The following is a 57671-nucleotide window of genomic DNA, read 5'->3' on the forward strand; positions in this document are numbered from 1 at the left end:
CGCCTGGCTGCACACCTACAATCACCACCGCGGACACACCGCGCTCGCAGGTAAACCACCCGCCAGCCGCGTCCCCAACCTCACGGGGCAATACAGATGCGGTGACGCGTGAGGTTGGAGACGGCGCGCAGTTGTTCGTCGGTGGTGACGTGGAACGTCTCGGGAAGGTCGTCGGTAGGCATGCGAGCAATGGTCAACAGTTCTTGACCATTGCGCAAGGGATTATTTCGCGCCAACTTGTCTGAAGATTGCTCGTGGTGGGCCGGTCAGCCCTGCGACCGGGTGGGGGCTCTGTTCAGCGCCGGCGGTCGGCTGCCGAGGTGGCCAGTTCGGCGAGCTTGGTGGAGTCCGGCAGGCCGGTGAGTTCGGCGCGTGCTTGTGCGGCGCGGGAGGATGCCATCCGGGCCGCCTCGGTGAGAGCGCCCGTGCGGGTCAGTACGGTGAGGATGTCCCGGTGTGCGGTGACGGGGTCGGTGCCGCCGCGGAAGACGGCGGTCAGGCGGTCGCGGTCGGCTTCGTCGGCGGCTTCGTAGGCGAGCAGGACGGGGAGGGTGGGCTGGAGGTTGGCCACGTCGCTGATGGCTGTCTTGCCGGTGACCTGCTCCGCGGCGGTGTACGGGAGCAGGTCGTCGCGGATCTGGAAGGCCATGCCGAGCTGTTCTCCGAACTGGCGCAGAGCCTGGTGCTGCTCGGGGGGCGCTCCGGCCAGGATCGCTGAGCCGAGAGGTGACGGAAGCGGCCTGGCCGGAGTCAGGTTGGGTCGGTTGCCGTCTGGGGCGGTCGGGGACGACGTTCCCAGGGAGGTCGTTGTCCCAGGCCGGCAGGGGCTTCCGACTGTGGCCACGTAAATGGACATGCTCCTCAAACCAGTCCTCCCATAGGCTCACGTCGTGAGCGACGAGATACAGAAGATCGTGACGGAACTGCCCGACCTGAAGAGCGTGACCGAAGTGTGGGACACGGCCGAGCGCAGGCTCGACCAGGGCGATATCGCCTTCGTAGCCGATCTCGGCATCGCTCTCGCCGGTCGGTACGGCTCGTCTGCCGCTCAGGTCTGGCAGTACCGAAGTGTCTTCGACCGTCTCCTTCGCCTGCTGACCATGGCCTCGGGCCAGGAGTGTGCCGAGCAGGCCCTGCGGCTCGTGTCGGCCGCCTCGCCCGGCAACAGGAAGCTGGCCCGTTACGCGGCTTCCCTTCTGGCCCATGGCCAGAGCCCGGAGGACCTGGCCGTCGCCTTCGCCGGCGGCAGCTCGCGCGCGGCGGCCTCGGAGGAGCTTCGGGCCTGCCTCGTGCACGAGTTGGTGCTCAGGGGCGTCTCGATCACCAAGTCACCGGCCGTCCAGGCGTGGGCGACTTCACCGCACTGGCGCCACCACCCGCTCGCATGGCTGCCGTTGGAGCTGTCGGTGATCGAGGAGTCGCCGTCTCTGCCCAACTACTCCGTGGGTGGGGCCAGTTATTCGATGCCGTACGGCCCGCAGGACGGTCCCGGCGTCGCGCTGGGCCGCGTTCCCCGCCTGCCGCAAGCGGTCGAGACGACGACGGAGGAGTTCGGCGAGGCCGCGACCGCAGCGGTGGCCAACTGGGTGGAGGAGTCCAACGGCCGCAGTGAGGCCAGAACGTACGAACTGGCAGGGCCAGTCGAGGCGAAGACCCTCCCCGGCCTGTTGACGGCACTGGGGCTGGAGTGCCTGAGCGGCGTCGGTCCGCGTAAGCCCTTCGCCCTCTCCGCCTGTCGGCCGGAACGCGCCTGGCGCATGCTCTTCGCGGCGGCGTCGACCGGTGGCGCGTACAACAACGGCGTCTACGGCGCTTACGGGCGCCTGGCGGCCTGGCGTTCCCTCACCGCTCTGTCCGGGGCATCCACGACGGCGCCGGTCGGTGAAGTGGAGCGGCACATCCAGGAATGCGACTGGTACGGCTTCGAAGCCGCCACGAAGTGGTTCGAGCGTGTGGCGTGGGACATAGGGCTGGTCTCCGTCGCCCCGGGGGCTCGGCGCATCGCTGTGCTGGCGGCCACGGACACCGACTGATCCTTGATGAGGTCGAGCAGTTCTCTTCCCTGTTGGGCACTCCACGGCTGCCTGATCATCGGGTAAAAAGGCCCAGGGATCGGCAATACGGTCCTAGGTTCCCTATGTGAACAGGTTTACGAGAGCTGCGGCGCTTCTCGCCGCGACCATGGCCACCGTCGGCACCGCATGGAGCACGGCACCGGTGGCCGGCGCCACCAGTACGGCGGCGCCCGGTTCGGTCACCGTGCATGCCGACCACACGCTGGCGAGCGTCGGCGGGGATGCGCTGGGTGTCGACGACTGGCAGACCGACTCCGCGGCGGGTGCGTCCGCCGCCGGCCGTCTGCTGCGCGCGGACAAGGTCCGGCTGCGGGAGCTGAGCACCGGCCCCTGGGACGACACCTACCGGTGGCGGACCAACTCCTTCGATCCCGACCCCCTCACCGGCGATCCCTCGCCCAAGGCGGAGCCGTGGCAGTCCTGGGCCGCGGGTGTGAAGAAGACCGGCGCGCAGATGATGGTCCACGTCAACTACGGCAGCACCGCCGACGACGGGCCCGCGGGCACGGACATCGGTCCGCAGGAGGCCGCGGCGTGGGTGCGGCAGGCCAACATCGTCGACCACGACCACATCAAGTACTGGGCCATCGGCGAGGAGGTGTGGGGCAACGGCTACATGTACCCGGATGCGACCGAGCCGGACCACCACGCGGTGAAGACACCGGCCGAGTACGGCCGGAACGTGGTGAAGTTCGCCCAGGCCATGAAGGCGGTCGACCCGTCGATCAAAATCGGAGTCGAGCTGGCGCCGTTCGCCTCCATCGGCGGCAAGGACTGGAACGACCCGGTGCTCGCCGCCGCCGGCGACTCGGTCGATTTCGCCGACGTCCACTGGTACAACTACGGCCAGGGTGCCGCCGGGAACACCGACGCCGCGCTGTTCGCCAGCACCGGCCGGATCGCCCCGACCATGGCCGCCGTCCACCAGCAGATCACCGCGAACCTCGGGGCGCACGCACGCCAGGTGCAGACCGTCATCGGTGAGACCAACACCACGTCGGCCGACCCCGGCGTGCAGAGCACGACCGTCCCGTCGGCGCTGTACGCCGCGGACGACGTCACCACCTGGCTCGAACAGGGAGCCGCCGACGTCTCCTGGTTCGACTCCCGCCACAAAGCACAGCAGGACCACGCCGGATCGCCCGACGACCCGGACGGGCTGGGCTACGGCACCTGGGGCATGCTCTCGGACGGCCCACGGTCCTGCCAGACGAACACCCAGGGCCAGCGGGTCTGCGAGCCCCCGCTCAACACGCCCTACCCCAGCTACTACGGCTACGGAATGGCCGCCCGGCTCGCCGCACCGGGCGCACGGCTGGTCAGCACCACCGGCGCCGGCGCGATGATCGTGACGCACGCCGCCGTACAGCGCGACGGAACACTCGTCGTCCTCATCGAGAACGAGGACCCGCAGGCAAGTCACGAGGTCCGGCTCGACTACACCGGCTACCGCCCCGCCCTCACCGGCACGGCCTACACCTACGGCGCCGGCACCACGACACCGACCAGGTCGCCCGGCTCGGCGCGCTCCGTCCGTCTCGCCCCGTACAGCATGATGGAACTGGTGCTGTCCCGGCGTTGACGGCGCCTGGTGGCCACTGCGGTCGCGTGGCGGCGCAAGCCCTGCAAGCTCCCCGCCGACAAGGGCTGCGAGCGTCACGCCGACGACGGGGGTCCGCGCCGCCGCGGGCGCGCCACGGGGCCCGGACCGGCCGATGTCGGTCCGGGCCCGGTGGAGGTGGGCTCCCCCGCACCGCCGCGATCCCTGCGTCCGTGGCCGGCTTCGCGGCCGTGCCGCCGGCCGCGGCGGGGAGTTCCTGGCGCAGAGCGAGGCGGCAGCGCGGCCACAACGCCCGGCGCGCCGGGCATTCCGATCGTCCCAGTCGTCCGGTCGTCCGCCGCCGTCGCTTGGCGTTCGGCGAGTCGGGGTGCGCTGTCCGTGCCGTCCGTCAGCCGCGCCGGCGCGCCGTCCTTGCGCGCGGGCCCGACGGCCGGGGCGGGTGCGGCGAAGGCCGTCTGGGCTCTGCGCGGCGCGCCGGTGGGTTTACAGGTCGCGGCCGACCAGGAAGTCCAGCACCGCGAGCAGCTCCTCCGTGGCCGCGGGGTCCAGCGCGGCGCGGGTCAGGAGGGTGCGGGCGGCGGCCGTGTGTGTGCGGGCCTCGGCGAGCGCCGCCGTACGGCCGCCGGCCGTCTCGATCAGTTCGGCGGCCTCCCGCGCCCGCCCCGGCGCGGCCAGCAGCTCGGGCAGGTGGCGGGCCGCCGGGGAGCGAAGGGCGGCCAGTACCGGGTAGGTCTTCTTGCCCTCCCGCAGATCGCCGCCCGCGGGCTTGCCGGTGACGGCGGGGTCGCCCCAGATCCCGAGCACGTCGTCGACCAGTTGGAAGGCGATGCCGAGATGCCGGCCGGCCCGGTCCAGCGCGCCGGCCGTGTCCTCGTCCGCTCCCCCGAGCACGGCGCCCAGCGCGCAGGCGCAGCCCAGCAGGGCGCCGGTCTTGGCCTCCGCCATCGCCCGGTACTCCTCGGCCGTCACCCGGTCCGGGCCGGTGCACGGCCGGGCGGTGAACAGCAGGTCGTCGGCCTGCCCGCGCACCAGGTCGGCGAGGGCCGCCGACAGCAGCCGTACGGCGCGGGCGCTCTGCGGCACGGCGGCGAGGGTTTCCACCGCCAGCGCGAACAGGGCGTCGCCGGCCAGCACCGCCGGGCCGGTGCCGTACGCCTTCCACACGGCCGGGCGGCGGCGCCGGGTCGCGTCGCCGTCCATGATGTCGTCGTGCAGCAGCGAGAAGGTGTGCACCAGCTCCACCGCGACCGCCGCCGGAACCCCGGCGCGCGCGTCGGCACCCGCCGCCCGCGCGCCGAGCACCGCGAGGGCCTGCCGTACGCCCTTGCCGCCCGGTGTGGCGGAGGGCGCGCCGCCCACCTCGCACCAGCCCAGGGAGTACGCGGCCATCTCGGCCGTCCACGGGTGCAGCGCGCCCACCGCCTCGCGCAGCGCCGGCCGCACCAACTCGGCGCACCGGGCGAGGACTTCGGGCGCGGCGGGCGGGGCCTGGAGCGCGGTCACCGTACGGCCTCCGTCTGGGCTGCGAACTCCTCCTGGGCGCGGATCACCAGCCGTTGCACATGCTTGAGTCCGCTGCCTTCCAACGAGCGTGCCAGGTCGGCGAGTTCGGCCGCCGTCTCGTCGCGGTCCCGGCCGAGCCAGGCCAGCGACTTGGCGAGGCCCAGCCGGGCGAGCGCCTCGCCGCGCGGCTCGCTCATCGCGCGGAACTCCCGCAGCGCCAGCTCGTACATCCCCCGTGCCTCTTCGTGGCGGCCGGCCCGGAAGAGGACGTTGCCCCGCATCTTGTGGTTGTAGGCCAGCGCGCTGGACAGGTTCATCGCGCGGCAACCGGCCTCCGCCCGCGACAGCAGTTCCAGCGCCTTCTCGGTGTCCTTGTCGCGCACCGAGAGGATGTCCGCGAGGCCGCGCAGCGCCCACGCGTGGCCGCGCCGGTCCTCGGCGCGCTCGGCTATCTCCGCCGCCTCTTCGAACAGCGCGTACGCCCGGTCGTAGTCCCCGGTGTTGCGGTGCATCTGGGCGATGCCCTCCAGTGCCCACACCGTGTGCCGGGCCTCGCCGCGCCTGCGGGCCTCGGCCAGCAGTTGCTCGTGCAGTCGGCCGACCGCCGCGTAGTCGCCCTGGATGCGGCCGGTCTCGGCGAGTCCGGCCAGCGAGTAGCCCCGGCATACGACGTCGCCGGCCCGTTCGCCGAGGTCGGCCGCGAGTTTGAGCAGCCGCCAGGCCAGCGGGAAGGCCCCGCGCTGCCGGGCGAGGGTGCCGCCGCTCCACAGTGCCCACGCCATCGTCGCGGAGTCGCCGGCCTCGCGGGCGGTACGGTAGCTCGCCTTCCATGCCTGGTCGGCCTCGCATACGTTTCCGAGCCGCCGGTGCGCCTCGGCTACGGCGAGCCCGCAGCGGGCGGCCTCGGCCGGGTGCCCGGACCGCTCGGCCTCGCGCAGCTTGTCGATGCCTTCCGCGAGCACGTCCGTCAGGGAGGAGTTCACGGAGAGGGTGGTCAGGGCGCCCTGGTACTCGGGCGCGAAAGCCTTGCCGTACATACGTGCCTTTCTATACACGATGCGTATACACAGCGTGTATAGCGAGTCGGGGACACGCCCCGTCCGCGAGGACCAGGGCGTGTCGGTCTGTTGTCGATCAAGACGCGGGTACGGCGGCGGGGGTTGCCCGTGCGGCGCGGCTCATGATGTGAAGGTTCCGTGCGGACGGGCCAACGGCGGTGTCCGAGGCCGCTGTTCAGCGCTGCGGGATCCGTGGTGCGGTGTCCGTGCAGGGCACGGCCCAGGGGCGTGCCGGTGACTCAGCGTCGGCGGGAGAGGGCGACACCGGTCAGGCAGAGTACGCCGCCGACGAGCCCGTATGCCGTCGGGATCTCGGCGAGGAGCAGCCACGACAACAGCACCGACACGGCCGGAACGGCGTAGGTCGCCGCGGAGAGCCGACCGGCGTCCATGCGGCGCAGCGCGTAGGCCCACGCGGTGAAACCGATCGCCGTGCAGAACACGCCCAGGTAGACGGCGCCGAGCACCGCTCCGGCGGGCGCCGTCCGCAGCTCGCCGGCCAGTTGCGGCGCCCAGGGCAGCAGGACCACGGTGGCGACGACGCAGCCGAGCCAGATCGCGGTGAGCCCGTCGACATGCCGCAACGTGACCTTCTGGATCATGACGCCCGCGGCATAGAGCACCGCGGCCAGCAGGCACAGCAGAACGCCCGCCCAGTCGCGCTGTGCGGTGGCCCCGGTTGCGATGATCGCGGTTCCGGCCAGCGCGACGAGCGAGCCGACGATGAGAGGTCGCGAGAAGCCTTCACCGAGGAACTTCCCGGCGACGACGGCGACAAGCAACGGCGCGAGGTTCACCAGCAATGCCGCGGTCCCGGCATCCACATGCCGCTCCCCCGCGTTGAGCGCGACCGTGTAGCCGGCGAGCCACAGCACGGCGTACGCCGCGATCAGCAGGAACGCCTTGCGGGACAGGCGGACTCGGACCGCCCGCCTGGTCGCCGCGATCACTGTGAGCGTGCCGGCCGCGACGCCGAGCCGGAGCAGCGCCAGCGGCGCGGGGGACAGCGCGTGCCCGACGCCGCGGACGGCGACGAACGCCGAGGCCCACAGCACGACCGCGAGCCCGGCGGCGGCCGCGATCCTGCCGAGGTCTGTTCTGCCGGTGCCGGTAGGCCGGGTGGTCTCCACTAGATCGGTCACCCCGGCATCGTCGTACGCGCCGTCCGTACAGCACAAGCGACGAGTTCTGTACATCCGTTAAGCATGGCTGTACGGTTACGGGATGCTGGACATCTCTCGGCTCCGCGTCCTGCGGGCGGTCGTCGCGACGGGTTCGATCCGCGCGAGTGCCTCCGCGCTCGGCTACACCCCCTCGGCGGTGAGTCAGCAACTCGCCACGCTGCAACGGGAGACGGGGCTGCGGCTGTTCGAGCGGTCCGGTCGCGGCATCGAGCCCACCGCGGCCGGCCGGACCCTCGCCGCCGAGGCCGACACGTTGTTCGAGGCGTTCAGCCGGGTCGAGCGGGTGGTCGGTGATCTGCGCGCCGGCCGGGTGGGCAGCCTGTCGATCGGCTACTTCGGCTCGGCCGGAACGGCGTGGCTGGCGCCGACCGTTGCGGCGCTGCGGGCCGAGTTCCCCGACCTCCGGCTGGATTTGCTGCTGACGGAGTTCACGCCGGGCGACCCGGACATCGACATCTTCGTGGAGGAGACGGGTGTCGAGCGCGCCGGGCCGGTCGATGTGCGCCGGCTCGCGGAGGACCCCTATCTGGCCGTCGTCCGCGTCGACGATCCGCTCGCCGGGATGCCGGAGGTGCCATTGCCGGACCTCGCCCAACGGCGTTGGGTGGACAACGACCTGCGCCAAGGGGCATGCCGCCAGGTGCTGCTCAACGCCTGCGCGCAGGCCGGGTTCTCCCCGAGTTTCGTGGTGGAAGCGCACGATTACCGGACGGCGATGTCCTTCGTGGCAACCGGAATCGGGCTGACCGTGGTGCCGGCACTCGGTATCGGCGAGCTGCCGGAGGGCCTGACGACCGTCGCCCTGGTGTCCCCCACTCCGGTCCGGTACATCAGTCTTGCGGTGAAGAAGTCGATCGCACGGCACCCCGCCGCCCGGCGCGCCGTAGAGCTGCTGGAAGGGCTGGTGTGCGCGGGGTCATCCTGAGCTGCTGGATGGTCCGGGCTTCCTGTCGTGCCCGCGGAGCGGAGAGGGCAGGATTCGAACCTGCGTGGGCCCCAGAAGGGGCCCGACCGTGAGGCGAGCTCGCTGGTCCCCGATCAACCACTCCGGGCACCTCTCCCTGCTACCGGCGTTCGGTCTTCCGTGCCGGTGCCAGGAACAACAGTGCCAGGGGCCGCTGACCGCCCCCTGACGCGCCGCTGACGAACCCGCGGGCCGCCGGCGGGGCTCAGTGGGCGGCGAGCCACCCGACACCACCGCAGAAGAGGAGGGCGGCCCCGGCGAGCGCGGCGTAGCGGGAACGGTGGAGGGTGGTTCCGAGCGCAACGGCTGCGACGAGAAAGGCGGCCGTCCCGATCGCTCCTGGCAGAAGGCCGTGACTGTATCCGAAATCGTTGACGTGGAATATCAGCAACCAGAACCAGGAGAGTCTCATCCCCTGCCCCCTCGTCATCATCGTCGTTCTTACGGCGCTCCATGTGATGGATCACCAGGTTGGCGAGAGCGACCGGCAGTGTCACCAGCAGCGCCGGAAGCCAGGGGTGTTCGACACGGAGACCGGGCGTGAAGAATTCCGCGAGCAACATACCCAGAAAGGTCGTTGCTGCGGAAACGGCCGCGTCCGCGCCGCGTTTGACCCTGCCGGAAGCGGCGGTCAGGCGCAGTGCGAGACGTACGGGGGTGGCGAAGACGCCGGCGAGCGGACCGCAGGGCAGGCCCGTCATGCCGAGGGCGGCAAACGCCTTCTCACGTGTTGACAGAGATGCCCAGGCGGGTTCGTCACCGTGGCGCTGGGTTCCACATCCGATACGACATCAGGTCTTCATGAAAGCCTCTTCGAGAGCACAGTGGGCTCGCCGAACGGGTCCAGCCATGTGTCCATTGAGGCGATCGGAGCATCAACCCACAGGCCGAGCAACCGCGTTGGTCCCCCATTCGGCTTTCTGGTCGGAGTGGGCACGGACCACCTTCTCGTCTTGGTAGCCGATGACGCCGAGCCGGAAGCATCCGGCACCGCCGAAGGCGCTGCCCCGGATCCGGGTGCCGGGTGCGCTTCCACCCGTTTTCGCGCATCGCCATCGGGTGCGGGACAGCCGGGAGTTGGAGTGCCGCCGAGGAGAAGGCCGTAGGCCCAGCCCCCTCCATGGGTGACTGCGGAGGTGTTGCGCGGCCGGGTACCGGCCTGGCGCGTGCGGCAGTTGACGGCCGGAATGGTGCCCCTTGTTGTCCGGCGATTCGCCAACACGCGTGCCGGTGCCGGACGAGGTGCGCGTCACAGCGTGTCGGCGGGCGTTGCCGTGTCCGTTCCTTCGTTGCTAACTTCACCGCACAGGTGAGTTGGAAATTCAAACTGAGGAGAGACGGACATGAGCCTCGCCGACGGCCGGACCGCCGATGCCCCCAGCCCCCCGCAGGCCCGACCGCGGCTCGGGGTGGTCTTCACGGTGATCGGCGCCGGGGTGGCCATGGCCAACCTGGACGTGTTCATCGTCAACGTGGCGCTGCCGGACATCGGCCGCCAATTCTCGGGGGCACCGCTGGCGTCCCTGTCGTGGGTGCTGAACGCGTACGCGGTGGTGTTCGCGGCACTGCTGGTGCCGGCGGGCAACCTCGCCGACCGGGTCAATCCGCGGATCGCCTACCTGTCCGGCCTCGTGCTGTTCACGGTCTCCTCGGTGCTGTGCGCGCTGGCGCCGGGGATCTGGTTCCTGGTCGGGGCGCGGGTATTGCAGGCCGTCGGTGCGGCGATGCTGATCCCCTCCTCGCTCGGCCTGTTGCTGGCGACCGCTCCCCCCGACAAGCGTCTGGCGTCGGTGCGCGGGTGGACGGCGATCAGCGGGGTGGCCAGTGCGCTGGGCCCGGTGCTGGGCGGGCTGCTGACCGATCTGAGCTGGCACTGGGTCTTCCTGATGAACGTGCCGATCGGGGCGGCCGCGCTGCTGGGCGGACTGCGGGTGCTGCCGCGCGTTCCCTCGCGGGACCTGCCGCGGGCTGACGTGCTCGGTGCCGCCGTGCTGACCTGCGCCATCGCCCTGATCGCCCTCGGCCTGGTCAAGGGTGACGACTGGGGCTGGGCGTCGGTGGAGTTCATCGGCGCTCTCGTACTCGCGGTGCTGCTGCTGGCCTGGTTCACGGCGCGTTCGGCGCGCCACCCGTCGCCGGTGCTGCCGCTGCCGCTGTTCAGGTTCCGCGGCTTCAGCCCCTCCTCGTTCTCCAACGTCCTGTTCGCCGTAGCGTTCGCCGCCATGCTGCTGTCGACCGTGCTGTGGTGCCAGGACGTGTGGCACTGGTCGGCGGTGCGGACCGGTCTCGCGATCTTCCCCGGCACCCTGCTGCCGCCCGCGCTGGCGATGAGCATCGGGCCGGTGATCCACCGCTTCGGCTCCGGCGTGGTCGCCTTCACCGGCTGTGTCGTCTTCGGCGCGGGCATCGCCTGGTGGCTGACGCTGCTCACGCCGGACTCCGGCTACGCGGGCGGGATGCTGCCGGGCATGCTGCTCACCGGTATCGGCGTCGGCCTGACCCTGCCCACGCTGATCAGCGCCGGTGTCTCCGCGCTGCCGCCGCAGAGCTTCTCCACCGGTTCCGGCGTCGTCACCATGGCACGCCAGGCCGGCACCGTCCTCGGCATCTCCCTGCTGGTCGCCACCATGGGCGCAGCGCCGGCCCACCCCGTGGACGCCTTCGACCGGGGCTGGACGATGATCCTCGGCGCCACCGCGGCCGCCGCGCTCGCCTGCATCTTCGTCGGCGGCGTCGGCAAGACACGCCGGGGGGCCGAGGCCGAAACCGCCGGCGCCGCCCGCAGCGCGAGTACCGCTGGGGGCGGCGAAGGGGCGTGAGCCGACGGACAACGGCGCCCAAAGCCCGCTGTGTCGCTCGTTGGGGTCCTTGAAGGCTCGGGGCCCGTCGCCCACACTGGTCGTCCGCGTCTCCGGTGCGGGTGACTGGAAGACCAAGTGCGTTGGAAACGGGGGGACTTCATGGCGGGTGACACGGCCGGGGCCGTGCGGGGCGGTGGGTCGGCGGTGGGCGTCGTCACGTTGTCCGTGGACGCGGACGTGACGGCGGCGGCGGCCGATCTCGCCCGCTGGCTGGACGAGGAGGACGGCCTGCGCGGCTGCGTGCGCAGGGAGGTCGGTCCGGTCCCCGAAGGGGCTCTGGGCGGGGAGTTGGAGCACCTGGTGGTGACCCTCGGCTCCGGCGGGGTCGCGACGGCCATGGCCAGCGTGCTCGTCGCCTGGCTGCGTCGGCGTACGGGAAGCGTCACGGTCCGCCTGTCACGGCGTGACGGGAGCCGGATCGAGCTGCGCGCGGACCGGGTGCGCGCCTTGGACGCCGCTCAACTGCGGGCCCAGGTGGCGCAGTTGGCCGAAGTGGCTTGGCCCGACGCGGTCGAGCGGGATGCACGCGGCGACGGAGCCCTTGATGACGCCTCCGAGCGTTGAGGACGCCGGCGGCGGGTTACGGCCCGTCGCGCTGGCACGGCCGGGTTCACGTGTGCTGCTCGTCGGGACGGGCCGGTATCCGGAGGGTGGGCGGCTGCCCGGCATCCGCGCGGTCGAACCGTCGTTGACGGACCTGGCGGACGTCCTGCACCAGCGGGTCGGGGTGCCGCGGGCCAATCTGCGCGTCCTGCTGGATCCGCCGAGCCCGCTGGAGTTCGGCAACGCCGTCCGGCAGGCGGCGCAGGAGGCGGACGACACCCTGCTGGTCCATTTCATCGGCCATGGGCTGGTGGGCGGCGACGAGGGGCTGTGCCTGGCCACCTGCGCCACCGACGATCTGGTGGACGGCCTGTCCTGGAAGGCGCTGCGGTACGAGGCGTTACGCGAGACCATCCGCGCCAGCAGCGCACGCTCCGTCGCCGTGTTGCTGGACTGCTGCTTCTCCGGCCGGGCCCAGACCCCGCTCGGGCCTCCGGCGCTGGACGCCGTCTTCGAACAGAGCCTGGTGCGGGGCGGGTTCCTGCTCACCTCGACCGCCCGCGAGGAACTCGGGCTGGCCCGTCCGGGGGCGGCGTACACCGCGTTCACCGGCGGGCTGATCCAGTTGCTGCGGGACGGCGACCCGGCCGGACCGCGGGAGCTGACGCTCGACCACGCCTACCGCTACCTGGCCCGGATCCTGCCTGCGGAAGGCGCTCCGCGTCCCCGGCGGCACAGCAGCGACCGGGCGGGCGAGCTGGTCGTCGCCCGCAATCCCGCCTACCGTCCGCGTTCCGCGCCCGCCCCGGAAGAGCTGTCCCCCGCTGCTGCCGGTGCCGAGCCGGACGACGTACCGTGCCCCTTCCGGGGACTGGAGTCGTTCGGCCCCGAGGACGCCCGCTACTTCTTCGGGCGGCACCAGGTGGTCCAGGACCTGGTCACCCGTATCCGCGGCGGCGGTCTGATCGCCGTGGTCGGGGCCTCCGGCAGCGGCAAGACGTCCTTGCTGCGCGCCGGGGTCGTACCCGCCCTCGAAGAACTCGGCGGGGGCCGGAACATCGCCGCCATGAAGCCCGGTGCCGATCCGCTGCGCGCGCTCGCCCGGTGCGCCGACGCGCTGGCGGAGGGCGAGGCGGCCGTCCTGCTGGTCGACCAGTTCGAAGAACTGTTCACCGCGGGCGCGACGGAGGAGGACCGGCAGCGCTTCGTACGCGAACTCACCGCTCTGGCCGAGGGCCGGACCACCGTCGTGATCGCCCTGCGGGCCGACTTCTACGAGGCGTGCACCCGCTATCCCGCACTCGTGGCGGCGCTGGAGAAGCGGCAGGTCGTGGTCGGCCCGCTCGGGCCGGAGGAACTGCTGGCGGTGATCGAGCAGCCCGCCCGCGTCGTGGGACTGCGCCTGGAGGAGGGGCTGGCCGACACCCTGCTGCGCGAGGCCGGCGTACGGCGGCAGGGTGTGCGCTCTCCCGTGCTGCCGCTGCTGTCCCACGCGCTGCTGGCCACCTGGCAGCAACGCAGCGGCACGCTGCTCACCCTGGCCGGATACCGCGCCACCGGCGGCGTCGACGACGCCATCTCGACCACCGCGGAGCAGGCGTACACCGCGCTGCCCGCCGGGGAGCAGGCGCTGGTGCGCGGTCTGCTGCTGCGCCTGGTGCACATCGGCGAGGGCGTGGAGGACACCCGGCGCAGACTCTCCCTCGACGACCTGGCCGACCCCGGCGAACGGGCCGCCGCCGTACGGGTGTTGCACGCGCTGGCCGCGGCCCGGCTGGTCACGGTGGACGAGGAGGGCGTCGAGATCGCCCATGAGGCGCTCCTGTACGCGTGGGCGCGGCTACGTGCGTGGATCGACGAAGACCGCGCCGGACTGCTCGCCCTTCAGCAGTTGTCCGATGCCGCCCGCGCCTGGGATCAGGCCGGGCGCAGGGCCAGCGATCTCTACCGCGGTCACCGTCTGGAGACCGCCGACCGTGCCGCCCGCGACCACGAGCGCGCCGGAAGGGCCCTCGGCCCCACCGCCCGCACGTTCCTGGACCAGGGGCTGCGGGATCAGCGGGCGGCCCGCCGCAGGCGCCGGATCCTGTGGGCGGTCACCTCGGTGCTCGTCGTACTCGCCCTGCTGGCCTCCGTCCTGGGCGTGATCGCCGAACGGAGATCCGTGTGGGAGGGACAGCAGGCGGCGCGGAAGGCGGCCGTGGTGCGCTCCACCGATCTCGCCGCCGACGCCGAGGCGGTCCGGTCCACCGATCCGGGGCTGGCCGCCCAACTGGCCGTCGCCGCCTACCGGTCCGCTCCCACGCGGGAGGCCACCGACCAGCTCTACAGCTCGCTCAACACGCCCGTGGACGGTGTGCTCGCCAGTGGCAGCCCCGTGCTGCGCATCGCCACGCAGCCCGACGGTCCCCTGGCCGCGGACAGCGATGCGAACGCGTCGGTACGGATCTGGAATCTCGCCGACCCCGCCGCACCGGTCCTCGACTCCACCATCCCGGCCGGCGGCTCGGCCATCGCCCTCGCCCCCGGCGGGAGGCTGCTCGCCGGGCACTGCGCCGCCACCGGCAAGGCGCTGTGCCTGTGGGATCTGACGGATCCCCGTCATCCGCGAGCGGGAGCGGAGTTGCCGGTCCCGGCGCGGCTGTCCGGCCGGAAGACGCAGCTCTCCGCCATGGCCGTCAGCCCTGACGGTTCGCTGCTCGCGGCCGCGGCCGAGCAGGGCTTCACGCTGCTGTGGTCGATCGCCGACCCGGCGCACCCGCGGGTACGGGCCGTCCTGGCCGATCCCGCTTCGGAGGCCCTGCTCGCGGGGGTCGCGTTCGCCCCGCGGGGCCACCTGCTGGCACAGACCAATCAGCGGGGCGCGACGCAGGTGTGGAACGTGGCCGACCCCGCCAGGCCGAAGAAGCTCGCCTCCCTCTCCGCCGGTTTCCAGAGTGTGGCGTTCAGCCCCGACGGCCGCATGATGGGTACCGCCGGAGACGCCGTTCTCCGGCTGTGGAAGATGGACGATCCGGCTCACCCGAAGCCCGTCGAGGTCAGTACCGGGATCGCGCCGGCCGACCTGGAAAGTGTGGCCTTCAGCCCGGACGGCAGCCGGCTCGTCTACGGCGGTGTCGGCACCGACGATCCCAAGAGCGCTCTGTGCCAGGTGAGACTGACCCCCGCCAACCTCCAGGGCATGGCGCTGACCGACTGCGCGCGGACCGGGTTCGACACCTTCACCGTGGCCTACACCGCGGGCGGTGACATCCTCACCGGCGGCCGGGACGGCAAACTCCGGTTGTGGCGCCGGCCCCTGGCGCAGGCGGCCGGCATGGCGATCACCGGCCGCGATGTGTGGAGCATGAGTCCCGACGGGAAACTGATCGCGGCACCGCGCGACACCGGTTCTCGTACGTCCCCGTCGCCGCTCGGCATCTGGGACGCCTCCGCCGCCGGCGATCCCGTCCTCGACGCCACCTTCCAACTGCCGGACATCCCGCAGATGGTGACGTTCCTCGCGCCGAGGGCACTGCTGACCGTCGCGCACAACGGCGCGGTGCAGATCTGGGGCCTGCATGACACGCACCATCCGGCCAAGACGGCGTCGCTGGGTTCCGTCGACTTCCCCACCGAACCGTCCGGCCTGGGCCCCATCATCCTCACGCCCGGCGTCACCACCGACCAAGCCGGCGGCCTCGTCGCGGTACAGAGCCACGACCGGCTGGTGCTGTGGCGCGTCACCGGCGCCCTGCACGCCGAACGAGCGGGTTCGATCCCGTTGCCCGACCCCGCCTCGGACATCGCCGGACTGGTGAACAGCCACACCGCCTGCATCCTCACCGGGTCCGGCATCAGCTGGTGGAACGTCAACGACCCCGACCACCCGGTCCGCGGTGCCACTTCGGCTCTGCCGCGGGTGAACAAGGGCGGTCTCACCGCGGCGGTGACCGGGGTGGTGGCCGCCACGTCCGGAGTCGCCGGCCCCGGAGCGTCGCTGTCCCTGTTCGTCCTCGCCGACGGCCGCCCGCGCAGCACCGTCGCCCTTCCGGGAGCCGTCAGCTCGACCGTGGGGCTCAGCGACGACGGTCGGCGCTTGGTGGCCGCCGGCGCCGGCGACAACACCGCCACCGTCTGGGACGCCGACGACCCCGCGCACCCGCGTGTCCTCGGCACGATCAGTACGTTGCGCGGCACCAGCGGCTTCGTCTTCGCACCGAACGGCGGACTGCTGGCCGACGGGAGCAATGAGCAGCCGGGAATGCAGTTGTGGCGGACACCGCCCTCTTCGTCCCCCACGCTGCTGGCCACCCTCGAACCCACGGATGCGACCGGGGACCAGCTCACCGCCGCGTTCTCCCCCTCGGGCAGCACCATCGCGGTCGCCGCGTCCGGCTCCGTCACGCTCTACGACACCGACCCGGCCAAGGTCGCCGACACCTTGTGCTCCTCCACGCTGCACACGCCGATCACCGCCTCCCAGTGGGCCAAGTACGCCCCCGGCGTGCCGTACCGCAACCCGTGCTCGGGGGGAGGGTGAGCGTCGGGGGTACGGCCACGGGCAAGCCTGCTGTTGGCCGTTCGGCGACGACCGGGTGGAGCACGTCAGCGGGTCCGGCCCTCTCAGTCCCACACCGCTACCGGCACCACATCGGTCTTCGCCCCGAAGAAGGTTCCGTGGGCTGTGACGTTGGGCGGCTACCTCCTCTGCTCGACCGGCGGGGATCTCCGGTCACCATCGACGGCATCCGCTACCGAACGCCGGTGGAGTGGAGAGCGGTGTCCTTGAAGCTGGGGACCGTCACACCGCGGATGTGGAAGGCGACCGTCGACGCAGGCCAGATCGGTGCTGCCCTGGGTGCGCCGCCGCACTTCCGGCAGCGCAAGGCTCCCGGCGACTACAAGGACGTACGGAAAGGAAGCCGCATCACCCAGAGCTGCGCCGAACAGGACAAGGCCGGCACGGTTTCACCGAAAAGCCGTACCCCGAACGACGACTCCACCTCACTTCGGCTGGCTCAAGATCGCAGGAGACATCGCCGTGCTGTCGTGGGGGTGGTTCGGGCTGAGGAGGAACCCATCCGCTGCGTGCGGGCTTGTGCCCGGCGAAGTCGGCGATACGGACGTAGCCAATGCGCTGGTAGAGAGCGCTGCTCGTGGGGTTGTCCGTGCTTGTGAACAGGACAACCTCCGTCGGGGGTGCCGTTCGGGGGACCTCATGTACGACCGGCCGCGTTCGCCGGCCAGGTGTCTCTCCTGCGGGAGCCCGAGGAGCGGATTGCGCACCCGGATAACGGCACGGCAGCGGCCGAACTCGCCTCCGGCACGGATGTTCCTGGCGGCGGTGCACGGGTGCGTCGGGCTTGTCCGGGTCTCGGGCGCCTGTTACCGGCTGTTCCCCGGAGCGGGCGACGCCGCGGGGAACCTGGGCCGGGGGCCGTCGGGGATCTGGTCGCCGGGCTGGGCGCCGCCTCCGCTCCGGCCGGCGCACTGCCGGCGTCCTGACGGGCCTGCCGCGCGTTCGCCTGGAACCGGCCCCGGATGCGCACGGTGAGCTGTCAGGGGCGGAGCAGCGTGTTGAGCCGGGCGGCCTGGCGGGTCAGATGGTCGCGCTCGGCGAGGCTCGGTGCCGTACGGGCCGCCTCGGCGTACAGCCGTGCCGCCGTCGCCAGGTCGCCGTCGCGCTCGTGGAGGTACGCGGCCACCGCGGTGTGGCGGGGCAAGGAGTCGTCCAGCGCCGCGAGCGCCGCCAGCCCGGCGCGCGGTCCGTCGGCCTCGCCCACGGCGACCGCGCGGTTGAGCCGGACGACCGGGTTGCCGGTCAGGCGCACGAGTTCGTCGTACCACTCGACGATCTGCACCCAGTCGGTCTCCTCGGCGGTGGGCGCGTCGGCGTGCAGTGCCGCGATGGCGGCCTGGGCCTGGAACTCGCCCAGCCGGTCACGGGCGAGGGCCGCCTGGAGGATCCCGACCCCCTCGGCGATCAGCCCGGTGTCCCACCGGCCGCGGTCCTGGGCGGCGAGCGGTACGAGGCTGCCGTCGGGCGCGGTCCGGCTGGCGCGCCGGGCGTGGTGGAGCAGCATGAGGGCGAGCAGCCCCGCCACCTCGGGGTGGTCGATGCGGGCCGCGAGCTGCCGGGTGAGCCGGATGGCCTCCGCCGCGAGGTCCACGTCGCCGGAGTAGCCCTCGTTGAAGACCAGGTAGAGGACGCGCAGCACGGTGGCGACGTCGCCGGGCCGGTCGAGGCGCACGCCGGAGACGGTGCGCTTGGCACGGCTGGTGCGCTGCGCCATGGTCGCCTCGGGCACCAGGTAGGCCCGCGCGATCTGGCGGGTGGTGAGCCCGCCGACGGCGCGCAGCGTGAGGGCGACGGCGGAGGACGGTGTCAGGGACGGGTGGGCGCACAGGAAGTAGAGCTGGAGCGTGTCGTCCACGGCGGGCGCGGGGCCGGGCGCCGGCTGGTCGTCGAGGCGGGCCTCGCGCCGGCGGCGGGCGCCGTCCGCCCTGGTCTGGTCGAGGAACTTGCGCCAGGCGACGGTGACCAGCCAGTTCTTCGGGGACCGCGGCGGGTCGGCCGGCCAGGTCCGGACGGCCTCGACCAGCGCGTCCTGTACGGCGTCCTCGGCCGCCGCGAAGTCGGCTCCGCGGCGGACGAGGATGGCGAGCACGCTCGGCGTGAGGCTCCGCAGCAGGGCCTCGTCCATCGGGGAGGTCACTCCGTGATGGTGGGCGGCGCGGCCAGGAAGGGGCGCACCTCCAGCCACTCGTGGATCGGCTTCCCCCCGGCGCCGGGCGCGGCCGACAGCTCCCCCGCCAGCTCGACGGCGCGGTCGGGGCCGTCGACGTCGATCACCATCCAGCCGGCGATGAGGTCCTTGGTCTCGGCGAACGGGCCGTCGGTGACCGGCGGGCGCCCCTCACCGTCGTACCGGACCCACATCCCCTCGGGGGCGAGTGCCTGGCCGTCGACGAACTCGCCGGTCTGCTCCAGCCGGGCGGCGAAGTCGTTCATGTACCGGATGTGCGCGGCGATCTCCTGCGGCGTCCACTGGTCCATGGGGACGTCGTTGACCGCTGCCGGGGCGCCGCGGTAGTGCTTGAGCAGCAGGTACTTGGCCATCGTGTCTCTCCTGGGTGCTGGTGCGATCCATTGTCGTCGCGTTCGGTACGGGGACGGAGCCGGGCGCGGATTCTCGACATCGCCGTCCGGGTTTTCCTGAGCCGGTTGCCGCACCCCGCGATCAGGGAACCCGGTGGGCGTGAACGCTGCGAGAAGGACCGCGCTGCTGGTCATCGACATGATCAACACGTACGACCACAAGGACGCCGACCTGCTGATTCCGTCGGCTCGGACGGTCGTACCGGTGGTGGCGGACCTCTTGCGGCGCGCGCGGGACCAATCGGCGCCGGTGATCTATGTGAACGACAACTTCGGTGAGTGGCGATCGCATCACGGTGAGCTGCTGGAGCACGCCCTGCGCGGGCCGCACAGCGACCTGGTGGAGCCCTTGAAGCCGGACGGCGACTCCCTCTTCGTCGTGAAGGCCCGCCACTCCGTCTTCTTCGAGACTCCCCTGGAATACCTCCTGCGGCAGCAGAGCATCGACCGCCTGGTGCTCACCGGGCAGGTGACCGAGCAGTGCGTGCTCTACTCGGCGCTCGACGCCCACATCCGTCACTTCGACGTGATCGTTCCCAGGGACGCCGTGGCGCACATCCACGAGGACCTCGCGCGGGCCGCGCTGCGGATGATGGAGCGGAACATGGGCGCGCGCGTGTGCTCGAGCCGGGACCTGTGGCAGTGACCGGCCGGGATCTGTGGCAGTGACCGGCCCCGGCCGGTGAGCAGCGGCACCCGAGACGGCGCCGGTGTCGCCCGCCGCCGACTGAATCCGGTGGGTGGGGATATCCGCTAAGGCAGGTCGTTCACCGGGAGGAAGCATGGCATTGGTGAAGGCGGGCGTCGTGGTCCTCGACTGCGCCGAGCCCGAGAAACTCTCCGTGTTCTACAAGGAGTTCCTGGAGGGTGAGCGGACGGAGGTGTCGGCGAACCTCGTGGAGATCCGGGGCGCCGACGGCATGCGGCTGGCCTTCCGCCGTGATGTGAACGCCACTTCGCCCAGCTGGCCGCGTCCGGAGAACTCCCTCCAGGTCCATCTGGTCTTCCTGGTCGAGGACATGGACGAGGCCGAGCGGCGCGTGGTGGGGCTCGGGGGCCGGCCGATCGCGACACGGGACCCGGCGGGGCCGTACGAGGAACGCGGTTACACCGACCCGGCGGGCCACTCCTTCACCCTGCGCCTGGTGCCGATCACGGCGCCCAAGCAGGGCTGAGGGCCGGGGCTCACGACACCCCGATGATTTCCCCGAGGGCGGTCGCGACGGCTTCGGGGGCCTCCACGGGGAGCAGGTGGCCGGCGGTGGGGACGGTGGTGAGGGTCGCGTGCGGGATGTGCGGCAGGAGGTGCTCGCGCAGGACGCGCGGCGGTTCCACCACGTCGTTCTCCCCGGCCAGCACGGTCACCGGGACCGCGATGGCGCGGGCGGCGCGGGTGATGTCCTGTGCGATGCCGTGCAGCGGCCACTCCCGCCGCGCCTCGGGCCCGGTGGCGAGGCTGTCGCGCACCGCGGTGGCCAGCACCGTCTCCGGCAGCGGCGTGGCGCTCAGGACATGGTCGAGGGCGTACCGCACGGACTCGGGTGTGTCGTAGGCGTGGGACAGCCCCTGCCGGTACTCCGCGGTCACCGTGGACGGCGGCTCGGGCGGTGCGGGCGCGACGAGGACAAGGCCGGCCAGACCGGACGGCTCGCGGGCCGCGAGGAGCTGGCTCACCTTGCCGCCCATCGAGTGGCCGACGAGGACGTACGGCCCCGGCGCACACGCCGCCACCACGCGTGCCAGATCGTCGGCGAGCCGCTCCAGCTCGTAGGGGCCGGGCAGCGTCCGCGAGGTGCCCCAGCCGCGTTGGTCGAAGCGGACCGTCGACTGGCCGGGCGGCAGACGGCGGAGCACCGCGTCCCACGTGTCCGCGGAGCCGCCCCAGTAGTGGACGAACACCAGGGTCGGTCTGGTACGACCCCCGACGCGTACCTCCAGGGATCCGCCCGGCACCGCCACCGGTGTTGTCTTTTCCGTCATTCTCATGCCTCTCCCCTGGCCGCCCGCGACGACCGGCGTCGCGCGTGCACGGCCTCGAACAAGTAGACTGACCTGCCGGTGAGTCGCACGTCGACCGTACGGCCGGTGAGAGCCGCTGCCTGGTGGAAAGGGGCATGGTGCTTGTGAAAAGCGGACACGATGCCGTACGGCAGCTGCGCTACTCCCCCGCCGTCGGCTCGTCCCACGGTGTGGAGGTCATCGACTTCGCCGCGCTGCGCGAGATGGACACGTACCGCCGCCGCGTCCTCCCCCAGCGCCCCGACTTCCACGTCCTCGCGCTGATCGCGTCCGGCGCCGGCGGTCACGAGGCCGACTTCCACGCCTACCGGCTGGCGGAAGGCAGCGCGGTGTGGATCCGGCCCGGCATGGTGCACCGCTGGAGCGACATCGACGCGTGCGACGGGCCACTGGTCCTCTTCCGGCCCGGCTTCCTCGCGGGGTTCACCGCGGCGGAGGCCGGCGCGCCGGTCTGCTGGCGGCTGGCGGGGCAGCGCCTGTCCCTCGCCCTGCTGGCGGCCGAACACCTCGGCCGGGAGCACGACGCGACGGTGCGCAGCCCGCACCTGGGGTCCCCCGCGCTGCTCGCCCACCTGCTGGCGGCGCTGCTGCTGCGGCTCCTTCCCAGCGCGGCCGACCGCACCGACGCGGCCGCCCCGGCCGGCGGGGGCCCGGCCGGCGGGGGCCCGGCCGGCGACCGGTCCGCGGACGTCTTCCGCGCCTACCGGGCCGCCGTCGAGGAGCATTTCACCGAGTGGCACCACGTGGCCGACTACGCTCGGGCACTGGGCTACGACGCGCGCACCCTCACCCGAGCGACCCGTGCCGCCACCGGCACGAGCGCCAAGGCTTTCCTCGACCAGCGGATCCTGCTGGAGGCCAAGAGGCTCCTCGCCCACACCGAGCTGCCGGTCACCGGCTGCGCCCGCCGCCTCGGCTTCGGCGACGCGGGCAACTTCAGCACGTTCTTCCGCCGCCAGGCCGCCACCCCGCCCGCCGCCTGGCGCGCCGCCTACGGCAGAGCCGGCACCCGCGGGGCCTGATCCTCCCTTACCCGCTGCCTCCTCGTCCGCGGCCGGGCGCTCACGCCTCCAGGGCCTCGGCCATCGAGTCGAGGTCGGCCAGGAGCGCCGTCAGCCGGCGCCCGGGGATGCTCTCGATCATGCGTTCCTCGATGGCGTACACGGCCGTGCGGGCGGCGTGCAGGCGCTGCTGTCCGGCCGCGGTGAGGTGGACGGGCAGGGCCCGGCCGTGGTCGGTGCTGGTCGCCTGAGTGATGAGGCCGGCCTCCTTCAGGCCGCGCAGGACGACGTTGGCCGACTGCCGGGTGACGAAGGTGCCGCGGGCGAGGTCGGCGTTGGACAGGCCGGGCCGTTCGTCGAGGAGTTCCAGGCAGGAGTACTGCGGGACGGTGAGGCCGTGTTCGCGCAGCGCCCTGTCCATGGCGCCGCGCAGGGCGGCCGAGGCCTTCTTGAGGCGGTATCCGACGTGCTCGGTGACGTCGTGCGCCGGGTGGGGCGAGGGTACAGGCGCTCGTTCTTCCATGTCAGCATTTTGACATACCGAGAGACCGGGACCTACGGTCGTTATGTCAAAGTTCTGACATACCCGTTTCGACGGGTCGACCCTTGGAGTCACCATGACCGTCACTGTCGAAGGACCTGATTTCATCGCCCTCCAGGTGAAGGACGTGCCGGCCGCCGCCGCGTTCTTCGAGGAGCGGCTCGGGCTGCGGCGGGCGGAGGACGGACCGGCGCACGCGGTCGTCTTCGCCACCAGCCCCATCCCGTTCGCCGTCCGCGAGCCGCTGCCCGACGTCGACCTGGACGACGCCGCGCGCCCCGGTCTCGGCGTCGCGCTGTGGCTGCGCACGTCCGACGCCCCGGCCTTGCGCGAACGGCTCGTCGCGGCGGGCACGGAGGACGTCAGCCCGCTGATCACGACCCCGTTCGGTCCGGCCTTCTCCTTCACCGGACCCGAGGGCTACCGGCTGACCATCCACGGACACTGACCGCGGCGCCCCCTGCCCTGTGCCCGGCTCCGCTACCGTGCCGGCATGAACGAGCCGTTCGCACAGGGCGAGGACCATCCGGCATGCGGCAGCTGCCCGTCCAAGCGGCTGCCGCGCGAGGGGTTCGTCGTGTACTCCCGCCCTTCGTGGGAGTGCCCGTTCGACCCAACCGACGGCTTCCGCTACACCCTGGACGACCGGACGCCCGTGTGCGTCCACCCGCACAGGCTGGGGCTGGAACCGGACCGTATCGCCCCGCCGCCGAAGCCGCCGCAGGGGGCCGAACCACCGCGGCGCGGCCGGTGGAGGTGGCCGCTTCGCGGTCGGTGACGGCAGATGGGAAGCGGCCGTCACCGCGGCGCAGGCATTGCCCGAGGCCTCGGGGTGCCGGCGGGGCGTGCCCGGTGCGCCAGGGGGCGGGCAGGGGTCCTCTTCTGTCGCGTCCGGTCGGGCCGTCGTAGGCCCGTCGTCCGTTCCTGTCAACGCGAGGGTCATGATCGATCAGGTGGTCTGCACGGTGCGGGCGCGCGCGTGGAGGATCGGCAAGTCGAGCGGCTAGCGTGGCAACTCCCAGGCGTCGGGGCCGAGTTAACGGCGAGCCCCGGTCTGTCCTGGCCAACCCCCCACCCGTCCGGTGGTCCGCGCGCGGCAGGCCGTAGGGCTCACGCGTCCGCGCCACCCGGCTCGCATTCCTCCGAGGAGCCCGCATGCCCCGACGTACCGCCCGTGCCGTGTCCGTGGCAGCCGCCACACTCACGTTCGCCACCCTGGGCACGGCCCTCGCGTTCGCCGAGACACCCCAGTACTGCGACCACGAGGTGTGCCTCAAGAACGGCACCCGGTTCGGCGCCCCGGCCGACGCCTTCCCCCAGCAGTCGCAGCCGGGAGCCGTCAGCGCCTCGCAGCTCGCCGACGACTGTGCCAAGGCACAGCTGGGCCAACTCTCCGACGTCAGCTGCGGTTTCTACCCCTACGGGGACCCCCGAGACGTCGGCTACGGCAGCTGGACCCCGCTGACCTCCGACTACGCCAACTGCTACGGCGGTAACGACGCCAACAACCTCAACTGGGCCTCCACGACGACCTACACGACGAGCAACAGCGTGACGGTCTCGGCGAGCTTCAAGGCGGGGCTCGACAAGTTGATCGAGACCTCCATCTCGACCAGCTACTCCTACACCTGGGGCACGGCCGAGGGCACCACCCAGCAGTTCTCCGCCTACGTACCGCAGGGCTACAAGGCGCACCTCCAGCACCGGTACCAGGAGCAGCAGGTGAACGGCGTGCTGTGGATCAATTACGGCAAGACCGGCAACAAGGCGGGCCAGGGGTACGGCCACCACTACTACGCCATCACCGACTTCACCTCCACCTCTCCCGTCAAGGGGGCGGACGGCCGCGTCGACGATGTCGTGTCCCTGTCCCCGCTGACCGCCCTCACCCCCGACGAGTGCTCCGCCTGAGGCAGCGCGGTCGGAAACCCTGGGGACTTTCCCTGATCCGCGCCGCGCGCGCGTCGGCCACGCTGGGTGGACGGCAGACCCCGGTGCCGCCTGCGGTCCACAGCAGCGCACCGGGGCCGGAACACGAACCAGAGACGCGGGAGCGGGCGAGTAGTGAAGTCGCGGACTGTGCGATCGTCATCAGCGACGGGTAGGGCCGAGGCACCGCGGAAGGAGCGTCACCGCAGCGCCCGCGGTGCCGTGGCCGCCCGCTCCGCCGTGCGGAGTCGCGCATGAGCGGCGTACGCCGTGACTCCCGTATCTCGGTCATCATGTCCTTGCTGGCCCAGCGCGGTGAACTGCAAGTGCGTTGCCTGCCCACGACTTTGGGGGTGTCCGGGCCCACGGTCCGCCGCGACCTGGCCACCATGGAGGAGAGGGGCCTGATCCGGCGGTCCTACGGGCGGATCGCCGCCACCCGGCGCAGCGCCGAACCGCCGGTGAGTCTGCGGCAGTCGCAGAACAAGGAGGCCAAACGCCGGATCGGGGCGCTCGCCTCGACGCTGCTGCCCAGCGGTCCGCTGACCGTGGCGCTCAGCGGCGGCAGTACGGCGGGTTCGGTGGCGAGTTGCCTGGCCGCCCGTTCGGATCTGACGGTCGTCACCAACGGCCTGGACACGGCCACCATACTGTCGGCGCGGCAGTCGGCGAAGGTGATCGTCACCGGTGGCATCGCCCGTCCGCTCTCCAACGACCTGGTGGGCAGGCCCGCCGAGCAGACGCTGCGTTCGTACCGCTTCGACTACGCGATCGTGGGTGCCGACGGCATCACCCCGGCGGTGGGTTTCACCCAGTACAGCGCCAGCGGGGCGGAGATCGACCGGGCCATGCTGGAGCAGGCCACCCACCGGATCGTCGTGGCCGACAGCTCGAAACTGGGCAAGGTGCACAAGGCCAAGATCGCCGACATCGATTCCGTGCACACCGTCGTCACGGACTCGCACGCGGACGCGGAACTGGTCGCGGCCCTGCGCAGAACCGGCGTGAACACGATCCTGGTGGTCGTCCCGTCCTCCGCACGATCCTCCGGACGCGACGACCCCGCGTGAGACGGCCCGGCGGCCCGGCGGGGCGCGGTCGACCGCCGGGCCGGCGGAGCCCGGTCAGTCGCCGTCGCCCTGCACGCGGCGCCGCAGCTCCCGGCGGTTGCGCACGCCGAGCTTCACGAACACGCTGCGCAGGTGATACTCGACGGTCTTGGCGCTGAGCGTCAGCGCCTCGGCGATCTCCCTGTTGGTGTAACCGCGTCCCACCAGCTGCGCCACCTCGCCCTCGCGCTCGGTCAGCCGAAGGTGTCCGGGCGTGCCGTCCGTACCGTCCGCCAGGGCGGCCTGCCGCTGGGCCGGGCACTCGGCGAGGAAGGGTCGCGCGCCGAGCCGGGTGAGGATGTCGCGGGCCGCGCGGAAGTGCTCGGCGGCGGAGTGCACCCGGCCGGTGGCCTTCGCGACCCGCCCGCACCCGGCCCGCAGCAGGGCGCGCAGCAGCGGAATGTCCTGTCCGGGCGTGAGCAGCCCGATCGCCTCCGTGTACGCGCGCAGAGCCGTACGGTGCTCACCGGCCGCCTCCGCGGTACGGCCCGCCACCCAGGCTTGGGCGACGCGCAGATGCGGATCGGCGTCGTCGCCCGCCGCCCGAAGCTCACTCAGTACGCCCTGCGCGAGGTCGGCGAGGCCGCACACGACCAGCGACTCCGCGAAGAAGGGCAGCCAGCCCGTGGCGACGATGCGGACGCGGTCGGAGTGGACGAAGCGGTCGGCCAGCAACTGGAGGGCGCCCACCACGCCTTCGTGGTCGCCGCGGGCCCGCGCGTGCATCGCCCTGGCCATGGCCGTGTGGTAGTGGGGGCCCGCGAAGTCCAGCGACTGCGCCAGCCGCACGGCCTGACGCAGGGCCGTGTCGGCCGTGTCGTGCTCGCCGCGGAACGCGTGGAGCGCGGAACGCAGGGACCACAGGACGGGTGCGTCGAAGCAACGGCTCTGCTCGTCCTCCAGCGCCCGGTCCGCCGCCAGCGCCGCCCGGTCCCAGTCGCCGTCCAGCAGGTGGCACATGACGAGGTGGACGGAGCCTGCCGTACCGAGGAGGCGGGCGGCACCGGGCCGGCCGCGGGCGAGCACCATGGTCAGATCGGTCGTCGCGGCCCGCAGCCGGCCGTCCGCCAGCCGGAGAACGCCCCGGATGGTCAGGGCGGGCAGCCCCTCCTCCTCGATCTCGTCGGCGTCCTCGGGCAGCGTGGCCAGCATCTCCAGGCCGGACCGCGGGCCATGCCACAGAGCCGCGCCGTAGGCCGCCAGCGCTCGCGCGGCCTGCCGCACGCCGGGCGGTACGACGACGCCGGGAGCGCCGTCACGGTCCTCGGCGCCGCCTCCGCAGGGCGCCGTCAGGTCGCCGTCCGGTGCCGCGGGCGTGACCGCCGAGGCCGCCGTGGCGGGTGCCGCTTCCCCGGCACGGGCCGGGTCAAGTGCCTGCTCACCGTATCGCTGGGCCGCCTGCCCCTGTCCCAGGATCGCGTGCGCCCAGGCCAGTTCGGCGAGTACGACGGCCCGCTGTCCGGGGTCGTGCGCCGCGAGTGACCTCCGCGCCCGCTCCAGGAGCCGTACGGCCGAGGTCAGCCGGCCCGCGGCGAACTCCACAAGGCCGAGGGCCTCGTCCCGCCACGGGCAGGGCCGGCGAGAGGCTACGGCGTCCGCGTGCCGCCCGATCTCGGCGTCCGCCCCGGCCCAGAACAGCAGCCGCACCGCCCCGTAGAGCAGATGGCCGGTGCGGTGGTCCTCGGCCTGCGAGAGAGCCGCCGAGGACAGCAACGTCCGGGCCGCGGCGAGCAGTTGGCCCTCGGCGAGTTCGTCGGTCGCCCGCTCCAGCAGGTCGGCCGCCAGGCGGCTGTCCGCCGTCTCGGCCGCCGCCACCTTGTGCGTCAGGCGCAGCCGTCCGTCGACGGCGGGCACCGCGGCCAGGTGCAGCGCGCGGCGACGCCAGGTCGGCAGGGTGTCGTACAGACCGTCGCGGAAGACCGGGTGCCGGAAGGTCACGGTGGGGACCTGCGCCACCGTCCGCGTGATGAACTCCTCGCGGGCCGGCGGCTCCAGCGCCGAGGTGCAGTCGGGCGCGCCGAGCACGGCGCTCAGCGTCGGCACCGACGCGGAGCCGCCGAGCACGGCCAGCGCTTCCAGTGCCGCGACGCTCGACGGGGGAAGGCCGCACAGCTGGCGCCGCACCGCCGCGGGCGGCAGGCCCGGCCCGGTGCCGCCACCGGCCGGGGCGTCCAGGTGCTCGCCGAGCAGTCGGGTGAGGTAGAGCGGGTGCCTCCCCGACCGCAGGATCAGGCGCCGGGTCAGCGACTCGTCCGCCCGGTCGCCGAGGGCGGCCGCCACGACCGTCCGCGCCTCGCTCTCGCTCAGCTCGCCCAGACCGATCCGGGTCAGCGGGTGCACCCTGTGCAGGGCGCGAAGGGTCTGCTCGTCCCAGTCCTGGAAGTGGCGGGCCGCGAGCACCAGGCAGATCCGGCCGCCGGTACGGGCCGCTTCCAGCAGGGCCCGCAGGGAGGGGCGGTCCGCCCACTGGGCGTCGTCCACGAAGAGGGCGAGCGGGGCCGCCGACGGCGTGTCCAGGAGATGTCGCAGGGCGGTCGGGAGGCCGGGCGTGCCGGGCCCGGTGTCCGTCGTCCCCCGCTGTCGTCCGGCCGGGGGGTGGTGCCGGGCCGGGTTCGTCACGGTGCCCAGCAACCGGGACAGGCAGTCGAAGTCGTCGGGCAGCCGGGCCGGTGTCGCCGCGGTGCCGAGGACCGTGAAGTCGCGCAGTCCGCCGAGCCAGCGGCGGACGAGGGCGGACTTCCCGGTGCCGGGCGCCCCCTGGACCAGGACGACGGCCGCCGATCCCGCGCGGGCGGACACGGCGGCGGCGCGCAGTGCCCGCAGCTCGTTCGGCCGGCCCGCGAACAGGTCCGCGTGCTCGGGGTGCTGGGGCGGGTTCTCTGGTGCTGTCATGTCGCGCTGGTCGTGCTGCTCTTTCCCTCGCCGCGCCGGCGCTCGGCCCGTGGTCCGGGTGCTCGCCGTAGCCGGTCACTGATGTGCGGGAGGGCCGCGCTCGCCGGTCCCGCCGCCGCACGGGGGCGCCATGCGGCGGCAGGGGAAACGGGTCAGCCACCCCGGAAGGCCAGCCTATGCCAACCGGACTGGTGTGTGTCCCGCTCCATGTCCGGGCCCTGGCCCGAGGCGGGGCACCGGCCGGTCCGGAGACCGGGGGCGTGCGCGGTCACTGGTCGTGGAAGTCGCCGTACGGCGTCCACCACTTCTGGTTCGTGCCGCCCCAGCAGTCGGACAGGTCGAGATCCGAGTAGCCGCTCTGCACGGCCCCGCCCGACTTGGCCTCCAGGCAGCGGCCGGAGACGGGATTGTAGATCTGGCCGTAACGGCCGAGTACCCATTGCTGGTTCGCCCCGCCGTTGCACTGCCAGAGGATCACATTGGTCCCGTTGGAGGTTCCGCCGCCCTCGGCGTCCAGGCACAGTCCGTTCACGCGCAGGGTGTTGTCCCAGCCGATGTCCCAGTTCTGCGCGTCCGTTCCGTTGCACGAGTACACCTGGACGTCCGCGGGATACGTCTTCTGGTTCTCGGCGTCGTCCAGGCACAGGGGCCCGTTCTTGTCCGAGTACCTGAGCGTGGAGTGAGCGGGTCCGTTCGGCGTGAGGCGGGCGTCGATGTCGCTGACCGAAGCGGTCGTGGAGCTGCCCCGGTTGCTGCTCACGATCTGCAGACCGCGCAGGGAGAACTTGTCCTTGGGCAGGTTCTGCGGGTTGAGGTATTTGGCGTACTGGTCGAACAGTCCGCTGATGTCGTCGGCGACCGAGCCCTTCTGGCCGTCGCCCAGCATTCCGGTGGGACTCTTCACGGTGACCCGGCAGCCGTACCCCGCGTCACACGTGTTGTCGGGATTCAGCGTGCTCCACAGCACGCTGCCGGAGGTCGAGCCCGAGAAGCCGTTCTTGGCGTCGTAGTGGACGACCGACAACACGGCCGGCTTTCCGGTCACGGCATTGTCGAAGATGAAGTCCGTGGTGAGGATGGCGCGCTTCTCGGGGCAGGTGAAATCGGCGGTCTGGTGAACGGTTGCGTCGTACGAGACGTTCACCTGCCCGTCGCCCAGTGTGAGTTTCCTGCGGTCGGGGCCCCACCTCAGCTGGATGTTCTGGTAGGTGTAGCCGATGTTGGTCTCGCGCAGTGTGCCGCAGTCCGTGCCGGCCGCGTTGTTCACCATGGTGACGGTCTTGTCACCGGTCTGCGCCGAGAACGAGTATCCGGGCGTCGCGCCCCAGTCGGACACGCCCCAGCCCAGTGTGCCCTCGTCCCACGTCGGGGTGGACTGCGGCTGCGCCATGTCGCGCTGGAACTCCTTGTCCGGGGCGAAGGCGCCGCAGCCGCTGGTGTTCTCGTGTGCCGTGTCCTTCTTGGTGCTGTCGTCGTCCACGTTCCGGCCCCAGCAGTCGTGCGAGGGGCCGGGGTCGTAGAGCAGTGGATAGGAGTCGGTGTCGGCGGCCGGGGACCGGTCCGCGGGGCCCAGCAGCGGCCAGAGCAGTGCCGCCACGGCGACGAGCGCCGCCGCGGCGGCTCTGCTCCGGGTGAGTTCGAGCTTCATGAGGATGCTCCGGTGAGGAAGGGGGCCTGCACGTGCCGTCCCGGCGCGGGCGCCGGGATGTGCTTCCGCCGGCCCCCGCCCAGTGGGGTGGCGGGGGCCGGCGGAAGGCGATGGGAACCTAGGGCAGCGTCCACTTCTGGTTGTTGCCGCCGTTGCAGTCCCAGATCTCGAGCTGATGGCCGTCGGTGAAGAACTGGGGATCGTCCAGGCAGCGGCCCGAGCCGGCGCCGACCAGGGTGGCGCCGCTCACGTTCCACCGCTGGTTGGGCCGGCCGTTGCAGTCGTACAGGGCGACCGGGCTGCCGTTGGCGGTGGCGCCGTACGTGACGTCGAGGCACTTGCCGCCGATCTTGAGGCTGCCGTCCGCACCGGCCGTCCACTGCTGGCCCGCCGAGCCGTCGCACGGGGCGATCGTCACCTTGGCCCCGTTGGAGCCGGTGTCGCCGGGCACGTCCAGGCAGTAGCCGGCGATGCCGGACTTCACCGGCCCGCTCTTGGCCACCGAGCCGCTGCCATCGCCCGCGACCGCGTTGACCTCGTCCGACCAGTACGCGGGCAGGGTGTCCCACGGGTTGCCCCACTGCTGCCCGTCAGCCGGCGTGTTGTCGTCATCGGTGACGTAGACGTACCCGGCGTTGCGCTGCTTGGACAGGGAGACGGCGTTGCGCATCTGCGACTCGCTGCCCGTGGTGTGGATCAGGTGCCAGATCTTGGACGGGTCCGCGGACGCCTCCCACGCCTGGCGGCCGTCGCTGTAACCGTTGACGTAGTCGTCATACGTCCCTTCGAAGGTCACCAGCGTGTCGGCGGCCTGCGTGTAGCACTCATCGGGCGAGGCGCCGGGGTTCACGACGACCTTGGCGCCGGGGTCCTTGCTTTTCACATAGGCCTGGAGAGTCTTGTACGCCTGGACGTAGACATCGGGATTCGAGCTGGTGCCGCAGCTGGTGAGCCCGTCGTCGAAGAAGATGCCGTCGATCCCCGAACTGCCGTACCAGCTGTACCACTTGTCGACATTGGCCTTCGCACCGTCGACCCAGTCCTGCACGGACGTGCCGCCGTCCGGCGCGGTCCAGCCCTTGGTGCCGAGATATCCCGAGTCGACGTATCCGACGACCTTCGTGCCCGCGCTGTGGGCCTTCTGGATCGCTTTGGCGTAGGAGTCGTCCTTGCTGCTGCCGGGACCGCTTTGCGGGTTGGCGACCGCCAGGCCCGCGCCGGGGGCCGGGCTGGCCAGCTTGTCCCAGAGCCCGGCGCCCGAGTCGGGGGAGAAGTAGGCCGGTACCGCGATGCTCTGCTGGATCCCGGCGGCGGACGCCTCGGTCGTCGGGGCGGCGACCAGCGCGCCGACGGCCAGCACCCCACCGGTGGCGACCGCGCACGCGCGCCTCGATACGACGGCACTGGCCGTTTCGGTCAGACCTCTTGCCTTCATTGTTTCTGCTCCACTTCCGCCTTCTGGTCGGAACATCTGATGACCCGTGGAGAACGCCGAGCAAAGCGCGCTCTTCGTCACGCTGCCGGGCGTCAGTCAGCCGGGCGCACGGAAAGCTGTCAAGCGGCCGTGGATTCCGGCTTTCCCTTGCCCGATCCGGAATGGAGGCGGAACCCGCGGACCATGCCGGGAAAGCCGACTCGTTTTCCGGCCGGATCCGGCCGGAGAACGTTCACAGTGGCTGAACGTTTTCCCGAGCGCCTTGTCCGGTCGGGGCCGGGCACGAGACGGTCGGCGCCAAGGGGGCGCCGATCACGGCGCCGTATGTTCTCGTCCGCACCACTCGAAGAGGAATTCCATGCCGCAGACCCGACGGACCGACGAACTCATGGACGGCACCGCGCTGCCCGCGCCGCGGACGCCGTCCCCGCGTGACGCGCCGGTCCTGCGCTGGGGGGTGATCGCGCCGGGCGGTATCGCCGCCTCGTTCGTCGAGGCGCTGCGCACGCACACCGAACAGCGGGTGGTGGCGGTCGGATCGCGCGACGCCGACCGGGCCCGCGCCTTCGCCGGCCGCTTCGGGATACCCGCGGCCTACGGCAGCTACGCCGAGGTCCTCGACGATGCGCGGGTCGACATCGTGTACATCGCCTCGCCGCACTCCGAGCACCACGCGCATGCCCTCATGGCGATCCAGGCGGGCAAACACGTGCTGGTGGAGAAGGCGTTCACGCGCAACGCCGTCGAAGCGGAGCAACTGATCACGGCGGCCCGCAGACAGGGCGTGTTCTGCATGGAGGCGATGTGGACGCGCTTTCTGCCGCACATGGACGTGGTCCGCCAGGTGCTCGACCTCGGACTGCTGGGCGACGTGCTCACGGTCAGCGCCGACCACGGCCAGTTCATGAACCCGCGCACGGCGTACCGCCTCTTCGCCCCCGATCTGGCGGGCGGAGCCCTGCTGGACCTCGGTGTCTACCCGGTCTCCTTCGCCTCGATGGTGCTGGGGCCGTTCGCCTCGATCACCGCCGTCGGGGACACCACCGACACCGGTGTCGACGCCCAGGCGTCGATCGTCGTCACCAACGACGCGGGCGCGCACGGCGTGCTCAACACCACGCTGCACGCGCGCACCCCGACCACCGCCTCGGTCTCGGGAACGCGCGCACGGCTGGAGATCGAGGGCGACTTCTACGCCCCGGCGACGGTCCGCCTGGTGAGCCGGTCGAACGAACCGCTCGGCTGCCACGTGCCGGTACTGCGCGAGGGCGGCCTGTGCTACGAGGCCGCGGAGGCGGCGCGGTGTGTGGCCGCCGGCAGGCTGGAGTCGGACCTCATGCCCCTGGGGGAGACGCTGAGGGTCATGCGTGCCCTGGACCGGATCCGCGCGGACCTCGGCGTCTCGTTCCCCGGCGAGTGACCCGGCCGCTGTGACCGGCGCGGGGCACGGCGGGTCGCGGACCGCTCGCGCGGCCGGCCGGGCCGGTGGTTACCGGCGGGGGCGGCGCGGACTCAGCTGGACGGCGTGTCCGGAGGCCGTATGCCGAGCCATTGTTCGGCGTCCCAGGCCTCGAACCGCTCCACCTCGGTGAACCCCAGCTTCGCGGCCAGGCGCAGCGAGCCGGTGTTGGCGCACTGGGTGGTGAGCACCACCGGCTCGCCGGGAAGCTCGTCGGCGAGCCAGCCGAGTGCCGCCGTGCACGCCTCGGCGGCGTACCCGTGTCCCCACGCCCGCGGCAGGAACAGGTAGCCGAGGTCGGCCTTGCCCTCCGCGGCCGGGCGGCAGTGTCCCGTCGCTCTCCGGAGCAGAATGTGGCCGATCATCGACCCGTCGAGTTCGACCACGAAACTTCCGGGCCACCGCTGGGGCACCGCGGGCGTCTCGCGCTCCAGCTGGTCGCGCGGGCGGGGACCACCGAGGTAGGTGTGCACCTTTGGCGAGGCGAGAAGCTCGATGAACGCCGGACGGTCCCGGCTCTCGGGCTCACGGAGCACGAGCCTCTCGGTCCTGATCGGCTCAGGCGGCCAGGCAACGGATCCGAGGACTTCCATCGGGACACAGTAACAGGCAGTCGTACCAGGCGAGTTCGGCCGCCGGGGACGACGGCGGGCACGGGCCTGCGACGTGCCGGGCGGGTACGGAGGCTCGCGCCGCCCGAGCACGGCGAGGGTGCCGGGAACACGCCGGAAGGCGGCCCTGCGGGGAGGGTGGAGGCACGCTTCGTAGCATGAGCCGGTGATCATGTCCGGCGGACGGTGTCCCCAGCGGCGGCACGAGCGGCGCGGGCCGGTACGGCGCCACCTGTTCGCCCTCTGCCTGGCCGGGGCCGCTCTGGTGGTCGTCGCGGCGTTCGTGTTCCGTGCCGACAAGGAGAATCACCGGGTCTCCCCCGGCGCTGCTCCCGTGCGGACAACCGGGTCCGCGGCGCCCGGCGCACCGGCTCCGCGCCCCGCCGGGAAGCTGCGGATCGCCGCCGTGGGGGACATCGTGATGGGCTCGCTGCCGGACAAGCTGCCGCCGGACGGCGGAGCCTCGTTCTTCGACCCCGTCGAGAACCTGCTCACCGGGGACGTGGTGCTGGGGAACCTGGAGGGCACGCTCGCCACCGGCGGCACCAGCAAGTGCGAGTCCATCGACGGCCCGAACTGCTTCGCGTTCCACGTCCCGCCGTCCTACAGCCACTGGCTCAAGAAGGCCGGGTTCACGGCGCTGAACACGGCGAACAACCACATCGACGACTTCGGGGCGCAGGGGCGGCGCGAGACGTTCGCCGCGCTGCGCTCCGCGCACCTCGCGTACACCGGCCGTCTGGGCCAGATCACCGTGCAGCGGGTCCACGGGATCAGGGTCGCGCTGCTCGGGTTCGCTCCCGACCAAGGGGCGAGCGATCTCACGGACATCCCCGCCGCGAAGCGGCTCACCGCCCGCGCCGCGGCGATGGCGGATGTCGTGATCGTCGTGATGCACGCCGGTGCGGAGGGCTCGGACCGCATCCATGTGACGCCCGGCACCGAGTACTTCCTCGGCGAGGACCGGGGCGACAGCCACGCCTTCAGCCATGCGGTGATCGACGCCGGCGCCGATCTCGTGGTGGGCAGCGGCCCGCACGTGATGCGGGGCATGGAGTTCTACAGGGGCAGGCTGATCGCCTACAGCCTGGGCAACTTCACCGGCTACGAGGTGCTCGGCCTCGGCGGCACGCTCTCCACCAGCGGTGTGCTCCAGGTGACCCTGCGCCCCGACGGCACCTATGTGTCCGGGCGCCTGCGCCCCACGCGGATCGTGGAGCCGGGGACACCGGAGCCGGGCGGCGAGGCGATCGACCTGGTCTCCGGCGTGTCGGCGGAGGACTTCGGCCCGGACGCCGCCCGTATCTCGGCGGACGGGGCGATCGAGCGGCCGTAGCCGCGTGCGGGCGCCGCGGGCCGGGGCCGTTCAGGGCGTGCCGTCCGGCGGTCTTCCGTGCTTGGGGTCGGGCGGCGGTCCGAAGCGCACGCTGACCTTCTGGAACCCCTTGAAGGCTTCGGTGGCGGCGTACGACCGGTAGGCGCGGCGGTCCGCCGGGCTCAGCCGCACCCGGTCGGTGAACGGCGTCAGCAGGCTGCGCGGCCACAGGCGCATGACCCGCACGGACCCCGCCTCGGCCGCCGCGATGAAGATCAGGGCACCGACGTAGAGCCAGGCGAGCAGGCCGAGGACGATGCCGAACATGCCGTAGGTGGCGGTGGCCCCGCGCAGCACGTGGCTGACGTAGTAGGAGCCCACCCACTGGAGCGCCTGCCAGGCGAAGGCGCCGCACAGCGCGACGCCGGTCAGCCGGCGCAGCGGCAGTCGCCGCTGGGTCAGCAACTGGTAGCTCAGGAGCAGCAGGAAGGCGTTCAGGCACACGGTCCCCGCGGTCGCGGCGAGCCAGCCGCCGCCCCGCAGTCGCGCGCCGAACAGGTACGTCTGCGAGGCCGCCACCGACAGCAGGGTGGACGCGCACAGCCCGACCGCGAGGAGCAGCAGGAACAGCAGCCCCTTCAGCCGCGAGCGGAGCGGGTCCGGGCGGGCGTGCCGGGGGACGGCCCAGATCTTGTTGAGGGCGTACTGCGCGGCCTGGGCGACCCCGAGCGAACCGTAGAGGCTGCCCGCGATGCCCGCGGCCAGGGCGGCTCCGCTGCCGTGGAAGGAGTGGATGTTGTGCCCGAGCTGGTCGCCGATGACCGGGAACTCGCCCAGCGCCGAGTCCATGAGCCGCTGCTGGAGAGCCGGGTCGCCGCTGAGGAAGGTGCCCAGGACGGCGACGAGGATCAGGAGCAGCGGAAACAGCGAGAGGAAGCCGTAGTAGGTGAGCAGGGCCGCGAGGTACATGGCCTGGTCGTCGTAGAACTTGTACACGACGGCGAGCGGCTGGCCCACCCAGCGGTGGCGTCTTTGGAAGCCGTCGGCGCGTTCGAGGAACCTCATGGCGGGCACGCGTGGTCTTCGGCGCCGCGGGCTGCCCGCGTACGGCTCGTGACGTGCTCGTACGGGGATCTCCGCCGGCATCCGGGTGCAGGTCGCATGGGAACCACTCTCCGGGACGTCCGCGCTTGTGGGTGCAGTGTGAGGAGTCTCCCCGCACCCGGCAATGAAACGGTCCTGCATAGGCCGCGCCGTGCGGGATAAGCGGAAGTACGTGGGAGCCCCGCCCCTGGGGCGCCGCAGCGCAACGGAAGGAACGAACCTCGTGGGCATCATCGCCTGGATCCTGATCGGCCTCATCGCGGGCGCCATCGCGAAGGCACTGACCCCCGGCAAGGACCCGGGCGGCTGCCTGGTGACGATGCTGATCGGCATCGTGGGCGGGCTGCTCGGCGGCTGGCTGGGCAAGGTGATCTTCGGCGTCCACTCGATCAACGGCTTCTTCAGCCTCTCGACCTGGATCGCCGCGATCGTGGGTTCCGTGATCGTGCTGCTGCTCTACCGCGTGCTGACGGGACGCTCGCGCTGACCGCGCACGAAGGAGGCGGCTCCCGCGGGGGCCGCCTCCTTTGTGTGGCCGGGTGATCGTCTGTGTGGCCGGGTGATCTTCGTGTGAGCGGTGGTCTCCGTGCGGCGGGTGACTTTTCCTGCCGCGCGCGGTCTCCTGCCGCCCGCGGTCACGCCCCCTCTGCCGGCCGCGAGGCCGCCGGGGAGGGCCGGCCGGTGAAAAAGCTCGCGAGGGCGGACGCGAGCGCTTCGGGGGCTTCTTCGGCCACGTGGTGTCCGGCGTCGATGCCGTGGCCGCGGACGTCCGGGGCCCATCGCCGCCAGATCTTCACCGGGTCCCCGTACAGGTCCTCCAGGTCGTCCCGGCGGGACCAGAGGGCCAGCGCCGGGCAGTGGATACGGGCGCCGGCGGCGCGATCGGCCTCCTCGTGCCGCCGGTCGATGGTGAGGCCGGCCCGGTAGTCCTCCAGCATGGCCCGCACCACGTCGGGGTTGTGCGTGGCCGCGCGCCACTCGTCGTAGTTCTCCTGTCCCATCCTCCGGGGATCGCCGCGGTACCAGCTGTCCGGGTCGGCGTTGATGACGCGTTCGGGGATGTCCGGCTGGGCGAAGAAGAACCAGTGCCACCACTGCGTGGCGAACGTCGCCGTGATGCGGGAGAGGTGCTCGGTGATCGGCAGGCAGTCGAGGAACGCCACCCGCGAGACCGCGTGCGGGTGATCGAGGGCGAGCCGCAGCGCGACGGCGCCGCCGCGGTCGTGCCCGGCGAGCGCGAACCGGGCGTGGCCGAGGGCACGCATCACCTCCACCACGTCACCGGCGACGGCTCGCTTGGCGTATCCGGCGTGGTCGGCGGTGGGCACCGGTCCGCTGGAGCGGCCGTATCCCCGCAGGTCGGGGCAGACGACGGTGAAACCGCTCCGGACGAGGAGCGGGGCGACGCGATGCCAGGTCGCGGAGGTCCGGGGGTGGCCGTGCAGCAGCACCACGGGCGGTCCTTTTCCGCCGTGGCGCACGAAGACCGACGCTTCCTCCGTCTCGACCCGCCTGGTCTCGAAGTCCTCGAACAAGACCTGCCCCTCCGTCCTCACCGACCGGCCGTGCGAGCCGGGCATCGTGCGCGCCGGGCATGGAAGAACCGGCACGGCCTTGCTCCTGCCCCCGCTGGTGACGAGAACGCCGGTGGTGGCGGGCGGGTCGGTGTCCGGTGCCGGAAACGGGAGAGGGGTGCGAGGTACGAGGGGACGACGTTCACCCGACGGCCTCATCGGGACCGGGCGATGTGCACGGCACCCGGTCCCGGCGGGCACCCGCATCGCATGACGTCTGCATGGAGCCGACCGAGCCGACCGAGCCGACCGAGCCGTCCGGGTTCCGGGCCCACGTCACGTCGTATCGGCCGCGTGACGTGGGCCGGCTGCGCGCAACTGCCGCTTCTCGCGCTGACGGCCTGTGATCACGGCGGCGGTGAGCTGCCGCTGCCCGGAGCCGCGCGCAGCGCACGCGGAGGGGCGTCCGAGACGGCCGCCCTCGCGGACGGCGGCCGTCTCCCGGTGACGTCGCCGTGCAGGACTCGGGCACGAAGGGGGCCCGCCGGCGCCTGGTGACCCGCAATGGCTCCGTGCGGGTCACCCTGCCGGCGGACGCCCCGCTGTACGCGACGGACGCGCGCACCGTCAACGGCCGCTCCGCCGTGGGCGTTCCGGCCGCGCGCTCCGCCGACCACCGGTACCGGCTGACGCTGCGCACCCGTCAACGGCGACACCGAGGCCCACCGCGGCCGAGGCTCCCGCTCCGCCGGGTGTCAGCCACCGTCGCCGAGCCGGCCCGCCCACCTCTGCTCCACTCTGGCCAGCCGCCAGTACGCCAGCGCCGCCGCCCAGACGACCACGAACAGGCCGACGATGACGTACCCCACGTTGTCCAGGTCGAGCCCGGCGATCCAGCCGGTCACCGCGTCGCTCAGATCGAGCTTCTCGTGCAGCACCCCGACCAGTTCGATGGTGCCGATCAGGAAGGCGACCGCGATGGACAGGCCGGTGATGGTGAGGTTGTAGAACACCTTGCGCACCGGGTTGGAGAACGCCCACTGGTAGGCGAAGTTCATGAAGGTGCCGTCGAGCGTGTCGAACAGGCTCATCCCCGCCGCGAACAGCAGCGGCAGGCACAGGATCGCGTACCACGGAAGCCCGGCCGCGGCACCGCTGCCCGCCATCACCATCAGGGTGACCTCGGTCGCCGTGTCGAAGCCGACACCGAACAGGAAGCCCAGCGGGAACATCTGGCCGGGCCGGGTGATCGACTTGGTGGCGCGGCCCAGGAACCGGTTCATGAACCCCCGCGAGTCCAGGTGCTGTTCGAGGGCGGCCTCGTCGTACGTGCCCGCTCGCATCGCCCGGAAGACCCGCAGGATGCCCGCGAGCGCCACGAGGTTGAGCGCCGCGATGAGGTAGAGGAAGGTCCCGGAGACGGTGGTGCCGACGACGCCGAGGGTCTGGTGGGTACGGGAGTTGTCGTCGAGCAGGGTGCCGGCGAGCTGTGTGCCGCCCGCGACCAGGGCCGCCATGACGACCACCACGCTGGAGTGGCCGAGCGCGAACCAGAAGCCGACCGATACCGGCCGCTTGCCGTCGGCCATCAGCTTGCGGGTGGTGTTGTCGATCGCGGCGATGTGGTCGGCGTCGAAGGCGTGCCGCATGCCCAGCGTGTACGCGGTCACGCCGAGGCCGATCCCGAACGCCTTGGATCCGACCTCGTAGTGGCCCGGTACGACCAGCAGGAACAGGATGCCGAACGCGACGGCATGCAGGGCGGCGATCACCATCAGCAGTCCGGCGGTACGGACGGTGTCCTCGCGCCGCCAACGAAAACGGGTCGACTCTGTGGGCAGGGTCATACGGTCACGCTCCAGCACCTCGTGGATCTCTTCGTGAAGTGCCGTGGCCGGTCTCCTGGCTTACGGGTGTGCGCGTGTCCGTCCCGGCCTTCCCGTCCGCCGGGCGGCGGACAGTGACCATGCACAACTGGGACGGATACTCCCCGATCACAGTGGCGAGGGCCGCTCCGGCCTGAACCCCGCGAAGGGTTGTCACCGGTCTTCCCGAACACCACGGCCCGCCCACCGTAGGACCGACCACCCATCCCCGCACAACCGCACGGTCGTTCAGGTATCCAAGATCACATTTTTGCGCGGGACCGACACCGCTTTCGGGCACGCCCTGGCGATTCGGCGAAGGCGGAAAAACTTTTACTAACCTTGGGAAAATCATGGCTTGTTTCAGGCTTTCTGACCTCTCGCATGCCGCAATCGACCGACGGGAGACACGAGATGCGACCTCGCACCACGATGGACCACCGGCCCCGGTCGGCCGCCTCGCGCTCCCGGTCCGACTGGGCTCCTGCGGCGGACTGACGCTGGACTACACGCCGGACGGCAACCACTTGAAGGGCGCTGCGGTCATCACGGCTCGGGCCACGCAGAACCTGAGCCGCTTCGACCTCGACCTGTCGGGCCTGCGGGTACGGACCGCCACGGTGCAAGGGGCGAGGGCCCAAGCCGCCCGATCTGGAAACGAGTTGGTGGTGACCGCGAGCGGTCGAGGGCGACGTCGGAGGGCTCGAAGGCTGGATCGAGACCGACGACGGCTCGGCCGCCCTGGGCGAGCCGACCGGCTCCATGACCTGGTTCCCCGGCAATCACCACCCCTCGGACAAGGCCATGTACGACATCCGGGTCACCGTGCCCAGGGGCGCGGACGGCGACTTCTACGACGTGGTGAGCAACGGCGAGCCGATCGCGGAGCGGGACAAGGGCGGGAGGCCTCGAAGATCTCGTCGGTACTCCTGCCGCCCCGCTTCTCCTCCCAGAGCCAATCCGCGTAGACGGCCATCCCCTCGCTGACGGGTGTCCGACCCGCCCGTCTACGGACGCGGTGCCATGGTCCTGCACCAGGTACGCAGGGCCGTCGGCGACGAGGCCCTCTTCCGCATACTCCACACCTGGGCGCGCCAGCACCGGGCAGTTCCTCGCGCTGTGCGAGAGCGAGTCCGGCAAGGAACTGACCGGGATCTTCGACGCGTTGCTGTTCGCCAAGGGCAAGCCCTCTCGGGCGCGAGGAGCCTGACCAGCGAAGCAGCGAGCCCTACGGGAGCCGGCGGGCGGTTGCCGGACGGGCGTTCACGCGCCGGTGTGTTCGCCCGCCCGCTGGGCACGCTCCCGCCGGTAGGACTCCGCGCGGGCGAGGTAGTCCCGGTGTTCCTGCTCCGGGTCCGGGGGCAGGTCCGGCTCGTCGGTGGTGGTGAAGAACTGCACCAGGGCCTCGTTCGAGTTCACGGCGAGGTCTCCGGAGCGGGCGAACATGTCCGACTCGTAGCGGGCGACCGCCTCGTCCAGGGTGGCGGCAGGGTCGGGGCCGACCGCGCGGCTGACGGCGTGCGCGAGTTCCGCGCCGTCCAGCATCGCGAGGTTGGCGCCGTGGCCGCCGAAGGGCGCCATCAGGTGGGCCGCGTCGCCGATCAGGGTGACGCCGGGGACGTGTTCCCAGGTGAGCGGGGCGGGCAAAGCCCAGAAGGCCCGCGGCACGTAGTCGCCGTCGTTGCGGACGATCAGCGCGCGCATGGCCTGCGACCAGTGCCCGAATTCCCGAACGAGATGGGCGCGGATGCTCTCCCGGTCGGTGAGGTCCACGCCCGCCCCGGCGTGCCAGTCCGGTGCCGCGCGGAACGCGATGTAGCCGCGGACCACGCCGTCGCCGTTGCGCTGGAGGATCACCGCGCGGCCGTCGTTGTCGTTGGAGAACATGTGGCCGGCGCCGACGATCCCGGCGACCTCGGGGTGGCGGGAATCGACATCGTCATACCGGGCGTCCAGGAAGCAGACCCCGAGGTGCTGCGGGGTGGCGTCGCTGACCAGGGGGCGGACCTTCGACCACGCCCCGTCGGCGCCGACCACCAGGTCGGCCTCCGTGGTGGTGCCGTCCGCGAACTCCAGGCGGTGCCCGCCGTCGCCGCGCGGGGTCACGCCGACGAGCCGGTGGCCCCAGCGGACGGTGCCGGGCCGCAGGTGGTCGTACATCATGCGGCGCAGCCGGCCGCGGTCGATCTCCGGCGCGGCCGCGTCGCCGGGTTCGGGGGTGAACTCCGCCAGCACCGTGCCGTGGTGGTCGCGGCGGGTGCCGGCCTGCCCCTCCGGCCGGGCCTGTGCCATGAAGGCGTCGAGCAGCCCGGCGTCCTCAAGGGCGATCTGCCCGGAGTCGGCGTGCAGGTCGAGCGTGCCGCCGGTGTCGCGGGAGTCCACGGCGTCGTCGGCGTCGTACACGGTGACCTCGATGCCGTGCCCTTGCAGGACGCGGGCGCAGGTCAGACCGGCGGGCCCGCCGCCGATCACGCAGATCCGGGGGGTGCTGTTCGTCATCGGGACCTCTTCCTCGGGTGGCGCGGGTCGCGAACGCGTCGCGACAGCACCCGTCTGGGTGCAACCGCTAAAAAAGCGTAACAGCTAAACTTTCGAAGCGGGTCCATGAACGCGGTAAAGTGTCGGCGTGACCGAGATGGGGCGCCGAGAGCGCAAGAAGGCAGCCACCCGCCAGGCCCTCGCCGACGCGGCACTGCGCCTGTTCTCCGAGCGGGGCTACGACGAGGTCGGGGTGCGGGAGATCGCCGACGCGGCCGACGTCTCCGTGACGACGCTGTTCAAGCACTTCCCCGACGGCAAGGAGGCGCTGGTCTTCGACCAGGACGTGGACCGGGAGGCGGCCCTGGTCGCGGCGGTCCGCGAGCGTCCCGCCGGGCAGTCCGTACCGGGGGCCCTGCACCAGATGCTGCTGGGCGAAACCTCCCGGCGGGTCCATGCCGACCCCCGGTTCGACGACTTCCTGCGCCTGGTCGACACCACCCCGGCGCTGCGCGAGTACGCCCGCAGGATGTGGCTGCGGCACGAGCACGTCCTGGCCGCGGCGATCGCCGAGGACGCCGGGCTGCCCGCCGACGATCCGGGCTGCCGGGCGCTGGCCCACTTCGCGCTGGAGGCGCCCGTTCTCGTCCGCGGGTCCCGCGACCCCGACGCCGCCCTCGGCCGGATCTTCGACCTGCTCGCCAACGGCTGGACCGGCGAGCGCGCCGGCTGACCCGGCGTCAGCGTCCGTCCGCCGCCGGCCGCGGGGAGGCAACCGGCGGGCGCAGGCGGAATTGGCCGTACGGCAGTTCTGCCGGTGCTTCCGCATGGTCCGGCGGATGCCGTCGTGGTCGACTTCCTCAGGGCGGTGAGGGCGCGGCAGTTCCGACGCCGCCGGCCCGAAGACCGCTCCCCGGCCCCCCTGACCTGGAGGGGGTGAGGGACCTCGACGCACGTGAAGGAACCGGACATGAACAAGATCAAGGCCGCGCTCGTCGCCGCCGCCCTCGCCGTGGGCGGGCTCGGTGTCGCCGCCGCCCCGGCCCAGGCGGCCGGCTGCACGTACATGGGCACGCCTTACGACTGCGGCTACCCCGTGGCGTCCGAGGCGCTCCCGAACGGCACGAGGCAGATCTTCATCATCGGCACCGACCAGGCGGTGTGGACGAACTGGAGCCGGTCCGACGGCAGTTGGCACGGGTGGCAGTCCATGGGCGGCATCGCCGGGAGCGGCGTCTCCATCTGGGGCGTGAGCGACGGCGGCTGGGTGTTCTCCATCGTCGTCACGGGCACCGACGGCAGCCCCTGGCACCGTACGCGTTCCACCGACGGGACCTGGTCGCCCTGGTCCCTCCCCGCCTGCCCCGAACCGGACTACAACACCTCGTGCTGATCCCTTGCCCCAGCGGCCCCGCGCCCGCCGGCGGCGGCCGGGCGGGTGACGCAGACCGGGCGGGCACGGCCTAGGTTGGGGGCAGGTCACCGGCGGCAGCGGGCACGAGAGCAGTTGGCGCTGGCGGTGGGCGACGTCATCGGGCACGGCCTCCAGGCCGCCGCGGTCATGGGCATGCTGCGCAGCGCCCTGTCGGCGGCCGTGCGCGCCCTGGCGCGCCCCGCGCAGGCTCTGGAGGTGCTGGGGCTGTACGCCCGGTCGATCGACGACGCGCTGGGCACCACCGCGGTCAAGGCCACCGGAGACCGGCGGAGCCGGCTGATCACCTACAGCAACGCCGGGCACCCGCCCCCGGTGCTGGTGCAGGGCAACAGTACGACCGAGCTGCTGGACCAGGCGCGCGACCGCAGCATGTGCCCCGCCCGCAGGCCAGCCTCCTACAAGCCGGCCGACACGCTGGTGCTCTACACCGACGGGCTCATCGAGCGCCGTGAGGAGGACATCGACACCGGTCTGAACCGGCTGCGGGATGTCCTCGCCGAGTGCGGCCGCCTCGGGCCCGAGCGGCCGGCCGACACCGTGCTGGCCCGTCTCGGCGTGGCCGGCGGCGGCCGGGACGACGTCGCCCTCGTCGTCGTACGCCTGTAGTCCGGGTGGTGTCCCCTGCTCAGAAGTACCCCTCCTTCGCCGAGAAGCCCCGCTCCCGTGCTCCCGGCAGCGGGCCCGTTCCCGGACACGCCTCCGTCTCCGGGAGGCGGCGGACCGCGTAGACCGTGGTGTCGTCGGCCAGCCGGCGCCCGCTGTGCCGGAGCACGCCGTCGCGGACCCGGCGGACCAGGGGGCCGGGCGCGGCGCAGCCCGGATCGGCGGCGACCGCGGCGGCGACATCGCCGTGCAGGTCGTAGAACTCGCCCTTGCGGTCACGGGCCTCGGTCACCCCGTCGGTGACGAGCAACAGCGTCTCCCCCTGTGCGAGCGGCACCCGGTGGGTCGGCGGCAGCCCGCCGATGAGATCGCCGAGGCCGAGCGGCACCCCGTCTCCCGCGGGCAGTTCGCGTACCCCGTGCGGCCCGACCGCGAGCGGTGCTTCGTGCCCGAAGTTGACGACATCGACCGTTCCGGGTGTGTCCCTGGAGAAGGCGACGAGCACGGCCGTGGCGAACCGGTCGCGGTCCTCCCGGCCGATCGCGGCGGTATGCACCCGGTGCCGCAGCATGCGGATCTCCAGCCGCTCGGCGACCGTCCGGAGGTCGTCCTCGTGGTAGGCGGCCTCGCGGAAGGTACCGAGCAGTGCGGCCGCCGCCTCCACCGCGCCGAGTCCCTTGCCCTGCACATCGCCGACGAGGACACGGGTGCCGTAGGGGCTGGGCTGGATGTCGTAGAAGTCGCCCCCGACCTGCGCCTCGACATCCGCGGCGAGATACACGCCCGCCTGCTCCAGACCGGCCCAGCGTTCGGGCAGCGGGCGCAGTACGGCCCGTACCGAGGTCTCCAGGATGTCCTGCATGCGCAGCAAGCGCCGCTGCTGCCGCACCCGCAGTGCCGCCACCAGGGTGGCCAGCACACCGCCCAGCGCGACCAGCACGAAGTCGGGCAGGCCCGCCTCGTACTGCCGGGGCCAGGCGTTGTCCACGAGGACGTACGTCACGAGGGACACCACGGCGAAACCAGCTGTGGTCCCCACCCCGCAGACCGCGGCGGCCAGGCCGGGCACCAGGACGATCCAGGAGACGATCCGGAACTCGGCGCCGGTGTTGAAGTCCAGCGTCACGGTGCCGATGAGCAGCAGCGATGGCAGCAGCCAGGCGTAGCCGCGCACACCGTTCCACTGCGGGCGGCCCCGCTCGTGCTTGATCACTCTCATGGCGGCCGCGTCTCCATGCTCCACAGCGAAGCATGGGCCGACCCGCCCCGCATGCGGACCCCGCCCAAGAGAGAGGGCGCTGGGACTGGACCCGGCCTCGCCGGTGATCTGGTTCGGCTCACCTGACTAGACCTCCGGCGGGGCCGAGCGATGCTGGGCACGCTCGAACAGGAGGTACGGGAGTCCGGTATCGCGGGCCGGAGCGCGCCGGCCGCCTGGTTCGCATGCTGGGCCGCCGACAGCCCCGCGGAACCGCCCGCGCCGCGACCGGCCTCGTGAAGACGGCGCGGATGCGCCTGGCGGCAGCCGGGCGGACAGGGGGCGACGGGCAGGGGGCGTTCGAGCGGCGGTGACACCCCGCCCCCGACCGTGGTCTACGACCTGGGCAGCGGAGGAAGCGCCGGTCGCGCCGCGGCGTCCGGCTGTCGCCTCGGCAATGGGCTTGTCGCGAGGCCGGGCAACGCCATCGCGCCTATGACGTGGTCGAGTTCACGCAGTATGCTCGTCGCCGCGTCTCGCACGCGCGCGGGTACATCGCCACGCTCCGCGACAAGTTGGTGGTAGATCGGAGCGTCCTGAAACATGTGGTCCCTTCCGTAGTGATCATGACTGGTACGGCCGCCGAGTCTAAGGGCTGTCCCGCGACGATCTGTCTCTGTGTCCTGATCTCGGCCTTCTTGGGCCGAAGCGCGCACTGTGGCCGCGCGAGCGGACCGGCCTGAGCGGCCGTCGGACAGCCGCCTGCCGTCGGCGCGGCAGGCCGCGGTACGGCTCGTACGCGGCCTGCATGACCAGCGTCGGTGTTTCGGCCACGGCCGTGTTCGACGACCGGCCAGCTCCGGCAAGGGTCGGTGTATCCGGCACGAACGCGTATTCGCCTGACACCGGGTTTCCGCCGCGTCCGAAAAACGTGTGTTCGACAGGGGGGTCTTCGTCGTTGATCCCTACGCCCTGTCCGCTCTCCGCCGAGGTGATGACGTGCCGCCCACCCGCTCCCACATCCGTGCGACCACCGAGACGTACCTGACCCGGCATCCGCACGAACGCGAGGCCCTGGCCGGGTTGCCGGCCCTCCTCGACGGGCCCGACGAACCGACGAGCCGCGCCACGCTGCCGGCCCACATCACGTGCAGCGCGGCGGTCATCGACCGTGACCGGCGCGTGCTGCACATCGGTCACCGGGCGTCGAACCGGCTCCTCGCGCCGGGCGGTCATGTGGAGGACGACCGGACCCTGTTGGCCGCCGCGCTGCGCGAGGTGTGCGAGGAGACCGGGCTGCGCCCGGCGGATCTGTGCCTGACGCCGCAGTTCCTCGGCACGCCGGTCGACATCGACGTCCATGACATCGACGCCGCCCCGGCCAAGGGCGAACCCGCGCACCGGCACTTCGACTTCCGTTTCGCCTTCTACCTCGCGGCGGACGCGCCGCCACCGCTCTCGCCGCGGGACGAGGAGGTGTTCCGCGTGGAGTGGCGGCCCCTCGCTGACGTCGGTTCACCGACCCTGCGCGCCAAGCTCCTGGACGCCGAGGCCCGAGGTCTCGACGGGCGGCCCGAGCCGGTCAACGCCTCCGCCCTGATCCACGACGGCCGCGGCCGGTATCTGCTCCACCTGCGCGATCACCGGGACGGCATCTGGGAGCCGTGGTCCCTCGCCCTGCTGGGCGGTGGCCGCGAGCCGGGCGATGCCTGCCTGGAGGCGACCCTGCGCCGCGAACTCGCCGAGGAGGCGCCCGGTCTGGAGCCCGCCGGGCTGAGGCCGTACGCCCTGGAGACGGAGACCGGAGTAGACGGACTCAGCGTGCCCGTCCAGATCTACGAAGGTCGCTGGAGGGGTCACCCCGATTCCGTGGAGCTGCGTGAGGGCGTCCTGTTGCAGTGGTTCACCGTCGACCAGTTCGACCGGCTGCGGCTGAGTCCCGGCCTGGGCGACCTGATCCGCGGGCACGCCGCCGAGCAGGCTGATTGCGGCGGCCCGCGGGACCGCGACGACCAACGGCGTGGTGACGCGCCGGCGGGAACGGAGCTGCACATCGTCGGCGTCCACCTCTACCTCCAGGACGAGCGGGGCCGCGTCCTCCTCGGGCTGCGGCACCCCGATGCGGCGTACGCCGGCAACACCTGGCACTTCCTGGCCGGGCACTGCGAGCGGGAGGCCGCGGTCGGCTGCCTGGTGCGGGAGGCCGAGGAAGAGGCCGGGCTCGTCATCGATCCGGCGGGTGTCGAGCTCGTGCACGTGGTCCACCTGCTCAGCCCGCCGACGGCACGCCCGCGGATCCAGCTCGTCTTCCGCGCCCGGTCCTGGTCCGGCACCCCCGAGGTACGGGAGCCCGACCGGTGCGCGGAATGGCGCTGGTGGTCGCCCGAGTCCCTCCCGCGACAGCTGGTTCCCTACGCGCGCACCGCCATCGAGGGCGTCCTCGCGAACCGCTCCTACTCCGAGATGGGCTGGTCGTGACCCCAGAGGTCGCCAGCGCGCCGAGGCCCCTCCGTAGCCGAGCCGGCCGCCTCGGCCGGAGTCGAAGAGGCGCGGCGGCAGGTCGATGCCCATCTGCTCCGGCGCCGCCGTGGCGATCGGTGCCGCCGGGCCGGGGCTTTGGCCCGGCGCAGGGGGTGGCGCTGCGCGCGGGACGACCCGTTCGGGGGACAAAGCGGCTATCCGCCTGCTTTCTGGGCATCGCTGGCATTGACCGCATCAGCATCCGACAGAGAGAGATTCCCGTGTCTGCTCGCTCCCTCACGGCGGCCCTCGGCGCCGCCTGTAGTGCCTTCGTCCTGCTGCTGGCCGCGCCGGGTCCGGCCGCGGCGGCGACCGGCCAGTTCCGCTACTCCTACACCACCGCCGAGGGGTACGAAGCCGTCGGCTTCCTCAACGACCCCGCCAGCGGCGAGTGCATCAATCTGCAAGGGCCCGGTGCCGAGCCGGGGTCGGCCAGCCGGGCTCCCAAGAACCGCACGGACGCCACCGCGACCGTCTTCCTCGACGCCGACTGCGAGGGCGACGTCTACTACACCCTGCGCCCCGGCGCGGGCGCGGGCGACCGCCTCCTCCTGCGGTCCGTCGTCTTCTCCTGAGCTCCCGCACGGGGAGCCGGACGCCGCTCACCGCGGAGCGGCGCGCGTCAGCCGGGGTGGGGTGAGCGGGCCGGGGACTCGCGGTGGAGGGCCAGGGTGTCCAGGCGGTGGACGCGTGCGTCCGAGGGCGCGTACACCAGGGGGCCGATTCTCGTCGCCGGGTGGGGCGGGGCGGGCTCGCCCCGCAGCGCCGTACCGACGAAGCGGCGCATGCGTTCGCCGCACCGCCGGTAGAACCGCAGTTGGGTGCGGCGGCCGAACAGCCGCCAGCCGAGGGCGGTGACCGGGCCGAGCGTGGGCGCGCCCTGCGAATAGCAGGTGACCAGGAACTCCACCGCGCCGGTCGGGCTGTTCTTCACCACCTCGTAGGTGACCTTGCCGCGCTCCAGGTGACCGTCGAGGGTCTCGTACGCCCATCCCCACACGTGGTCCGTCGCCTCCCGCGTCTCGTCGACGACCTCGGTGACGCGTACGCCGCAGTGGAAGTGCAGGCCGTGGAAGCGGGCTTCGAGCAGCATGTCGCGGCCGAGGAGGGGGGCCGCCGGGTCGTACAGCGCCCGGACGATCTCCGGCGGGGAGAACTCGTAGTCGCGGACGAGGCGGCGGGCGTGCGTCCAGGATCCGCCGGGCGCGGGAGGGCCGGGGGGCTCGGCGGGCAGCGGGGTGCGGTGCACGTCGATGTTCCACGCGGGGCGGCGTACCTCGTCGGCCGAGTAGTTGACGGACGCGTCGGCGAGCCGCTGCCACGCTCGTACCGCGTCGAACCGTCCGAAAGCCGGTCGCCCGGTGGTCGTCACTCCGGTTCCCGCAGCGATTCGCCGATCAGCCACAGCATCGGCGGCCACAGGCCGACGAACAGCGCGCGCCGTTCGGCGTTTCCGCGCTGCTCCTGGTCGACGGTCTTCGCGCGCACCCACAACGTCACGCACAGACCGATCGCGCCGAGCGAGGCGAGGTGCAGTTGAGCGCTGCGCGCGCCCGCTCGGTGCAGCAGCCGGACCACCATGCGCGCCTCCAGGTTCGTCCGCTCGTGTCACACCACCGTGTCACCAGCGCTATACCAGGGTATGCACCTATTCATTCATATTTATGCCTATCCGATGAGATGAGGGAGTTCGATGCCCGGACAGCGCTGGCAGCGGGGCCTGACCGTGCTGGCGCGGTGGCTCCTGGGCACGATGCTGGTCACCTGGCGTTATCTGTGGGAGACGACGCCCCTGTACCGTGCGGGCGAGTGCGAGGGCGATGAGCGGGACCGGCCGCCGCAGCTTCCGCCGACGGCGGTCGACGGCGCGGTGCAGCGGGCCGAGGACGGCTGCGGTCCCCTGTTCCACCGTGTCTTCCGGGTCCGTATCGCCGGGGCCGACGTCGATGCCGCCCGGCTCGTGGAGCATGTCTGCCGGCACTTCGAGCACTTCGTCCCCTCGGAGGTGGTCGGGATCCGCTCGGGTGAACTCGGTGCCGGGGGTCTGGACGTCGCGGACGAGCTGGTGGTGGAGATGCCGGGTCCCTGGAACGGTCCGGTGCGGGTCCTCCACCGCGACCGCGGTCTGCTGCACCTGGTGACGTTGCGCGGGCACATGGAGGCCGGTCAGGTGCGGTTCCGCGCGTACGAGGACGGCGACCTGCTCGTGTTCGAGATCGAGCTGTGGGCACGCGCCGCGACCCGCCTGGTGCACGTGCTCTACTCGTACCTGCGGGTGGCGAAGGAGATCCAGCTCAACATGTGGGTCCGCTTCTGCCTGTCCGCCGTCCGGGACTCGGGCGGCCGGCTGGTGGACGGGGTGCACATCCGCACCCGCCGGCTCCACCCGTCGCACGCGGCGCCGCGGAAGGGGTGAGGGGCACCCCATGCCGAGCGGCCCTCTCCAGGACCGTACCGCCGTGGTCACCGGAGCCGCGCGCGGGCTGGGTGCCGCGCTGGCGCGCGAACTGGCCCGGCGCGGGGCGCGCGTGGCACTCCTGGGGCACGAGGGGGCCGGGCTGGCCGCCGTGGCGGACTCCCTGGCGACCGCGAACGCGAACGCGGCCCTGGCGGTCGAGGTCGACGTCACCGACCCCACCGCCCTGGCGGAGGCGGCGGCCGAGGTGCGCGCCCGGCTCGGGCGGCCGTCGGTGGTCGTGGCGAACGCCGGGATCGCGCAGGGCGGCCCGTTCGCGACGTCCGACCCCGCCTCGTGGCGCCGCGTCATCGACGTCAATCTGACGGGCAGCGCCCACACGGCGCGGGTCTTCCTGCCCGACCTCGTCGCGACCCGCGGCTACTTCTTGCAGGTCGCCTCGCTGGCCGCGCTCGGTGCCACCCCCATGATGAGTGCCTACTGCGCCTCGAAGGCGGGGGTGGAGGCGTTCGCCCACGCGCTCCAGGCGGAGGTCGCGCACCAGGGGGTCGCCGTGGGCATCGCCTATCCGGGCTGGGCGGACACCGACATGATCGGCGACGCCGAACGGTTCGCCGCCCTGCGCGAGTTGCGCGTGCGCATGCCGCGTCCCGTCCGCGCCATCCACCCGGCCGACGCGGTCGCCGCCCGGCTGGCGCGTGCGATGGAGCGCCGCCGTACCGCGGTCTACGTTCCGTCGTGGCTGCGCTGCGTCCAGGCGGTCCGTGCCGCTCTGCCGCCCGTCGTGCTGCGGGTGACCCGGCGCGAGCTGCCCCGTCTGGACGCCGGACGGCCGTTGCGCGCCACCGGCCCGCTCGGCGCCGGCGGGCGGTCCGACACCGCCGCGGAGCGGGGAGAGGGCTGATCGCCCGGCCGGGGGCTGCTCGGGGGGCCGGTGCCGGGGGGTGCGAGGCGCGGGGTCGTACGGCGGCGACGGCAGAGCCGGACGGGCGCGCACCGGCCGCGGCGGCCCGGCGGCCCTGGGGCACCCCTGACGCACCGGGCGCCGCTCGCGCCTGGGCCGGGGCGCGTACGACACCGGTCGCGCCTGGGCCGGGGCCCGCACGACACCGGTCGTACCTGGGCCGTGGCGCGTACGACATCGGTCGCGCCTGGGCCGGGGCCCGTGCGTATACACCGTCGGCCTCGGGTACTCCGGGTGGGTCAGGACGGCGCAGTCCCGCCGCCGTACGACACAGACGGGCCCCTCCCGTCGGGCAAGGACGGACCATGGCCGACTTCGACGACAGCGCCCTGGACCTGCACTTCATCGGCAACGCGACCGTCCTGCTGCGCTACGGCGACCTCACCCTGCTGACCGACCCGAACTTCCTGCACCGCGGCGAGCCCGCGTACCTCGGGTACGGGCTGATCAGCCGCCGTCTCACGGAGCCGGCGCTGGCCCCGCGGGAGCTGCCGCGGCTGGACGCGGTGGTCCTCTCGCACCTGCACGGCGACCACTGGGACCGCAGGGCCCGGCAGCACCTGGACCGGTCGGTGCCGATCGCCACCACACCGCACGCGGCCCGCCGGCTGCGCGCCTGGCAGGGCTTCCGGCAGGCCGGGGGGCTGCGCACCTGGGAGAGCTGCACCTTCCGGCGGGGCGGGGCGCGGGTGCGGGTGACGGCGCTGCCCGGCCGGCACGCCCTGCGGCCCGTGCTGCGGAATCTGCTGCCGCCGGTGATGGGCAGCATGCTGGAGTTCGGCCCCTCTGACGGCGCGGTGCGGCTGCGCCTGTACATCTCGGGGGACACGCTCCTCTTCGACGGTCTGGAGGAGATCGCCGGGCGCTTCCCCGGCGCAGACCTCGCGGTGCTGCATCTGGGCGGCACGACGCTGCCGGGCGGGTTCGTGGTCACCATGGACGGTGCCCAGGGCGCCGAACTCGCCCGCCGCCTCGACTACCGGCACGTCCTGCCGGTGCACTACGACGACTACACCGTCTTCCGCTCCCCGGTCGAGGACTTCCTGGCCGAGGCGCGCGGACTCGGCCTGGGCGAGCGGCTGGTCCCCTGCGAGCGAGGGCAGCACGCGCGGGTGGTGGCCGGCGGAGAACCGCCCACGGTGCGGTGAGCGAACGGCCCACGGTGCGGTAAGCCCCGCGGGCCAACTCCACGGCCGGAGAGCTGAGATGGCGCACCCCGGTAGGCCGATCGGGCGACTTCTTCCCGGATCCGGGCGGTCGCGCGTGCGGTCGCCCGATCGTGGACCTCGGCGCGCAACCGGTCGATCGGCGCTGTCGTCCTCAACGGCGGGTCGTCGTCTCAAGGAGGTCATGCGGTGGGTACGCACGTCGATGTCGTCAAGCCGCTGGCGGACCTGCTCCGCGACCATGCCCGCCGCCTCGGGGACAAGGTCTGCTTCGAGGACCCGGTCCGGCGTGTGACCTACCGCGAGCTGGAGCGCAGGACCGCGCGGCTGGCCGGTCATCTGGTCGGGCTCGGTCTGGAGCGCGGTGACCGGGTGGCCGTGCTGCTCGGCAACCGGGTCGAGACGGTCGAGAGCCTGCTCGCGGTCACCCGCGCGAGCTGCGTCGGCGTGCCTGTGGACCCGGGCAGTTCACAGGACGAGCTGACCCGCCTGCTGGACGACAGCGGGGCACGGCTGCTCGTCACCGACGACACCTGCCTGACCCGGCACCGGGCGCTGTCGTCCCGGTCCGGGATGACCGTGGTGCTCGCCGGGGGCGGCAACGACGAGGACAGCGGCGGGAGTTCACGCCCGGACGCGGACGGGGAACGGTCCGCCGTACGGGACGGGGTGCTGCGCTACGAGGAGTTGGCGGACGCGGAGCCGCGGACGCCCTGCCGGGACGATCTCGGGCTGGACGAAGTGGCCTGGCTGCTCTACACGTCGGGCTCCTCCGGAGCGCCCAAGGGCGTCCTGTCCACGCAGCGCAACCGCCTCTCGCCGGTCGCGACAGGGCTCGTCGGTGTCCTGGGCCTGTCCGAACGGGACCGTGTGCTGTGGCCGTTGCCCCTCCATCACGCGATGAGTCAGGTGGTGTGCTTCCTCGGCGTGACCGCGGTGGGCGCGAGCGCGGTGCTGCTGCCCCGGTTCTCGGTGGCGGGCGTGCTCCGCGAACTGCGCGGCAGCGGCGCCCCGTTCACGCTTCTCGGCGGGGTCCCGACCACCTACTCGGCGCTGCTCGACGCGGTCCGGGGCGAGGAGGACGGCGCCGGTCTCGGCGCCCCCGCGCTGCGTGGCTGCGTCAGCGGTGGCGCCGCGGCGGGGCACGGGTTCCGCGCGTTGTTCGAGGCGGTCTGCCGGGTCCCCTATCTGGAGCACTACGGCAGCACGGAGGCGGGCCCCGTCACCATGGCGGCGCCGGGTGAGGCGACGGCGGACGGAGCGTGCGGCCGGGTGCTGCCCGGTACCCGCGTCCGGGTCGGCGGGGGCCCCGACGGACGGGACGCCGGCGAGGGTGAGTTGTGGGTCGCCGGGCCCGGTGTCATGGCCGGTTACCACGGCAGGCCGGAGGCCACCGCGGAGGTGCTGCGCGACGGCTGGTTCCGCACCGGCGACCTGGCCAGGATCGACGCCTGCGGTGAACTGGCGGTCACCGGCCGGGCGAGCGAGCTGATCGTCCGGGGCGGGGTGAACATCCACCCTGCGGAGGTGGAGGCGGTGCTGCGGCGGCTTCCGGGGGTGGCCGACGCCGCCGTGGCCGGGCGCCCGCACCCGGTCTTCGGCGAGGTGCCGGTCGGCTATCTGGTCACCGGGCCGGGTGGCGGGCTGGACCGGGGGCGCGTCCTCGCGGCCTGCCGGGCGCGGCTGGCCGCTGCGAAGGTGCCGGTCGAGCTGTTCGAGGTGGCCGGGATCCCCCGTACCGTCTCCGGGAAGATCCTGCGCCGGGACCTCGCCGCCCTGCCCGCGCGGGCGCTGGGCGCGGAGCCCGCGGGGGAGCCCGGCCGGCAGACTTCGGCGCCCGCCGGACGGGGCCGGGCACCGGCGGAGGAGCTGCTGGACCTGGTGCGGGGCGAGGTGGCGGCCGTACTCGGGTGTACGCCTCGGTCGGTGGAACCGGGCACCGCGCTGCGGGACTTGGGCATGGACTCGCTGACGGCGACGGTGTTGCGGGAGCGGCTGTCGGCGGTGACCGGGCTGCCGCTCTCCGAGGCCGTCGCCTTCGACTTCCCCACGGCGGCCGCGCTCGCCGCCCACCTCGGGGAACGGAACGCCGCCGCGCCGGCCGGTGCCGGTTCCGTGCACCGGGGTGCGGACCGGCCGGACGACGATCCCGTGGTGATCGTGGGGATGGCGTGCCGCTACCCCGGCGGCGTGACCTCCCCGGAGGAACTGTGGCGGCTGGTCGCCGACGGGAGGGACGCCATCGGCCCCTTCCCCGCCGACCGGGGCTGGGACGTCCGGGCGCTGTACGACCCGGACCCCGGCAGGCCCGGACGGACGTACGTGCGCGAGGGCGGCTTCCTTTCCGGCGCGGACCTCTTCGACCCCGGATTCTTCGGCATCTCCCCCCGCGAGGCGCTGGCGATGGACCCGCAGCACCGGCTGCTGCTCGAAGTGGCCTGGGAGTCCTTCGAGCACGCCGGTCTCGTCCCCGCCGCCCTGCGCGGCACGGCGACCGGGGTGTACGTCGGGCTGATGTACAGCGACTACGCCCGCCGCCTGGCGACGACGCCGGAGCAGGTCGAGGGGTACCTGGGTCTCGGCAACGCCGGCAGCGTCGCCTCGGGGCGTATCGCCTACACCCTGGGCCTGGAAGGGCCGGCCCTCACCGTGGACACGGCGTGTTCCTCGTCCCTGGTGGCCCTGCACCTCGCGGCCCAGGCGCTGCGCCGGGGCGAGTGCGCCTTCGCGCTGGCCGGCGGTGCCACGGTGATGTCGGGGCCCTCGTCGTTCGTGGAGTTCAGCCGGCAGCGGGCGCTGGCACCGGACGGCCGCTGCAAGGCGTTCGGCGCGTCGGCCGATGGCACGGGGTGGGCCGAGGGCGCCGGGATGCTGCTGCTGAGCCGCCTGTCCGAGGCGCGCCGCGCCCGGCTTCCGGTGCTGGCCGTGGTGCGCGGCTCGGCGGTGAACCAGGACGGGGCGAGCAACGGACTGACCGCGCCGCACGGACCGGCCCAGCAGCGGGTGATCCGGCAGGCGCTCGCGGACGCCGGGCTGGCGTTCGGGGACGTCGACGCGGTGGAGGCGCACGGCACCGGCACCCGGCTCGGGGATGTCATCGAGGCGGAGGCGTTCTTCGCGACGTACGGGCGCGAGCCGCGGCCAAGTCCCCTGCGGCTGGGCTCGGTGAAGTCGAACATCGGTCACGCCCAGGCCGCCGCCGGAGTGGCCGGGGTGATCAAGATGGTGCAGGCGATGCGGCACGGTGTGCTGCCGCGCACCCTGCACGCCGACGAGCCGACCCCCCGTGTCGACTGGTCGCCGGGGCGGGTCGCGCTGCTGACCCGCGCGGTGGAGTGGCCCGCGACGGACCGCCCGCGCCGGGCGGGGGTGTCGTCCTTCGGCATCAGCGGCACCAACGCCCATGTGGTGCTGGAGGAGCCCCCGCGGGACGAGGCGGCGGGGGCGGCGGCCGTATCGCCTGTGCCGGGGCATGCCGAGGGGGCCGCGGTGGCCTTCCCGGTGTCGGCCAGGAACGCGCCGGCGCTGCGGGAGCAGGCACGACGGCTGTACGACCACGTGGCCGCCGCCCCCGACACGGCCCTGGTGGACCTCGGGCACTCGCTCGCCACCACGCGTACGGCCTTCGAGCACCGGGCCGTGGTGGTCGCCCGCGACCGCGCCGAACTGCTCGACTCGCTGCGGGCGTTGACCGAAGACGACAGGCGCCCCGGAGTGCACAGGGGAACCTCTCGCCAAGCGGCACGGATCGCCGTGCTGTTCACCGGCCAGGGCAGTCAACGCGCTGGCATGGGACGCGAGTTGTACGCGTCGCGGGGGGCGTATCCGGTCTTCGCCCGTGCACTGGACGAGTGCTGCGCCCTGCTCGACCCGCTGCTGCCGGTGCCCCTGCGGGACGTCCTGTTCGCCGGGCCCGGCACGAGCGCGGGCGCGCTGCTGCGCACGACCCGGTTCGCGCAGCCGGCGCTCCTGGCCCTGGAGACGGCCCTGTTCCGGCAGTTCGAGGCATGGGGAGTACGTCCCGCGCTGGTGGCCGGGCACTCGGTGGGCGAGGTGACGGCGGCCCATGCCGCCGGGGTGCTGTCCCTCGCGGACGCCTGCACCCTGGTGGCGGCCCGCGGCCGGCTGATGGACGCGCTGCCCGCGGGTGGCGGGATGGCGGCGCTGGCCGCCGACGAGGACGAGGTGGCCGCCCACCTCGCGGCGACCGGGTGCGCGGCGGAGATCGCCGCGGTCAACGGGCCCGCCTCGGTGGTCGTCTCCGGCGACGAGGCCGCGGTGCGGGAGGTCGCCGCGCACTTCAGGGCGCGGGGCCGTTCGGTGACGCCGCTGCGGGTCGGCCATGCCTTCCACTGCGCGCACATGGAGCCCGTGCTGGCCGACTTCGCGGACGTGGTCCGGCATCTGGCCTTCGCGGCGCCGCGGTTGCCCCTGCTCACCGCCGTCGAGGGCCGCGCGGCCACCGACGAGGAGCTGCGCACACCCGAGTTCTGGGTGCAGCAGATCCGCCGCCCGGTCCGCTTCGCCGACGCGGTCCGGTACCTGGGTGAGCGAGGGGCGACGCACTACGTCGAGCTGGGGCCGGACGGGGTGCTCACCGCTCCGGTACGGGAGTGCCTCAGCGCGGCTGGGCCCACAGAGACCGGCGCGGGCACGGGCACCACGGCCGGCGCGGGCACGGGCAGCACGGTCGGTGCGGGCGCGGATGGCGGTGAGCGGCGCCCGGCGCCACTGGTCCTGCCGACGCTGCGCCGGACGCGGCCGGAACCGGACGCCCTGCTCGACACGCTGGCCGCGCTGCACGCCGACGGCGTGCCCGTCGACTGGCGGGCCGTGTTCGCCGGGCGCGGCGGACGGCGCGTCGCGCTTCCCACGTACGCCTTCCAGCGCCGCCGCTACTGGCTGGAGGACGCCACCTCGGACCATCCGCCCGCGCACCCGGCGGCCGAGCCCACCCGTCCATTCCTGCCGCCGACGGCCGAGCCCACCCATCCGTTCCTGCGGTCGCGCGTCCACACCGCCGATGATGACGGTTGGCTGCTGAGCGCGGTGTTGTCGGTGCGCGAACAGCCGTGGCTCGCCGACCATGTGGTGGCCGGGGAGGTCCTGCTGCCGGCGACCGCCTTCGTCGAGACGGCCCTGCACGCCGGTGCGCCGGCGGGCGCCACCGTCCTGGACGAGCTGGTCCTGACCGCGCCGCTGCCCCTGCCCCCGGACGGTGCCGTGGCCTTGCAGGCGAAGGTAGCGGGGCCGGACGGTGCGGGGCGGCGGGCCGTGTCCTTCTACTCCCGCCCGTACCCCGCCGCAAAGGACGAGCCGTGGCGCCGGCACGCCGTCGGCACTCTCTCACCGGCGCGGCCACCCGAGGGCCGGGAGACGGCCACCGCCGGAACCGGGGGCGTCCCCCGGCCGCGCGCCGCCCGGCCGCTCGGGTCCTGGCCACCGCGGGGGGCGGTGCGCCTGCCCGCTGACGGTCCGGGAAGCGGATCGTACGACCGGCTGGCCGCCGAAGGGCTGCGCTACGGTCCCGCCTTCCGGGGCCTGCGCGCCGCCTGGCGG

At 72.7% G+C, this 57671-nt stretch carries 44 protein-coding genes, 3 pseudogenes and 1 riboswitch (1 of these 48 running past the window's edge); of the genes and pseudogenes, 26 read left to right on the forward strand and 21 right to left on the reverse strand.

Going from position 1 to position 57671, the window contains the following annotated elements:
- Positions 1 to 95: 95 nt before the first annotated feature.
- Both AC069R_RS22480 and AC069R_RS22485 read right to left on the reverse strand, forming a co-directional pair.
- Positions 96 to 182 (reverse strand): annotated as a pseudogene (locus tag AC069R_RS22480) (transcriptional regulator); the annotation flags it as partial.
- A 113-nt stretch (positions 183 to 295) separates the two neighbouring features.
- Complete coding sequence (locus AC069R_RS22485; RefSeq protein ID WP_478768586.1) at positions 296 to 856, reverse strand: polyprenyl synthetase family protein; 561 nt, start codon at positions 854 to 856, stop codon at positions 296 to 298.
- 34 nt (positions 857 to 890) lie between these two features.
- Here AC069R_RS22485 and AC069R_RS22490 point away from each other — a divergent pair, with 34 nt between their 5' ends.
- Complete coding sequence (locus AC069R_RS22490; protein WP_478768587.1) at positions 891 to 2033, forward strand: DUF6183 family protein; 1143 nt, start codon at positions 891 to 893, stop codon at positions 2031 to 2033.
- A gap of 106 nt (positions 2034 to 2139) precedes the next feature.
- Positions 2140 to 3657 carry a hypothetical protein gene (locus tag AC069R_RS22495; protein WP_478768588.1) on the forward strand — a complete coding sequence of 506 codons (1518 nt, stop codon included), beginning with the start codon at positions 2140 to 2142 and terminating at the stop codon, positions 3655 to 3657.
- 462 nt (positions 3658 to 4119) lie between these two features.
- On the opposite strand, the gene AC069R_RS22500 is transcribed toward AC069R_RS22495, so the two are convergent.
- From AC069R_RS22500 to AC069R_RS22510, 3 genes are all read right to left on the reverse strand, one after another.
- Complete coding sequence (locus AC069R_RS22500) at positions 4120 to 5139, reverse strand: polyprenyl synthetase family protein (RefSeq protein WP_478768589.1); 1020 nt, start codon at positions 5137 to 5139, stop codon at positions 4120 to 4122.
- A complete protein-coding gene (locus tag AC069R_RS22505) occupies positions 5136 to 6176 on the reverse strand; it encodes a tetratricopeptide repeat protein (RefSeq protein WP_478768590.1) in 1041 nt (346 codons plus the stop codon). Before AC069R_RS22505 ends, AC069R_RS22500 begins: the two co-directional genes overlap by 4 nt.
- 260 nt (positions 6177 to 6436) lie before the next feature.
- Positions 6437 to 7339 (reverse strand): DMT family transporter, encoded by a 903-nt coding sequence (locus tag AC069R_RS22510; protein WP_478768591.1) that lies wholly within the window; start codon positions 7337 to 7339, stop codon positions 6437 to 6439.
- Positions 7340 to 7421: 82 nt separating this feature from the next.
- On the opposite strand from AC069R_RS22510, the gene AC069R_RS22515 reads away from it, so the two are divergent.
- Positions 7422 to 8306, forward strand: a complete 885-nt coding sequence (locus tag AC069R_RS22515) for a LysR family transcriptional regulator (RefSeq protein WP_478768592.1) — start codon at positions 7422 to 7424, stop codon at positions 8304 to 8306.
- Positions 8307 to 8345: 39 nt separating this feature from the next.
- On the opposite strand, the pseudogene AC069R_RS22520 reads toward AC069R_RS22515, so the two are convergent.
- Positions 8346 to 8442, reverse strand: a pseudogene (locus AC069R_RS22520).
- A gap of 274 nt (positions 8443 to 8716) precedes the next feature.
- Here AC069R_RS22520 and AC069R_RS22525 point away from each other — a divergent pair.
- The 4 genes from AC069R_RS22525 to AC069R_RS22540 all read left to right on the forward strand — a co-directional run bounded on the left by AC069R_RS22525 (position 8717) and on the right by AC069R_RS22540 (position 16271).
- Positions 8717 to 9079, forward strand: coding sequence for a hypothetical protein (locus AC069R_RS22525; RefSeq protein WP_478768593.1), 363 nt, complete (start codon positions 8717 to 8719; stop codon positions 9077 to 9079).
- A gap of 609 nt (positions 9080 to 9688) precedes the next feature.
- Complete coding sequence (locus AC069R_RS22530) at positions 9689 to 11164, forward strand: MFS transporter (protein ID WP_478768594.1); 1476 nt, start codon at positions 9689 to 9691, stop codon at positions 11162 to 11164.
- A 141-nt stretch (positions 11165 to 11305) separates the two neighbouring features.
- Positions 11306 to 11770: an effector-associated constant component EACC1 gene (locus tag AC069R_RS22535; RefSeq protein ID WP_478768595.1), complete on the forward strand. Its 465-nt coding sequence runs from the start codon at positions 11306 to 11308 to the stop codon at positions 11768 to 11770.
- The gene (locus tag AC069R_RS22540) at positions 11751 to 16271 is read left to right on the forward strand and encodes a caspase, EACC1-associated type (RefSeq protein ID WP_478768596.1); all 4521 of its coding nucleotides are present in this window, start codon (positions 11751 to 11753) and stop codon (positions 16269 to 16271) included. The genes AC069R_RS22535 and AC069R_RS22540 overlap by 20 nt, the downstream gene beginning before the upstream one ends.
- Positions 16272 to 17289: 1018 nt before the next feature.
- Here the strand turns inward: AC069R_RS22540 and AC069R_RS22545 are convergent.
- Positions 17290 to 18435: an RNA polymerase sigma factor gene (locus AC069R_RS22545; protein ID WP_478768664.1), complete on the reverse strand. Its 1146-nt coding sequence runs from the start codon at positions 18433 to 18435 to the stop codon at positions 17290 to 17292.
- Between the two features lie 8 nt (positions 18436 to 18443).
- On the reverse strand, positions 18444 to 18851 hold the full coding sequence (locus tag AC069R_RS22550) for a YciI family protein (protein WP_478768597.1): 408 nt from the start codon (positions 18849 to 18851) through the stop codon (positions 18444 to 18446).
- Positions 18852 to 18990: 139 nt separating this feature from the next.
- On the opposite strand from AC069R_RS22550, the gene AC069R_RS22555 reads away from it, so the two are divergent.
- A complete protein-coding gene (locus AC069R_RS22555; RefSeq protein WP_478768598.1) occupies positions 18991 to 19536 on the forward strand; it encodes a cysteine hydrolase family protein in 546 nt (181 codons plus the stop codon).
- Positions 19537 to 19672: 136 nt separating this feature from the next.
- A complete protein-coding gene (locus AC069R_RS22560; protein ID WP_478768599.1) occupies positions 19673 to 20065 on the forward strand; it encodes a VOC family protein in 393 nt (130 codons plus the stop codon).
- A gap of 10 nt (positions 20066 to 20075) precedes the next feature.
- On the opposite strand, the gene AC069R_RS22565 is transcribed toward AC069R_RS22560, so the two are convergent.
- A complete protein-coding gene (locus AC069R_RS22565) occupies positions 20076 to 20870 on the reverse strand; it encodes an alpha/beta fold hydrolase (RefSeq protein WP_478768600.1) in 795 nt (264 codons plus the stop codon).
- Positions 20871 to 21013: 143 nt separating this feature from the next.
- On the opposite strand from AC069R_RS22565, the gene AC069R_RS22570 reads away from it, so the two are divergent.
- Positions 21014 to 21931: a helix-turn-helix domain-containing protein gene (locus AC069R_RS22570; RefSeq protein WP_478768665.1), complete on the forward strand. Its 918-nt coding sequence runs from the start codon at positions 21014 to 21016 to the stop codon at positions 21929 to 21931.
- Between the two features lie 40 nt (positions 21932 to 21971).
- Here the strand turns inward: AC069R_RS22570 and AC069R_RS22575 are convergent, their stop codons facing one another.
- Positions 21972 to 22433: a MarR family winged helix-turn-helix transcriptional regulator gene (locus tag AC069R_RS22575; RefSeq protein WP_478768601.1), complete on the reverse strand. Its 462-nt coding sequence runs from the start codon at positions 22431 to 22433 to the stop codon at positions 21972 to 21974.
- 94 nt (positions 22434 to 22527) lie between these two features.
- Here AC069R_RS22575 and AC069R_RS22580 point away from each other — a divergent pair, with 94 nt between their 5' ends.
- The 3 genes from AC069R_RS22580 (at position 22528) to AC069R_RS22590 (ending at position 25450) form a co-directional block, all read left to right on the forward strand.
- Positions 22528 to 22899 carry a VOC family protein gene (locus tag AC069R_RS22580; protein WP_478768602.1) on the forward strand — a complete coding sequence of 124 codons (372 nt, stop codon included), beginning with the start codon at positions 22528 to 22530 and terminating at the stop codon, positions 22897 to 22899.
- A gap of 707 nt (positions 22900 to 23606) precedes the next feature.
- Positions 23607 to 24362, forward strand: a complete 756-nt coding sequence (locus tag AC069R_RS22585) for a hypothetical protein (RefSeq protein WP_478768603.1) — start codon at positions 23607 to 23609, stop codon at positions 24360 to 24362.
- A gap of 272 nt (positions 24363 to 24634) precedes the next feature.
- Positions 24635 to 25450, forward strand: coding sequence for a DeoR/GlpR family DNA-binding transcription regulator (locus tag AC069R_RS22590; RefSeq protein ID WP_478768604.1), 816 nt, complete (start codon positions 24635 to 24637; stop codon positions 25448 to 25450).
- Positions 25451 to 25504: 54 nt separating this feature from the next.
- Here the strand turns inward: AC069R_RS22590 and AC069R_RS22595 are convergent, their stop codons facing one another.
- From AC069R_RS22595 to AC069R_RS22605, 3 genes are all read right to left on the reverse strand, one after another.
- Positions 25505 to 28381: a LuxR C-terminal-related transcriptional regulator gene (locus tag AC069R_RS22595; RefSeq protein WP_478768605.1), complete on the reverse strand. Its 2877-nt coding sequence runs from the start codon at positions 28379 to 28381 to the stop codon at positions 25505 to 25507.
- A gap of 268 nt (positions 28382 to 28649) precedes the next feature.
- Entirely contained in the window at positions 28650 to 30029 is a 1380-nt protein-coding gene (locus AC069R_RS22600) for a ricin-type beta-trefoil lectin domain protein (RefSeq protein WP_478768606.1), read from the reverse strand.
- Positions 30030 to 30147: 118 nt separating this feature from the next.
- Entirely contained in the window at positions 30148 to 31464 is a 1317-nt protein-coding gene (locus AC069R_RS22605; protein ID WP_478768607.1) for a spherulation-specific family 4 protein, read from the reverse strand.
- Between the two features lie 358 nt (positions 31465 to 31822).
- Here AC069R_RS22605 and AC069R_RS22610 point away from each other — a divergent pair, with 358 nt between their 5' ends.
- Positions 31823 to 32884 (forward strand): Gfo/Idh/MocA family protein, encoded by a 1062-nt coding sequence (locus AC069R_RS22610; RefSeq protein WP_478768608.1) that lies wholly within the window; start codon positions 31823 to 31825, stop codon positions 32882 to 32884.
- Between the two features lie 92 nt (positions 32885 to 32976).
- On the opposite strand, the gene AC069R_RS22615 is transcribed toward AC069R_RS22610, so the two are convergent.
- Positions 32977 to 33516: a GNAT family N-acetyltransferase gene (locus AC069R_RS22615; protein WP_478768609.1), complete on the reverse strand. Its 540-nt coding sequence runs from the start codon at positions 33514 to 33516 to the stop codon at positions 32977 to 32979.
- Between the two features lie 190 nt (positions 33517 to 33706).
- Between AC069R_RS22615 and AC069R_RS22620 the strand changes: the two genes are divergently transcribed.
- On the forward strand, positions 33707 to 34870 hold the full coding sequence (locus tag AC069R_RS22620; protein WP_478768610.1) for a CapA family protein: 1164 nt from the start codon (positions 33707 to 33709) through the stop codon (positions 34868 to 34870).
- A 30-nt stretch (positions 34871 to 34900) separates the two neighbouring features.
- Here AC069R_RS22620 and AC069R_RS22625 read toward each other — a convergent pair whose 3' ends face one another.
- Positions 34901 to 35914 (reverse strand): YihY/virulence factor BrkB family protein, encoded by a 1014-nt coding sequence (locus AC069R_RS22625; protein ID WP_478768666.1) that lies wholly within the window; start codon positions 35912 to 35914, stop codon positions 34901 to 34903.
- Between the two features lie 262 nt (positions 35915 to 36176).
- On the opposite strand from AC069R_RS22625, the gene AC069R_RS22630 reads away from it, so the two are divergent.
- A complete protein-coding gene (locus tag AC069R_RS22630) occupies positions 36177 to 36440 on the forward strand; it encodes a GlsB/YeaQ/YmgE family stress response membrane protein (RefSeq protein ID WP_397988108.1) in 264 nt (87 codons plus the stop codon).
- A 148-nt stretch (positions 36441 to 36588) separates the two neighbouring features.
- On the opposite strand, the gene AC069R_RS22635 is transcribed toward AC069R_RS22630, so the two are convergent.
- Positions 36589 to 37488, reverse strand: coding sequence for an alpha/beta fold hydrolase (locus AC069R_RS22635; RefSeq protein ID WP_478768611.1), 900 nt, complete (start codon positions 37486 to 37488; stop codon positions 36589 to 36591).
- Between the two features lie 734 nt (positions 37489 to 38222).
- Positions 38223 to 39314 (reverse strand): Nickel transporter NicT, encoded by a 1092-nt coding sequence (gene nicT, locus AC069R_RS22640; protein ID WP_478768612.1) that lies wholly within the window; start codon positions 39312 to 39314, stop codon positions 38223 to 38225.
- A gap of 28 nt (positions 39315 to 39342) precedes the next feature.
- Positions 39343 to 39545: riboswitch (cobalamin riboswitch) on the reverse strand.
- Positions 39546 to 39685: 140 nt separating this feature from the next.
- Here nicT and AC069R_RS22645 point away from each other — a divergent pair.
- Positions 39686 to 40238 (forward strand): annotated as a pseudogene (locus AC069R_RS22645) (hypothetical protein); the annotation flags it as partial.
- Between the two features lie 357 nt (positions 40239 to 40595).
- Here AC069R_RS22645 and AC069R_RS22650 read toward each other — a convergent pair.
- Positions 40596 to 41831 carry an FAD-dependent oxidoreductase gene (locus AC069R_RS22650; RefSeq protein ID WP_478768613.1) on the reverse strand — a complete coding sequence of 412 codons (1236 nt, stop codon included), beginning with the start codon at positions 41829 to 41831 and terminating at the stop codon, positions 40596 to 40598.
- Positions 41832 to 41967: 136 nt separating this feature from the next.
- Between AC069R_RS22650 and AC069R_RS22655 the strand changes: the two genes are divergently transcribed.
- The 3 genes from AC069R_RS22655 (at position 41968) to AC069R_RS22665 (ending at position 43851) form a co-directional block, all read left to right on the forward strand.
- Positions 41968 to 42543: a TetR/AcrR family transcriptional regulator gene (locus tag AC069R_RS22655; protein ID WP_478768667.1), complete on the forward strand. Its 576-nt coding sequence runs from the start codon at positions 41968 to 41970 to the stop codon at positions 42541 to 42543.
- Positions 42544 to 42780: 237 nt separating this feature from the next.
- Positions 42781 to 43203: a DUF8189 domain-containing protein gene (locus AC069R_RS22660; protein ID WP_478768614.1), complete on the forward strand. Its 423-nt coding sequence runs from the start codon at positions 42781 to 42783 to the stop codon at positions 43201 to 43203.
- Between the two features lie 114 nt (positions 43204 to 43317).
- The gene (locus AC069R_RS22665; RefSeq protein ID WP_478768615.1) at positions 43318 to 43851 is read left to right on the forward strand and encodes a PP2C family protein-serine/threonine phosphatase; all 534 of its coding nucleotides are present in this window, start codon (positions 43318 to 43320) and stop codon (positions 43849 to 43851) included.
- 19 nt (positions 43852 to 43870) lie between these two features.
- Here the strand turns inward: AC069R_RS22665 and AC069R_RS22670 are convergent, their stop codons facing one another.
- Positions 43871 to 45067, reverse strand: a complete 1197-nt coding sequence (locus AC069R_RS22670) for a PP2C family protein-serine/threonine phosphatase (RefSeq protein WP_478768616.1) — start codon at positions 45065 to 45067, stop codon at positions 43871 to 43873.
- A 978-nt stretch (positions 45068 to 46045) separates the two neighbouring features.
- Here AC069R_RS22670 and AC069R_RS22675 point away from each other — a divergent pair.
- Together AC069R_RS22675 and AC069R_RS22680 are read left to right on the forward strand one after the other, a co-directional pair.
- Positions 46046 to 47524: an NUDIX domain-containing protein gene (locus tag AC069R_RS22675; protein WP_478768617.1), complete on the forward strand. Its 1479-nt coding sequence runs from the start codon at positions 46046 to 46048 to the stop codon at positions 47522 to 47524.
- Between the two features lie 263 nt (positions 47525 to 47787).
- Entirely contained in the window at positions 47788 to 48141 is a 354-nt protein-coding gene (locus AC069R_RS22680; RefSeq protein ID WP_478768618.1) for a hypothetical protein, read from the forward strand.
- 47 nt (positions 48142 to 48188) lie between these two features.
- Here the strand turns inward: AC069R_RS22680 and AC069R_RS22685 are convergent, their stop codons facing one another.
- Together AC069R_RS22685 and AC069R_RS22690 are read right to left on the reverse strand one after the other, a co-directional pair.
- Positions 48189 to 48938: a DUF1990 family protein gene (locus tag AC069R_RS22685; protein ID WP_478768619.1), complete on the reverse strand. Its 750-nt coding sequence runs from the start codon at positions 48936 to 48938 to the stop codon at positions 48189 to 48191.
- A complete protein-coding gene (locus AC069R_RS22690) occupies positions 48935 to 49147 on the reverse strand; it encodes a hypothetical protein (RefSeq protein WP_478768620.1) in 213 nt (70 codons plus the stop codon). Before AC069R_RS22690 ends, AC069R_RS22685 begins: the two co-directional genes overlap by 4 nt.
- A gap of 112 nt (positions 49148 to 49259) precedes the next feature.
- Here AC069R_RS22690 and AC069R_RS22695 point away from each other — a divergent pair, with 112 nt between their 5' ends.
- From AC069R_RS22695 to AC069R_RS22710, 4 genes are all read left to right on the forward strand, one after another.
- On the forward strand, positions 49260 to 49982 hold the full coding sequence (locus tag AC069R_RS22695) for a DUF1990 domain-containing protein (RefSeq protein WP_478768621.1): 723 nt from the start codon (positions 49260 to 49262) through the stop codon (positions 49980 to 49982).
- Positions 49983 to 49992: 10 nt separating this feature from the next.
- Positions 49993 to 50886, forward strand: coding sequence for an SDR family oxidoreductase (locus tag AC069R_RS22700; protein ID WP_478768622.1), 894 nt, complete (start codon positions 49993 to 49995; stop codon positions 50884 to 50886).
- Positions 50887 to 51251: 365 nt separating this feature from the next.
- Positions 51252 to 52094: an MBL fold metallo-hydrolase gene (locus tag AC069R_RS22705; protein ID WP_478768623.1), complete on the forward strand. Its 843-nt coding sequence runs from the start codon at positions 51252 to 51254 to the stop codon at positions 52092 to 52094.
- Positions 52095 to 52301: 207 nt separating this feature from the next.
- Positions 52302 to 57671 carry the 5' portion of a type I polyketide synthase gene (locus AC069R_RS22710; protein WP_478768624.1) on the forward strand. Its footprint extends 2919 nt past the window's final position, so 5370 of the gene's 8289 nt are visible here — the first part of the coding sequence; the start codon lies at positions 52302 to 52304; the stop codon falls past the right edge of the window.

Source organism: Streptomyces sp. NPDC043952, from assembly GCF_056435325.1.

Excerpts from the sequence above, each read along its gene's own strand:
- AC069R_RS22485 (WP_478768586.1), bottom strand. The coding sequence starts at position 856 with ATGTCCATTTACGTGGCCACAGTCGGAAGCCCCTGCCGGCCTGGGACA.
- AC069R_RS22505 (WP_478768590.1), bottom strand. The coding sequence starts at position 6,176 with ATGTACGGCAAGGCTTTCGCGCCCGAGTACCAGGGCGCCCTGACCACC.
- AC069R_RS22515 (WP_478768592.1), top strand. The coding sequence starts at position 7,422 with ATGCTGGACATCTCTCGGCTCCGCGTCCTGCGGGCGGTCGTCGCGACG.
- AC069R_RS22530 (WP_478768594.1), top strand. The coding sequence starts at position 9,689 with ATGAGCCTCGCCGACGGCCGGACCGCCGATGCCCCCAGCCCCCCGCAG.
- AC069R_RS22535 (WP_478768595.1), top strand. The coding sequence starts at position 11,306 with ATGGCGGGTGACACGGCCGGGGCCGTGCGGGGCGGTGGGTCGGCGGTG.
- AC069R_RS22540 (WP_478768596.1), top strand. The coding sequence starts at position 11,751 with ATGACGCCTCCGAGCGTTGAGGACGCCGGCGGCGGGTTACGGCCCGTC.
- AC069R_RS22545 (WP_478768664.1), bottom strand. The coding sequence starts at position 18,435 with ATGGACGAGGCCCTGCTGCGGAGCCTCACGCCGAGCGTGCTCGCCATC.
- AC069R_RS22550 (WP_478768597.1), bottom strand. The coding sequence starts at position 18,851 with ATGGCCAAGTACCTGCTGCTCAAGCACTACCGCGGCGCCCCGGCAGCG.
- AC069R_RS22560 (WP_478768599.1), top strand. The coding sequence starts at position 19,673 with ATGGCATTGGTGAAGGCGGGCGTCGTGGTCCTCGACTGCGCCGAGCCC.
- AC069R_RS22565 (WP_478768600.1), bottom strand. The coding sequence starts at position 20,870 with ATGACGGAAAAGACAACACCGGTGGCGGTGCCGGGCGGATCCCTGGAG.
- AC069R_RS22575 (WP_478768601.1), bottom strand. The coding sequence starts at position 22,433 with ATGGAAGAACGAGCGCCTGTACCCTCGCCCCACCCGGCGCACGACGTC.
- AC069R_RS22580 (WP_478768602.1), top strand. The coding sequence starts at position 22,528 with ATGACCGTCACTGTCGAAGGACCTGATTTCATCGCCCTCCAGGTGAAG.
- AC069R_RS22585 (WP_478768603.1), top strand. The coding sequence starts at position 23,607 with ATGCCCCGACGTACCGCCCGTGCCGTGTCCGTGGCAGCCGCCACACTC.
- AC069R_RS22590 (WP_478768604.1), top strand. The coding sequence starts at position 24,635 with ATGAGCGGCGTACGCCGTGACTCCCGTATCTCGGTCATCATGTCCTTG.
- AC069R_RS22595 (WP_478768605.1), bottom strand. The coding sequence starts at position 28,381 with ATGACAGCACCAGAGAACCCGCCCCAGCACCCCGAGCACGCGGACCTG.
- AC069R_RS22600 (WP_478768606.1), bottom strand. The coding sequence starts at position 30,029 with ATGAAGCTCGAACTCACCCGGAGCAGAGCCGCCGCGGCGGCGCTCGTC.
- AC069R_RS22605 (WP_478768607.1), bottom strand. The coding sequence starts at position 31,464 with ATGAAGGCAAGAGGTCTGACCGAAACGGCCAGTGCCGTCGTATCGAGG.
- AC069R_RS22610 (WP_478768608.1), top strand. The coding sequence starts at position 31,823 with ATGCCGCAGACCCGACGGACCGACGAACTCATGGACGGCACCGCGCTG.
- AC069R_RS22615 (WP_478768609.1), bottom strand. The coding sequence starts at position 33,516 with ATGGAAGTCCTCGGATCCGTTGCCTGGCCGCCTGAGCCGATCAGGACC.
- AC069R_RS22620 (WP_478768610.1), top strand. The coding sequence starts at position 33,707 with ATGTCCGGCGGACGGTGTCCCCAGCGGCGGCACGAGCGGCGCGGGCCG.
- AC069R_RS22625 (WP_478768666.1), bottom strand. The coding sequence starts at position 35,914 with ATGAGGTTCCTCGAACGCGCCGACGGCTTCCAAAGACGCCACCGCTGG.
- nicT (WP_478768612.1), bottom strand. The coding sequence starts at position 39,314 with ATGACCCTGCCCACAGAGTCGACCCGTTTTCGTTGGCGGCGCGAGGAC.
- AC069R_RS22650 (WP_478768613.1), bottom strand. The coding sequence starts at position 41,831 with ATGACGAACAGCACCCCCCGGATCTGCGTGATCGGCGGCGGGCCCGCC.
- AC069R_RS22655 (WP_478768667.1), top strand. The coding sequence starts at position 41,968 with ATGGGGCGCCGAGAGCGCAAGAAGGCAGCCACCCGCCAGGCCCTCGCC.
- AC069R_RS22660 (WP_478768614.1), top strand. The coding sequence starts at position 42,781 with ATGAACAAGATCAAGGCCGCGCTCGTCGCCGCCGCCCTCGCCGTGGGC.
- AC069R_RS22670 (WP_478768616.1), bottom strand. The coding sequence starts at position 45,067 with ATGAGAGTGATCAAGCACGAGCGGGGCCGCCCGCAGTGGAACGGTGTG.
- AC069R_RS22690 (WP_478768620.1), bottom strand. The coding sequence starts at position 49,147 with ATGGTGGTCCGGCTGCTGCACCGAGCGGGCGCGCGCAGCGCTCAACTG.
- AC069R_RS22695 (WP_478768621.1), top strand. The coding sequence starts at position 49,260 with ATGCCCGGACAGCGCTGGCAGCGGGGCCTGACCGTGCTGGCGCGGTGG.
- AC069R_RS22700 (WP_478768622.1), top strand. The coding sequence starts at position 49,993 with ATGCCGAGCGGCCCTCTCCAGGACCGTACCGCCGTGGTCACCGGAGCC.
- AC069R_RS22705 (WP_478768623.1), top strand. The coding sequence starts at position 51,252 with ATGGCCGACTTCGACGACAGCGCCCTGGACCTGCACTTCATCGGCAAC.